This window comes from Escherichia sp. MOD1-EC5495 (assembly GCF_002965965.1).
In the GTDB taxonomy this organism is placed as follows: Bacteria; Pseudomonadota; Gammaproteobacteria; order Enterobacterales; family Enterobacteriaceae; genus Escherichia; species Escherichia ruysiae.
Map to the genome: position 1 here is coordinate 115,343 of NZ_PTRI01000008.1, position 57,671 is coordinate 173,013.

Consider the following 57,671-nt stretch of genomic DNA (forward strand, 5'->3'; position numbering starts at 1 on the left):
GAATTTACCATAGCCCACACCCACTACACCGTAGATGCTTGCCCAGTCGTTAATGCGGTAAGCCGGACCAGCAGTGATGCCGTAGTACTGGGTTTTGTTGTAGTCACCAGAGCTTGCAGTGCGGCTTTTCTCGGTGTAAGTGAAAGAACCGATCACACCCAGCGGGCTGTTGTCTTCTTCATAGCGGTATTTCAGGTTGAAACCGCCCATTTTGTTCATTTTGCCCTGAGCGTCGCTCTGTGCATAACCACCAGTTACGGTAGAAGTAGCAGCTACGGAAGTACCTGCGGTGAAAGCCAGAACTGCGGCCAGTGCTGAAAGACATGCAATTTTTTTCATAACCACCTCAAATGTGATTCAAATAAGTCCTAAGTTTTAAATATATCAAAAATTAATGGGAAACTCTTCGCGATTTGTGATGTCTAACGGGCCATTTCGTGTAACAGAACGTTTCCATTCACCGCTATCCATCTAAATTTAAATCACTTTTTCTGTGAACAGCGTAAGTATTACGCATATATTCACACTCTCTCATCCAGATTATTCTTAATCAGCAAACTGATGAATCCATCAATCCTGGCGCATTTTAGCCAAAACGGGGAAAAAATTTTCAACAAATGCTCAACCAGCCACTGGTACATCCAGTACACTCCACGTTTTACCTTGCTATACAACTTTATGGGAGAAAGGATGCCAGGGTCATTACGTAAAATGCCGGTCTGGTTACCAATAGTCATATTGCTCGTTGCCATGGCGTCTATTCAGGGTGGGGCTTCATTAGCAAAATCACTTTTTCCACTGGTTGGCGCGCCTGGAGTGACTGCACTGCGCCTTGCGCTGGGAACATTGATTCTTGTCGCTTTCTTTAAACCGTGGCGGCTGCGTTTTGCCAGAGAACAACGGTTACCGCTGTTGTTTTACGGTGTATCTCTGGGTGGGATGAACTATCTCTTTTATCTCTCTATTCAGACTGTACCTCTGGGAATTGCAGTTGCGCTGGAGTTCACCGGGCCACTGGCGGTGGCACTGTTCTCCTCTCGTCGCCCGGTAGATTTCGTTTGGGTTTTGCTGGCAGTGCTCGGTCTGTGGTTCCTGCTGCCGCTGGGGCAAGATGTTTCCCATGTCGATTTAACCGGCTGTGCGCTGGCGCTCGGTGCCGGTGCTTGTTGGGCTATCTACATATTAAGTGGGCAACGTGCCGGTGCTGAACACGGCCCTGCGACGGTGGCGATCGGTTCGCTGATTGCGGCATTAATTTTCGTGCCAATCGGCGCGTTACAGGCTGGAGAGGCTCTCTGGCATTGGTCGGTTGTTCCATTAGGTTTAGCTGTCGCAATTCTCTCGACCGCTCTGCCCTACTCGCTGGAGATGATTGCCCTCACCCGTTTGCCGACGCGGACATTTGGTACGCTGATGAGCATGGAACCGGCACTGGCTGCCATTTCCGGGATGATTTTCCTCGGTGAGATGCTGACGCCAATACAGATTCTGGCGCTCGGCGCTATCATCGCGGCTTCAATGGGCTCCACGCTGACAGCACGCAAAGAGAGCAAAATAGAAGAAATAGATATTAATTAAATTTACAATTCTGCATGGTTATGCATAACCATGCAGAATATTTCGCTAATTTTCACCTGCCACATCCTTATATATCTGACTACACAAAAGCATATTTATTCCGAAAATTCCTGGTGAACAAATAAATAAGAATCGTTCTTATTTGAATATATAAGCCACTGTATTTTCGTCGGTTTTATCTTTCACGCTTGTTACCACTATTAGTGTGATAGGAACAGCCAGAATAGCGGAACACATAGCCGGTGCTATACTTAGTCTCGTTAATTACTGGGACATAACATCAAGAGGATATGAAATTATGAGTACCGCTAAATTAGTTAAATCAAAAGCGACCAATCTGCTTTATACCCGCAACGATGTCTCTGACAGCGAGAAAAAAGCGACAGTAGAGTTGCTGAATCGTCAGGTTATCCAGTTTATTGATCTTTCGTTGATTACCAAACAGGCACACTGGAATATGCGCGGCGCTAACTTCATTGCCGTACATGAAATGCTGGATGGCTTCCGTACCGCTCTGATCGATCATCTGGATACCATGGCTGAACGCGCGGTACAACTGGGCGGCGTTGCCCTTGGCACCACTCAAGTTATCAATAGCAAAACACCGCTGAAAAGCTACCCGCTGGACATCCACAACGTTCAGGATCACCTGAAAGAGCTGGCGGATCGTTATGCAATTGTCGCCAATGATGTACGTAAAGCCATCGGTGAAGCAAAAGATGATGATACTGCAGATATCCTGACCGCCGCCTCCCGCGACCTGGATAAATTCCTGTGGTTTATCGAATCTAACATCGAATAACACCGCCGCTGATGGTTCAAAACGTTAGCAGGCAATAAAAGCGGCTTCCTGAAAGGGAGCCGTTTTTTTTAATGCCCAGTCTCTACGCACTTTTTTAGTGCATCCAACTGCCCTTCCAGCCTGACAAAGTAAACTTTCTGTATCAACATCATCACACAATCGTTACATAAAGATTGTTTTTTCATCAGGATTTACGCTAAATAATCACTGTGTTGACTGCACTATTTTAGCGCACCACTTTGGCGCCCCATAATGGTGCAATCTAACGGTGTTGCCTCATAAATCGTGCAATCCGTTTTCATCGCCTCTCGAAAAATCAACGAGTTGCAAAACTGGCACGATTTTTTCATATAGGTAAATGTTACGCAGGGGATCGTCCCGTGGATAGAAAAAAGGAAATGCTATGAAGTCTGTATTAAAAGTTTCACTGGCAGCACTGACCCTGGCTTTTGCGGTTTCTTCCCATGCCGCAGATAAAAAATTAGTTGTCGCGACAGATACCGCTTTCGTTCCGTTTGAATTTAAACAGGGCGACAAATACGTGGGCTTTGATGTCGATCTGTGGGCGGCAATCGCCAAAGAACTGAAGCTGGATTACGAACTGAAACCGATGGATTTCAGCGGTATCATTCCGGCGCTGCAAACCAAAAACGTCGATCTGGCGCTGGCGGGCATCACTATCACCGACGAGCGTAAAAAAGCGATCGATTTCTCTGACGGCTACTACAAAAGCGGTCTGTTAGTGATGGTGAAAGCGAACAACAACGATGTGAAAAGCGTGAAAGATCTCGACGGTAAAGTGGTTGCTGTGAAGAGCGGCACTGGCTCCGTTGATTACGCGAAGACGAACATCAAAACCAAAGATCTGCGACAGTTCCCGAACATCGATAACGCCTATATGGAACTGGGTACTAACCGCGCAGACGCCGTCCTGCACGATACACCAAACATTCTTTACTTCATCAAAACCGCCGGTAACGGCCAGTTCAAAGCGGTGGGTGACTCTCTGGAAGCACAGCAATACGGTATTGCTTTCCCGAAAGGTAGCGACGAGCTGCGTGATAAAGTCAACGGCGCGTTGAAAACCCTGCGCGAAAACGGAACTTACAACGAAATCTACAAAAAATGGTTCGGTACAGAACCGAAATAATAACACCACGCCTGTAAAGCGCACGGACAGTCCCCTCTCCCCTCTGGGGAGAGGATTAGGGTGAGGGCACAGGCCTGCTCCAACGCCATTAATTACCCTGAATTTGATTATTTACACCACGGTAACAGGAACAACATATGCAGTTTGACTGGAGTGCCATCTGGCCTGCCATTCCGCTTCTGATTGAAGGCGCCAAAATGACCCTGTGGATTTCGATCCTCGGTCTGGCTGGCGGCCTGGTGATCGGACTGGCGGCAGGTTTTGCACGCACCTTTGGCGGTTGGATAGCCAACCACGTCGCGTTAGTCTTTATTGAAGTGATTCGCGGCACACCTATCGTCGTCCAGGTGATGTTTATCTACTTCGCCCTGCCGATGGCGTTTAACGACTTACGCATCGACCCGTTTACTGCGGCGGTGGTCACCATCATGATCAACTCCGGCGCATACATTGCGGAAATCACGCGTGGTGCAGTGCTGTCAATCCACAAAGGTTTCCGTGAAGCCGGGCTGGCACTTGGTCTTTCACGTTGGGAAACCATTCGCTACGTCATTTTACCTCTGGCACTGCGCCGTATGCTGCCGCCGCTGGGCAACCAGTGGATCATCAGCATTAAAGACACCTCGCTGTTTATTGTTATCGGCGTGGCGGAACTGACCCGTCAGGGGCAAGAAATTATTGCCGGTAACTTCCGCGCCCTTGAGATCTGGAGCGCCGTGGCGGTGTTCTATCTGATTATTACCCTGGTGCTGAGCTTTATTCTGCGTCGTCTGGAAAGAAGGATGAAAATCCTGTGATTGAATTTAAAAACGTCTCCAAGCATTTTGGCCCTACCCAGGTGCTGCACAATATCGATTTGAACATTGCCCAGGGCGAAGTGGTGGTGATTATCGGGCCGTCAGGTTCCGGTAAATCAACCCTGCTGCGCTGCATCAACAAACTGGAAGAAATTACCTCTGGCGATCTGATTGTCGATGGTCTGAAGGTTAACGATCCGAAAGTTGACGAGCGTCTGATTCGCCAGGAAGCGGGCATGGTGTTCCAGCAATTTTACCTCTTCCCGCACCTGACGGCGCTGGAAAACGTGATGTTTGGTCCGCTACGCGTGCGTGGAGCAAACAAAGAAGAGGCGGAAAAACTGGCACGTGAGCTGCTGGCGAAGGTCGGTCTGGCAGAACGCGCACATCACTACCCTTCCGAACTTTCTGGTGGTCAGCAACAGCGTGTGGCGATTGCCCGTGCGCTGGCGGTAAAACCGAAAATGATGCTGTTCGATGAACCGACTTCCGCTCTTGACCCGGAACTGCGCCATGAAGTGCTGAAGGTTATGCAGGATCTGGCAGAAGAAGGCATGACGATGGTGATTGTGACCCACGAAATCGGTTTTGCTGAGAAAGTGGCTTCACGTCTGATCTTTATTGATAAAGGCCGGATTGCGGAAGATGGCGATCCTCAGGTGTTGATCAAGAACCCGCCGAGCCAGCGTTTGCAGGAATTTTTACAGCACGTCTCTTAACTTCTCAGCCTCCCTTTCCCCTGAAAGGGAGGCACACCAGATTCCTCTCATTTCAAATCGCCCCTCCCCCAGCATCTATACTTATCTTTTTGCTCTGTTTTCTCACTGGAGGAGTCATGCGGTGGATTCTGTTCATCCTCATCTGCCTGCTGGGCGCACCTGCCCACGCGGTGTCCATACCCGGCGTTACCACCACAGCAACAACAGATTCAGGCTCTGAACCGGCTCAGGAACCGGATATCGAACAAAAAAAAGCGGCCTATGGCGCACTGGCGGACGTGCTGGATAATGACACCTCGCGCAAAGAGTTGATCGACCAGCTACGCACCGTTGCCGCCACGCCCCCCGCAGACCCCGTACCGAAAATCGTGCCGCCGACGCTGGTTGAAGAGCAAACCGTGCTGCAAAAGGTGACTGAAATCAGCCGCCATTATGGTGAAGCCCTTTCCGCCCGCTTCGGGCAACTTTACCGCAATATCACTGGCTCCCCGCATAAACCCTTTAACCCGCAAACCTTCAACAACGCGCTGACCCATTTTTCAATGCTCGCGGTGCTGGTGTTTGGTTTTTACTGGCTGATTCGCCTGTGCGCGCTGCCGCTGTATCGCAAAATGGGTCAGTGGGCGCGGCAAAAAAACCGTGAGCGCAGCAACTGGTTACAGCTTCCGGCGATGATCATCGGGGCGTTTATTATCGATTTGCTGTTGCTGGCTCTGACGTTATTTGTCGGCCAGGTACTAAGCGACAACCTCAACGCCGGTAGCAAAACCATCGCTTTTCAACAAAGCCTGTTTCTCAATGCTTTCGCTCTGATTGAATTTTTCAAAGCTGTTTTACGCCTGATTTTCTGCCCGAACGTGGCAGAGCTGCGCCCGTTCAATATTCAGGATGAAAGCGCCCGCTACTGGTGCCGCCGTCTTAGCTGGTTAAGCAGTCTGATTGGTTATGGACTGATTGTGGCAGTGCCGATTATCTCTAATCAGGTGAATGTGCAAATCGGGGCGCTGGCAAACGTGATAATCATGCTGTGCATGACCGTCTGGGCGCTGTATCTGATCTTTCGTAATAAAAAAGAGATTACCCAGCATTTGCTCAACTTCGCGGAGCACTCGCTGGCATTCTTCAGCCTGTTTATCCGCGCCTTTGCGCTGGTGTGGCACTGGCTGGCAAGCGCCTATTTTATTGTGCTGTTTTTCTTTTCGTTGTTTGATCCGGGAAACAGCCTGAAATTTATGATGGGCGCAACGGTGCGCAGTCTGGCGATTATTGGTATCGCGGCGTTTGTTTCCGGTATGTTTTCCCGCTGGCTGGCGAAGACCATCACTCTCTCGCCACATACTCAGCGTAACTATCCGGAGCTGCAAAAACGGCTGAACGGCTGGCTATCAGCAGCACTGAAAACGGCACGTATTCTGACGGTGTGCGTGGCGGTAATGTTGCTGCTCAGCGCCTGGGGGCTGTTCGATTTCTGGAACTGGCTGCAAAACGGCGCGGGACAGAAAACCGTGGATATCCTGATCCGTATCGCACTCATCCTTTTCTTCTCGGCGGTTGGCTGGACGGTGCTCGCCAGTTTGATCGAAAACCGGCTGGCTTCGGATATTCACGGTCGCCCGCTGCCTAGCGCCCGCACGCGTACCCTGCTGACACTGTTTCGCAACGCGCTGGCGGTGATTATCAGTACCATCACCATCATGATTGTGTTGTCGGAAATCGGCGTCAATATCGCGCCGCTGCTGGCAGGTGCCGGGGCATTAGGTCTGGCTATCTCGTTTGGTTCGCAAACGCTGGTGAAAGATATTATTACCGGCGTGTTCATTCAGTTTGAAAACGGTATGAACACTGGAGATTTGGTTACCATCGGGCCGTTGACCGGCACGGTGGAACGGATGTCGATTCGCTCCGTGGGCGTGCGTCAGGATACCGGTGCGTATCACATCATTCCGTGGTCTTCGATAACCACCTTTGCTAACTTCGTCCGTGGCATTGGTTCGGTGGTAGCAAACTATGATGTCGATCGGCATGAGGATGCCGATAAAGCCAATCAGGCGCTGAAGGATGCCGTAGCGGCGGTGATGGAAAATGAAGAAATTCGCGGGCTGATTATTGGTGAACCGAACTTTGCCGGTATTGTCGGCTTAAGCAATACCGCGTTTACGCTGCGTGTTTCGTTTACCACGCTGCCGCTCAAACAGTGGACGGTGAGATTTGCCCTCGACAGCCAGGTGAAAAAACATTTCGACCAGGCTGGTGTTCGTGCGCCGGTGCAAACTTATCAGGTGCTGCCGGGAACGCCCCCGGTAGCACCACTGCCATCGGGGGAGCCTACGCTTTAACGCTGGCGATTGACAAAACGACGGCGCTGTTCGTCGTTCATAAAGGTCCAGGCAATAAAGCGACTCTGTTTTTGCCCCTGGGCCATCTCTTTTTTGGCCACTTTCACCGCGCCAACATCCGTCAGAGCACGATACAACGGCGGTAAGTTTTCGCCACGAGATACCAGCGAGGTAAACCACATCACCTGCTTCGCGAAGCCTTTACTCTCTTCAATCATCTTTTTGATAAAGGCCACTTCGCCGCCTTCACACCACAACTCCTGTTGCTGACCGCCAAAGTTCAGCGCGTTATCTCTGTCCAGCCCCAGGTTACGCCGTTTGCGCTCGCTGCCAGCACGCGCTGCTGCTGCGGAGTCATGGAACGGTGGGTTGCACAAGGTTGCGTCGTATTGCTCGTTTTTGTGGATGATGCCGTTAAAAATGGCGCCGGTATCCTTTTGCCGACGCAGGCGGATAGCGCGGTTAAGACCCGGATTGGCGCTGATGATCGCCTGCGCGCTGCTTAATGCCTGGCTGTTAGTTTCTGTACCAGTAAAACGCCAGCCATATTCATGCACACCAATCAGCGGATAAATACAATTTGCACCAACACCGATATCCAGAATGCTGGCATTGGCTGGAATTGTTCCGCTTGCCTCAGCCAGTAAATCAGCAAGATGATGAATATAATCTGCCCGACCCGGCACCGGTGGGCAGAGAAAACCGTCAGGGATATCCCAGCTCGCCACAGCATAAAAATGTGCCAACAGCGCCTTGTTGAGCGCCTTCACTGCCAGCGGATTGGCGAAGTCAACGCTTTGCTCACCGGCAGGGGTAAGCGTAAGGAATTGAGCCAGTTCAGGATTCACCTGACAAAGCGTGACGAGATCGTAGCGACTGTGATGACGATTGCGCGGGTGTAACCCCGGTTTCTGGGCGGACATAGCATTCTCCTTTAAGCAGCGGCGTAAGATACCCGCATAACGCAGCAGGGTAAATATCTGGCTGCGTTTAACATGCTTCAAAACCTTAACCCGACTGCATTTTTCATCAATTCATCATAAAAATCAGCACGCTGCATGTCATTGATTTGTCTTGTTTTGTAAAAATATATTGTTCAAAAAATAAGCGCATGTCTGTCAATTTTTTGCGTCATTTTCATCACACAGGAGACCTACACTTATCAGGCACTACTCGTTGTATTTATGAGGATGTCATTATGAAAAAGTGCCTCGCACTACTGATTGCCACCGTCCTGAGCGGAATCACCTTCACGGCTTATGCCGCGCAGCCACTGAGTAGCCAGGACAGCGGTCAACTACGACCAGCCGGAACCGTTTCGGCGACCGGCGCATCTAACCTAAGCGATCTGGAGGATAAACTGGCAGAAAAAGCGCGCGAACAAGGCGCGAAAGGTTATGTCATTAATTCCGCAGGCGGAAATGACCAGATGTTCGGTACTGCAACCATCTACAAATAACCCCACCAACGTAACTGCATTCGCCTCTGGATGCAGTTTTCGCCCATTTTGTAACCAAAAAACATCAAATATGAACATAATGTAAATAAATGTATTTCTTTTTCGCGCAATGGGTGATAGAAAATCGCGCCAAGTGATAATGCTTATCAAAATTATTATCACTTGCACGATCGCTTTTACGGGATTAACAGTGGCATCGCATCCGCAGAGATGCTTTCTCGTGACAGTGAAAATTTTAACATATAAGAAAAAGTCACCTGCAAAATGGAAAACAATCGCAATTTCCCAGCCAGACAATTTCATTCGCTCACGTTCTTTGCCGGTCTTTGTATCGGTATCACGCCTGTGGCACAGGCACTGGCCACCGAAGGGCAAACTAACGCGGATGACACGCTGGTTGTCGAAGCATCAACGCCTTCGCTTTATGCACCACAACAATCTGCCGACCCGAAATTCTCGCGTCCGGTAGCGGATACAACCCGCACGATGACGGTGATTTCGGAACAAGTGATTAAAGATCAGGGCGCAACCAACCTTACCGACGCGCTTAAAAACGTCCCCGGCGTGGGTGCGTTTTTTGCTGGTGAGAACGGTAACTCCACCACTGGTGACGCCATTTATATGCGCGGCGCCGATACCTCTAACAGCATTTATATTGATGGCATTCGCGATATTGGCAGCGTCTCGCGCGACACCTTCAATACCGAACAGGTCGAAGTGATTAAAGGCCCATCCGGCACCGACTACGGGCGTAGTGCGCCGACGGGTTCGATCAATATGATCAGCAAACAACCGCGCAATGATTCAGGTATTGACGCCTCCGCCAGTATTGGTAGCGCCTGGTTCCGTCGCGGCACGCTGGATGTTAATCAGGTCATTGGCGATACCACAGCTGTACGTCTGAATATGATGGGCGAAAAAACGCACGATGCCGGGCGCGATAAAGTCAAAAACGAGCGTTACGGCGTCGCCCCTTCCGTGACATTTGGTCTCGGTACGTCGAATCGTTTGTATCTCAACTATTTACACGTTACCCAGCACAATACGCCAGACGGCGGCATTCCGACCATTGGTTTACCGGGCTATTCCGCACCTTCTGCGGGTACGGCGGCGCTGAATCATTCCGGAAAAGTTGATACGCATAACTTTTATGGTACGGATTCCGATTACGACGATTCGACCACCGATACTGCCACCATGCGTTTTGAGCACGACATCAGCGATAACACAACTATTCGCAATACTACGCGTTGGTCGCGCGTGAAGCAGGATTACCTGATGACGGCAATTATGGGCGGGGCGTCGAATATTACCCAGCCCACCAGCGATGTGAATAGCTGGACGTGGTCACGCACTGCGAATACCAAAGATGTGAGTAATAAAATTCTCACCAACCAGACCAACCTGACCTCGACGTTCTATACCGGCTCTATCGGTCATGATATCAGTACCGGCGTGGAATTTACCCGCGAAACGCAAACCAACTACGGCGTTAATCCGGTGACGTTACCGGCGGTGAATATTTATCATCCTGACAGCAGCATTCATCCCGGTGGCCTGACGCGCAACGGCGCAAATGCCAATGGTCAGACGGATACCTTTGCAATTTATGCCTTCGATACGCTGCAAATCACCCGTGATTTTGAGCTGAACGGCGGAATTCGGCTGGACAATTATCATACTGAATACGACAGTGCTACCGCCTGCGGCGGCAGTGGACGCGGCGCAGTTACCTGCCCTACTGGCGTGGCGAAAGGTTCTCCGGTCACCACTGTCGACACCGCTAAATCTGGCAATCTGGTGAACTGGAAAGCCGGGGCGCTGTACCACCTGACAGACAATGGCAATGTCTACGTGAACTATGCCGTTTCCCAACAACCACCAGGTGGCAGTAATTTCGCCCTTGCGCAATCTGGCAGCGGTAACAGTGCCAGCCGTACCGACTTTAAACCGCAAAAAGCCAAAACCAGTGAGATTGGCACCAAATGGCAGGTGCTGGATAAACGCCTGCTACTCACTGCCGCGCTGTTCCGTACTGATATCGAAAATGAAGTTGAGCAAAATGATGACGGGACTTACTCACAATACGGTAAGAAACGCGTCGAAGGCTATGAGATTTCCGTTGCCGGGAATATCACTCCGGCCTGGCAAGTGATTGGCGGTTACACCCAGCAAAAAGCGACTATCAAAAACGGCGCTGACGTTGCTCAGGATGGTTCCTCATCACTGCCGTATACGCCGGAACACGCCTTTACCCTATGGAGCCAATATCAGGCAACCGATGATATCTCCGTTGGTGCAGGCGCTCGCTATATCGGCAGTATGCGTAAAGGTTCAGACGGCGCGGTGGGAACGCCAGCGTTTACCGAAGGTTATTGGGTCGCCGATGCCAAACTGGGTTATCGGGTTAATCGCAATCTCGACTTCCAGTTAAATGTCTACAACCTGTTCGATACCGATTACGTCGCCTCAATCAACAAGAGCGGCTACCGTTATCACCCGGGTGAGCCAAGAACTTTCCTGCTCACCGCCAATATGCATTTCTGATTCAGATGTGGGGTGCAGGGCGCACTAAGATTGATGGCGAGAACAGAACTGCCTGATGCGCTACGCTTATCAGGCCTGCGAAATTCGTGCAATGCATTGAATTCACATCATTTTGTAGGCCGGACAAGGCGTTCACGCCGCATCCGGCATGAGTTAAGTGCACTCTATCAACAATCGGTGTGATGCTCAGCCCCACTTTTTGGAGAACCTATATGATGTACCACATTCCCGGTGTGTTATCGCCACAGGACGTCGCCCGGTTTCGTGCCCAACTGGAACAAGCCGAATGGATTGATGGACGTGTCACCACCGGCGCACAAGGCGCGCAGGTCAAGAATAATCAACAGGTAGACACCCGCAGCGCGTTATATGCCGCATTACAAAATGAAGTGCTGAACGCGGTTAACCAACATGCACTGTTCTTTGCCGCTGCCTTGCCGCGTACCATTTCCACGCCGCTGTTTAATCGCTATCAGAATAATGAAACCTATGGTTTTCATGTGGATGGCGCGGTACGCAGTCATCCGCAAAACGGCTGGATGCGCACCGATCTTTCCGCCACGCTGTTTTTGAGCGATCCACAAAGTTACGAAGGCGGCGAACTGGTCGTCAATGACACCTTCGGGCAACATCGGGTAAAACTTCCGGCAGGCGATCTGGTGTTGTATCCCTCCAGCAGCCTGCACTGTGTAACCCCCGTAACGCACGGCGTGCGGGTGGCGTCATTTATGTGGATACAATCAATGATCCGCGACGATAAAAAGCGCGCCATGCTGTTCGAGCTGGACAACAATATTCAGTCACTCAAAAACCGCTACGGTGAAGGAGAAGAGATCCTGTCGCTACTCAATCTTTATCATAATCTGCTGCGGGAATGGTCGGAGATCTGACGCTTGAACTGCCCAGGTTCGCCCCTATATTAGCTACACTTAACTGTACAAGCATTGATATGGGGAGGACGATATGGCATCCGGTTGGGCTAACGATGACGCCGTCAACGAACAGATCAACAGTACAATTGAAGATGCGATTGCCCGCGCCAGGGGTGAAATTCCGCGTGGTGAAAGCCTGTATGAATGTGAAGAGTGCGGCGCCCCCATCCCGCAGGCTCGTCGGGAAGCCATTCCTGGCGTGCGCTTATGCATTCACTGTCAGCAGGAGAAAGATTTACAAAAACCGGATTATACAGGATATAATCGCAGAGGTTCGAAAGACAGCCAGTTACGTTAACTGCAACTAGCATGATGTGTAGATAGTATGATTTGCGTTTTTCGTGGCATTCCGTGCCTTTAACGCAGCCGTAACTGCCACATGTTACAAAATTGGTTCATACATACGATAAATGAATGGATTATCAACATGTTAGATATCAATCAATTTATTTGAACAAGGCGGTCAATTCTCTTCGATTTTATCTCTCGTAAAAAAACGTGATACTCATCACATCGACGAAACAACGTCACTTAAACAAAAATCACCTGCGAGAGATTAATTATGAAAACTATCAATACTGTTGTTGCTGCTATGGCTCTTTCAACTCTGTCATTTGGCGTGTTCGCGGCGGAGCCGGTCACGGCATCCCAGGCACAAAGCATGAATAAAATTGGCGTAGTTTCTGCCGATGGCGCATCCACCCTCGATGCCCTGGAAGCGAAACTGGCTGAAAAAGCGGCGGCGGCTGGCGCCAGTGGATACAGCATCACATCCGCCACCAACAACAATAAATTAAGCGGCACAGCGGTTATCTATAAGTAATTCGCAGACCGGATAAAGCGTTTACGCCGCATCCGGCAAGAAGCTATCAGGTTCTGAATTTCCCTGTCTGTTTGCCGACAGACGCATGTGCTCCAACCCTCATTGATCCTATGTTACCCTTGTTTGCCCGTCCGTCACTGGACGGGCTTTTTTTAGCTGGCTGACTGCTGGCTGAAAGCCTGCAACGTCTCTTCTGATATACCAATCTGCCGCGCGGCGTCACAAATTGCCTGCCAGCTCCCGGCATCCAGTGGAATCCCCATCTCCTGCCGTTCACGGCGCATATTCACTTCCCACTCTCCCGGCAGCAAAATCGGTTTATCGTCATCATGCGGCGAGGCTTTCACCCACTCGGCAAAGGCTTCGGACTGCGCTGCACAATCTGGCGCACCGAACAGCTCCGGGTTAATGATAATGCTCGTCATGCAGTTAAAACCGGCATCCGGGCTGTGCTGCAATGTTTCCTGATAAGTGGTTTTACCACCAGAAAGCGCACCACCGAGAATTTCGCACATCACCGCCAGGGCGTAACCTTTATGTTCAGCAAAAGCCAACAACGCTCCTAACGGTGACTCCAGCATTACTGCCGGATCGGTCGTTGGCACACCGTTAACGTCGATCAGGCAACCAGGTGGTACGGGCACGCCTTTATGCCAGGCCACACGCGCTTTACCAAACGCAATGGTGCTGGTGGCGTAATCGAGCAACAGCGGGAAGTCATCTTTACGTGGGAAAACAACGCAAAACGGATTGGTGCCAAAGCGACTGTCACGACCACGGAACGGCGCAACAGCCTTGCTCCCTACCACACTGACAAAGTGGATAGAGACAAACCCCGCCGCCGCGCACTGTTCCGCCCAATAACCAATGCGCCCGATATGATGTGAGTTACGCAGCGCCACGGCAGCAATACCGTGGTGACGTGCTTTTTCAATCCCCAGAGTCATGGCCTCATATGCAGCTACCTGACCACATGCGCGATCGCCATCAAGCGTGACCACAACCCCCGCATCTTTGACAATTTTGGCGTGATGGTTGATCTGCAAATAGCCCTGCTGCCAGGAACGCACATAATTCGGGATCATGCCAATACCATGTGAATCATGCCCTGCCAGATTTGCTGCGATTAAATGATCTGCTACTAATTTTGCTTCCTGTTCCTCGCTACCCATCTGACGAAACACAGTCAGGACAAAGTTGTGCAGCGTCCGGGCATGAAAGCGATGACCACTTTCCATGGTTAACTCCTGTTTATGTTATATGCCTGTTGTTTTTTTATGCTGCGCGCCGCACACGGGAAGGTCAATAAAGATGCTGCACTTTCATGGTGCAGTGGAGTAAAGACCGGATGACACTCATCATCCGGCTGAGGAAGAAATTAAAATGATTGCTTAATGCGCGCCAGACCATCGCTAATGGTTGCCACTTCGCCCGCCGCCGCCAGACAGCAAGCCATCTGGATGTTCAATGACTCGGGAATTGGTTCGCTGCCAGCCAGGCAACGTTCAATCCACTTCGCCGTGGTTTCCGGGTCTTTTGCTTGTGGCAGTAGCTCGTTGCCAGCAGTGTCCTGTTTTTCATACAGCACCCGCATCCCTTCGCGGTCAATAAGATTTATTTGCGGGCAGCGTTGCGGATTAGCATAGACTTCGCCTTCAGTGCCGTGCATTAACAGCGCCCGTCCGCCGATATCGCGAAAGAACTTCGCGACTCGCCCGATGTATTCCGGATGCGAGACGCTGGAAAGACGCAGTGCCTCACCTTCGGCAAACGGTGTCGCCAGTTTCGCCAGGGTATGCGCACTGTTGCGCACGCCCATCCGCCAGCGCATCGCCAGTTGTTTTTCCAGCGGCGGGCAAAACGCGCCTACGGGCATAAATACCGGCTGGTGCTCGTCAAGCTTCGCCTGTGCTTGTCCGGCATGTAGCGTTGGCGCAATCCCCATCAGTTGAAAAATGGTTTCGGTCAGCACGCGAGTCGGATCTTCACTAACGCCGTGAACGACCACCGGAAAACCGAGTTTATGCAGCAGAATCGCCAGCAACGGTGTCAGGTTGGCCTGTTTACGCGCGCCGTTGTAACTGGGGATGACAATCGGCATCGGCTTGCCGACGGGGGGCGTCAGCTTGATGGTGTGATTTTGCATGGCTTCGTAAAAGCCGAGCATCTCTGCTTCCCCTTCCCCTTTGATACGCAGTGCAATCAATATGCCACCCAACTCAAGGTCAGGCACTTCGCCATTGAGCATATGGGCATACAGACCGCGCGCCGTATCCTGGTCCAGATCGCGTGCGTGGTTTTTCCCGCGCCCGATCTCTTTAATGATTTTGCGATAGTCCATTTACGACTCCTTACCTGACTCACATCATTAACGCCGCCGACGGCGTGGGGATTTCGCTTTTTCTTTCTTTTTAACTATACCTTCAGGGACTTCCGGTTGCTCTATTGGAAATACCGGTAATGCATCCAGTAGTCGCTTGCCATAATTTTTGGTCAACAAGCGTTTGTCGTAGATAACCACTTCGCCCCAGCAACTGTGGCTTCGAATAAGACGCCCAACTTGCTGAATCAGATTAAACGAAGCACTCGGCAGGCTTTGCACCTCAAACGGGTAGCGATTAAGACTTTTTAGCCATTCGCCTTCGGTGATCACCACCGGACTGTCGATAGGCGGAAAGGCGATTTTATGGATATGCACCTGGCTGAGCAGATCGCCTTTCAGATCAAGGCCTTCGGCGAATGACTGTAAGCCCACCAGCACGCTGCGCTCACCGTTAGCGACGCGTTTGCGATGCAGTTCAACTAAGCGGTAGCGCGGCTGATCGCCCTGCACTAACAGCATCAGACGTAAATCCGTCACATAGTCGAGAAACCGCTGCATCGCCCGTCCGCTGGCAAACAGCACCAACATGCCGAGATGCTTTTTGCTCTCCACCTGCTCACGGAAAAAGGCCGCCATTTCAGCAATGTGCTGCTCTTCGCTGTCGATGGAAGGCTCAAAGCGCATCCGGGGAATAACAATTTTGCCCTGCTCGCAGTGGTTGAACGGTGAATCCAGCGCCACAAAGCGGTCGCCTGCTTTCTCTTTCAGCCCGCTCATCTCCTGCAAACGCGAAAAACTGTTCAGCGAACGCAAGGTCGCGGAAGTGACAATAATGTGCGGAATGCTGCGCCACAGCAGCCTTTCCAGCTGATCGCTGACGCGGATCCCCACGCAGTGAAACCAGAGATGTAGCTGCCCGTCACGCTCTTCCCGCGTCGCCCATTTGGTCACTGGCGCACCGGAAGATTGCGCCAGCGAGGCCAGCCGCCAGAGTTTGCTTTGCGCCTCAAACATCCCCAGCGCGCGGTTCATCTGCAAAATCAACCGATGCAGACGCACAATATCGTGGCTGCCGGTTTTCTCGCTTAAATCGTTGAGGAACAGTTCTGCCAGGCCACGCAACATCTCGGTCAGTTTCGCCAGCCGCTGGCAGATCTCCAGCACTTCATCAGGCAGTTCGCCCATCGCAAACCGGTGCTCAGCCTCCTGCCCGGCAGGCATATAGAGATTGAGAATGTTGTTTAAAGAGGCGATAAGCTCATACAACTCTTCACAATGCGCATTCAAACGTTCAGGGATTGCCAGCGGTGGGATCGTCTTCGGGCGAAACTGCTCCATGCAGGTGGCGACCAGTTTCGTGAACAAGTCCAGTTGGAGCCGATACCAGGGCGCGGTGATTTCGGCGCTCATCTCCAGCGCATCCCGCGCCACGTCCGGCAGGTGATGCCCTTCATCCAGCACCAGCAGCAAGTTTTTCGGGTCTGGCAATACAGCTTCGCTTTCCATCGCCGCCATAACCAGCGCATGGTTTGCCACCACCACTTCTGCTTCCTGAATCTCCCGACGGGCAACAAAAAACGGGCATTCGCGGTAGTAGTAACAGTTGCGGTTGAGGCAGCTGGCTTTGTCGGTACTCAGCCGTCGCCAGAGATCGTCATCAATAGCAATATCCGTATGATCGCGCAGGCCATCCCATTTATAAGTGTCGAGATCGCCCTTCAGCTTTGCACAGCGTTTTTGCTCTTCCTGATTATTAGGCGTCAGTTCGTCGTCAAGAAAAGCGAGCAGATCCTGTTGCGTGGGTTCAGTGCTGGCAAGCGCCGTCAGGTTACGCGGGCAAACGTAGCGCCCACGCCCGAAAGCGGCGGTGAATTTAAGATCGGGAATGATCTTTTTCAACAAAGGTAAATCTTTGCTGTAGATCTGATCCTGCAATGCCACGTTGGCGGTACTGACCACCAGCGTTTTTTGCTCTTCGCGGGCAATCGCAATGCCGGGGATCAAATAGGAGAGCGTTTTCCCAACGCCGGTGGGCGCTTCAATCGCCAGATGCCGCCCTTCTTCTCCGGCCAGCGTTTTGGCGACGTCCGCAATCATCTGCCGCTGCGGCGCACGGGGAATAAAGTCGGGGATCTGTTCCTGAAGCGCCTTATACCAGGCGGCAATTTGCGCTTTAAGCGCGGCGGTTAATGCCATGAGAAAACCTGAAATACTGTATAAACAGCCAATATTGTGGCATTTTTCGGTTTTCAGGGGTAATGGTTTTTCTGTTTCTGGAAAGCGGCTCGCAAAGACGTTTTCCGGATGTGGGGATTTCCCGCATCGGGAGAAACATCATTGTCCCCCCTCGCCCTTTTAGGGAGAGGGTCGGGGTGAGGGTAAATAATCACGCCAGTGCGGGTTTGTTCCCCTCACCCTAACCCTCTCCCCGAAGGGGCGAGGGGACTGTCCAGGCACTTTTGGGACTTTGTCATCAGTCTGCTGCCGGGCATAGCCCGGCATAAAAGATTACTGCGCAGCGGCAGGTTTACGCGGACGGCGGCGACGTTGTTGTTCGCCTGCCGGTTTGGCATCGCCGAGACGACGAGACGGTTTTTCTGCGGGTTTCGCGTTACCAGACTTCGCACCACCTTCAGCGCGGCGTGGCTGCTGTTGAGCGCGACCACCACCCTGCCCACGACCGCCGCCACTGCGTTGCTGGCGACCATTCTGGATCGGTTCGGCTTTGATTGACGGGTCCGGCTCATAGCCCGGAATCGCAATGCGTGGGATCTCTTTTTTCAGCAGTTTTTCGATATCACGCAGCAGTTTGTGTTCATCAACACACACCAGCGATAACGCTTCGCCGGTGGCGGCGGCACGACCGGTACGCCCGATACGGTGGACATAATCTTCCGGTACGTTTGGCAGCTCATAGTTGACGACGTGTGGCAACTCTTCGATATCCAGGCCACGCGCGGCGATATCGGTCGCCACCAGCACGCGAATATCACCCGATTTAAAATCGGCCAGCGCACGGGTACGCGCACCTTGCGATTTATTACCGTGGATCGCCGCACTGCGAATGCCATCTTTATTTAATTGTTCAGCCAGATGGTTAGCACCATGTTTGGTACGTGTAAACACCAGCACCTGCTGCCAGTTGCCTTTACCAATCATGTGTGACAGCAATTCCCGTTTGCGTTTCTTATCGACAAAGTGAACGTGCTGGGTCACTTGCTCAGAGGCGGTATTGCGGCGTGCCACTTCGATTTCCAGCGGGTTATGCAGCAGTTTTTCTGCCAGAGCTTTAATCTCGTCAGAGAAAGTCGCGGAGAACAGCAGGTTCTGGCGCTTCGCGGGCAGTTTTGTTAACACACGACGAATATCGTGGATAAAGCCCATATCGAGCATACGGTCAGCTTCATCAAGGACGAGGATCTCTATCTGATCCAGTTTCACCGCGTTCTGGTGTTCCAGATCCAGCAAACGCCCCGGCGTTGCCACCAGCACATCAACACCGCCACGCAGCTTCATCATCTGCGGGTTAATGCTGACGCCACCAAACACCACCAGCGAACGAATGTTCAGGTATTTGCTGTAATCACGGACGTTTTCACCAATCTGCGCCGCCAGTTCGCGGGTCGGGGTGAGGATCAACGCGCGTACCGGACGACGCCCTTTGGCGTGCGGCTCGCGGGAAATCAGGTGTTGCAACAGCGGTAACGTAAAGCCCGCTGTTTTGCCCGTGCCGGTCTGGGCACTGGCCATCAGGTCGCGGCCTTCCAGCACCGCAGGGATCGCCTGCTGCTGAATAGGGGTGGGTTCACGGTAACCTTGCTCGGCAACGGCGCGCAGGATATCAGGGCTTAAACCCAAAGAATCGAAAGACATAACTACTCCGAACCGCCCCGACCGTTACCGGTGTAGTTTTCAGGGAGATACTGAAAAGGAAAATGACAAAAACCACAATGTCATGAGGGAGCGGAGTGTAGCAGTTTTTGTGACGCAGCGCATAAATTATCCCTGTGACTGGCGTTGCTCAAATTCTTAGCCATACTGGACAACGCGAAAAATGAGTCATAATCTTAATCAATCATTTGATTAAGAATGGGCTGTGCTATGAATAGTCCTGCCATGACAACCAAAGGTGAACAGGCGAAAAAGCAGCTGATTGCCGCTGCACTGGCGCAGTTTGGTGAGTATGGAATGAACGCCACCACCCGCGATATCGCCGCCCAGGCCGGGCAGAATATCGCTGCTATTACCTATTACTTCGGTTCGAAAGAAGATTTATACCTCGCCTGCGCCCAATGGATTGCCGATTTTATTGGCGAGCAGTTCCGTCCGCACGCCGAGGAAGCCGAACGCTTATTCGCGCAACCACAGCCGGATCGCGCAGCCATCCGCGAACTGATCCTTCGCGCCTGCAGGAACATGATTCAACTGCTCACCCAGGATGACACTGTCAACCTCAGCAAGTTTATCTCCCGTGAGCAGCTCTCTCCTACGGCGGCCTACCATCTGGTGCATGAACAGGTGATTAGCCCGCTACACAGCCATCTTACGCGTCTGATCGCCGCCTGGACCGGTTGTGATGCCAACGATACCCGCATGATCCTCCATACCCATGCATTACTTGGCGAGATTCTGGCGTTTCGTCTTGGTAAAGAAACGATTCTGTTACGCACCGGCTGGAGCGCGTTCGATGAAGAAAAGACCGAACTGATCAACCAGACGGTGACCTGTCATATCGACCTGATTTTGCAAGGATTATCGCAAAGGAGTTTGTAGTGATGAAAAAAACTGTCGTGACTGGACTGGCGGTAGTGGTGCTTGCCGCCGTGGTTGCCGGAGGCTACTGGTGGTATCAAAGCCGCCAGGATAACGGCCTGACGCTGTATGGCAACGTGGATATTCGTACGGTGAATCTGAGCTTCCGTGTCGGTGGTCGCGTTGAGTCGCTGGCGGTAGACGAAGGTGATGCGATCAAAGCGGGCCAGGTGCTGGGCGAACTGGATCATAAGCCGTATGAGATTGCCCTGATGCAGGCGAAAGCGGGCGTTTCAGTGGCGCAGGCGCAGTATGACCTGATGCTTGCCGGGTATCGCGATGAAGAAATCGCTCAGGCGGCCGCCGCCGTGAAACAGGCGCAAGCCGCATATGACTATGCGCAGAACTTCTATAACCGCCAGCAAGGGTTGTGGAAAAGCCGCACCATTTCGGCAAATGACCTGGAAAATGCTCGCTCCTCGCGCGACCAGGCGCAGGCAACGCTGAAATCAGCTCAGGATAAATTGCGTCAGTACCGTTCCGGTAACCGCGAACAGGACATCGCCCAGGCGAAAGCCAGCCTCGAACAGGCGCAGGCGCAACTGGCGCAGGCGGAGCTGAATTTGCAGGATTCGACGCTGGTCGCACCGTCTGACGGCACGCTGTTAACCCGTGCAGTAGAGCCTGGCACGGTGCTCAATGAAGGCGGCACGGTGTTTACCGTCTCGCTGACGCGTCCGGTGTGGGTGCGCGCTTATGTTGATGAACGTAATCTTGACCAGGCGCAGCCGGGACGCAAAGTGCTGCTCTATACCGATGGTCGCCCGGACAAGCCCTATCACGGGCAGATTGGTTTCGTTTCGCCGACTGCTGAATTTACCCCGAAAACCGTCGAAACGCCGGATCTGCGTACCGACCTCGTCTATCGCCTGCGTATTGTGGTGACCGACGCCGATGATGCGTTACGCCAGGGTATGCCAGTGACGGTGCAATTCGGTGACGAGGCAGGACATGAATGATGCCGTTATCACGCTGAACGGCCTGGAAAAACGCTTTCCGGGCATGGATAAGCCCGCCGTCGCGCCGCTCGACTGCACCATTCACGCTGGTTATGTGACGGGGCTGGTGGGGCCGGACGGTGCGGGCAAAACCACGCTGATGCGGATGCTGGCGGGATTACTGAAACCCGACAGCGGCAGTGCCACGGTGATTGGCTTTGATCCGATCAAAAACGACGCTGCGCTGCACGCAGTGCTTGGCTATATGCCGCAGAAATTCGGTCTGTATGAAGATCTCACGGTGATGGAGAACCTCAATCTGTACGCGGATTTGCGCAGCGTCACCGGTGAAGCGCGGAAGCAGACTTTTGCTCGCCTGCTGGAGTTTACGTCTCTTGGCCCGTTTACCGGACGCCTGGCGGGCAAGCTCTCTGGCGGGATGAAGCAAAAACTCGGGCTGGCCTGTACCCTGGTGGGCGCGCCGAAAGTGTTACTGCTCGATGAACCCGGCGTCGGCGTTGACCCTATCTCACGGCGCGAACTGTGGCAGATGGTGCATGAGCTGGCGGGCGAAGGGATGTTAATCCTCTGGAGCACCTCGTATCTCGACGAAGCCGAGCAGTGCCGTGACGTGTTACTGATGAACGAAGGCGAGTTGCTGTATCAGGGAGAACCAAAAGCCCTGACACAAACCATGGCCGGACGCAGTTTTCTGATGACCAGCCCGCACGAGGGCAACCGCAAATTGCTGCAACGGGCATTGAAACTGCCGCAGGTCAGCGACGGCATGATTCAGGGGAAATCCGTGCGCCTGATCCTCAAAAAAGAGGCCACACCAGACGATATTCGCCGCGCTGACGGGATGCCGGAAATCAACATCAACGAAACTACGCCGCGTTTTGAAGATGCGTTTATTGATTTGCTAGGCGGTGCCGGAACCTCGGAATCGCCGCTGGGCGCAATATTACATACGGTAGAAGGCACACCCGGCGAGACGGTGATCGAAGCGAAAGAGCTGACCAAGAAATTTGGTGATTTTGCCGCCACCGATCATGTGAATTTTGCCGTCAAACGCGGTGAAATCTTTGGTTTGCTCGGGCCAAACGGCGCGGGGAAATCAACCACCTTTAAGATGATGTGTGGCTTGCTGGTGCCGACCTCTGGTCAGGCGCTGGTGCTGGGGATGGATCTGAAAGAGAGTTCCGGTAAAGCGCGCCAGCATCTCGGCTATATGGCACAAAAATTTTCGCTCTACGGCAACCTGACGGTCGAACAGAATTTACGCTTTTTTTCTGGTGTGTATGGTTTACGCGGTCGGGCGCAGAACGAAAAAATCTCCCGTATGAGCGAGGCGTTCGGCCTGAAAAGTATCGCCTCACATGCCACCGATGAACTGCCGTTGGGTTTTAAACAGCGGCTGGCGCTGGCCTGCTCGCTGATGCATGAACCGGACATTCTGTTTCTTGATGAACCGACCTCCGGCGTCGATCCCCTCACCCGCCGCGAGTTCTGGCTGCATATCAACAGCATGGTAGAGAAAGGCGTTACGGTGATGGTTACCACCCACTTTATGGATGAAGCGGAATATTGCGACCGCATCGGCCTGGTGTATCGCGGGAAGCTGATTGCCAGCGGCACGCCGGACGATTTGAAAGCGCAGTCGGCTAACGATGAGCAACCCGATCCCACTATGGAGCAAGCCTTTATTCAATTGATCCACAACTGGGATAAGGAGCATGGCAATGAGTAACCCGATCCTTTCCTGGCGTCGTGTGCGGGCGCTGTGCGTCAAAGAGACGCGGCAGATCATTCGCGATCCAAGTAGCTGGCTGATTGCGGTGGTGATCCCGCTGTTGCTGCTGTTTATTTTTGGTTACGGCATTAACCTCGACTCCAGCAAGCTGCGGGTCGGGATTTTGCTGGAGCAGCGTAGCGAAGCGGCGCTGGATTTCACCCACACTATGACCGGCTCGCCCTATATTGACGCCACCATCAGCGATAACCGTCAGGAACTGATCGCCAAAATGCAGGCGGGGAAAATTCGCGGTCTGGTGGTGATTCCGGTGGATTTTGCCGAACAGATGGAGCGCGCCAACGCCACCGCACCGATTCAGGTGATCACCGACGGCAGCGAGCCGAATACCGCCAACTTTGTGCAGGGTTATGTCGAAGGGATCTGGCAGATCTGGCAAATGCAGCGGGCAGAGGACAATGGGCAGACTTTTGAACCACTTATCGACGTCCAGACACGCTACTGGTTTAACCCGGCGGCGATAAGCCAGCACTTTATTATCCCCGGTGCGGTAACCATTATCATGACGGTTATCGGCGCGATCCTCACCTCGCTGGTGGTAGCGCGGGAGTGGGAGCGCGGCACTATGGAGGCTTTGCTCTCTACGGAGATTACCCGCACGGAACTGCTGCTGTGTAAGCTGATCCCCTATTACTTCCTCGGTATGCTGGCGATGCTGCTCTGTATGCTGGTGTCGGTGTTTATTCTCGGCGTGCCCTATCGCGGTTCGCTGCTGATCCTGTTTTTTATCACCAGTCTGTTTTTGCTCAGTACCCTGGGGATGGGGCTGCTGATTTCTACGATTACCCGCAACCAGTTCAACGCCGCTCAGGTAGCACTGAACGCCGCTTTCCTGCCGTCGATTATGCTTTCTGGCTTTATTTTTCAGATCGACAGTATGCCAGCGGTGATCCGCGCGGTGACGTACATTATTCCCGCACGTTATTTCGTCAGCACCCTGCAAAGCCTGTTCCTCGCCGGGAATATTCCGGTGGTGCTGGTGGTGAATGTGCTGTTTTTGATCGCTTCGGCGGTGATGTTTATCGGCCTGACGTGGCTGAAAACCAAACGTCGGCTGGATTAGGGAGAAGAGCATGTTTCATCGCTTATGGACGTTAATCCGCAAAGAATTGCAGTCGCTGCTGCGCGAACCGCAAACGCGGGCGATTCTGATTTTACCCGTGCTTATTCAGGTGATCCTGTTCCCGTTTGCCGCCACGCTGGAAGTGACCAACGCCACCATCGCTATCTACGATGAAGATAACGGCGAGCATTCGGTGGAGCTGACCCAGCGTTTTGCCCGCGCCAGCGCCTTTACCCACGTACTGCTGCTGAAAAGTCCGCAGGAGATCCGCCCAACCATCGACACGCAAAAGGCGCTACTGCTGGTGCGTTTCCCGGCAGACTTCTCACGCAAACTGGATACGTTCCAGACCGCGCCGTTGCAGTTAATTCTCGACGGGCGTAACTCCAACAGTGCGCAAATCGCCGCCAACTACCTGCAACAGATCGTCAAAAACTATCAGCAGGAGCTGCTGGAAGGAAAGCCGAAGCCCAACAACAGCGAACTGGTGGTACGCAACTGGTATAACCCAAACCTCGACTACAAATGGTTTGTGGTGCCATCGTTGATCGCCATGATCACCACTATCGGCGTGATGATCGTCACTTCACTTTCTGTCGCCCGCGAACGCGAACAGGGAACGCTCGATCAGCTACTGGTTTCGCCCCTCACCACCTGGCAGATATTCATCGGTAAAGCCGTACCGGCGTTAATTGTCGCCACGTTCCAGGCCACCATTGTGCTGGCGATTGGTATCTGGGCGTATCAAATCCCCTTCGCCGGATCGCTGGCGCTGTTCTATTTCACGATGGTGATTTACGGTTTGTCACTGGTGGGATTCGGTCTGCTGATTTCATCACTCTGTGCAACGCAACAGCAGGCGTTTATCGGCGTATTCGTCTTTATGATGCCCGCCATTCTGCTTTCCGGTTACGTTTCGCCGGTAGAGAACATGCCGGTGTGGCTGCAAAACCTGACGTGGATTAACCCTATCCGCCACTTTACGGACATTACCAAGCAGATTTATTTGAAGGATGCGAGTCTGGATATTGTGTGGAACAGTTTGTGGCCGCTACTGGTGATAACGGCCACGACAGGATCAGCGGCGTACGCGATGTTTAGACGCAAGGTGATGTAACTTTTTATCTTTCGCCAGTAACGACACCACCGCCGGGCCGGCAAGGATCGCCAGCCCTGCAATTGCCAGCAAATAGTTGTTTTCCAGTACGCGGGACAACAGCCACAGCACAATCAGCGCCGCGCCAAAATACCAGGTGGTGGTCAGCTCTTCCAGTACGTCTGCCACCTCGCGCCAGCGTTGTTCGGGGTGGCGCTGAAACACCAGCATCATCACTACCGTTACACAATACAGCACGCACAATCCCACGCCGACGTGAACCAGAGTTTTACTCATCCAGCCCACCACCAGCAGCGCCACTACCAGTAAATGCAACATAATCTGCCAGCAACTTAGGCCAGTTGCGACACGAACACGTTGTTGCCACTTCATGGCTTCTCTCCTGAAGAATTTATCTCTACTAACTCAGAGTACCGAACTTTACGGAAAATTCCGTAAGACCGCACCTTTTTGTGACGCCGACTACACTATTTCAATGAGATAAGAGGCAAAGACAGGAAAATTATGCCCGATCAAACACAACAATTTTCGTTCAAGGTACTCACCATCAATATTCACAAAGGCTTTACAGCGTTTAACCGACGCTTCATTTTGCCGGAACTTCGCGACGCCGTGCGCACCGTCAGCGCCGATATAGTTTGCCTGCAGGAAGTGATGGGCGCGCACGAAGTTCATCCACTGCATGTGGAAAACTGGCCCGATACCTCGCACTACGAGTTTCTCGCCGACACTATGTGGAGCGATTTTGCCTACGGCCGCAATGCCGTATACCCGGAAGGACATCACGGCAACGCCGTACTGTCGCGCTATCCCATTGAACATTATGAAAATCGCGATGTTTCTGTCGATGGGGCGGAAAAGCGCGGCGTGCTCTACTGCCGCATTGTGCCGCCGGTGACCGGGAAAGCGATTCATGTGATGTGCGTGCATCTTGGCCTGCGTGAGGCGCACCGTCAGGCGCAGCTTGCGATGCTCGCCGAATGGGTAAACCAGCTTCCTCCCGACGAACCCGTTTTAGTGGCGGGTGATTTCAACGACTGGCGGCAAAAAGCCAATCATCCCTTAAAAGTACAGGCCGGGCTGGATGAGATATTTACTCGCGCCCACGGACGCCCGGCGCGCACGTTTCCGGTGCAATTTCCTCTACTACGTCTGGACAGGATCTATGTCAAAAACGCCAGCGCCAGCGCGCCAACCTCGCTACCGCTGCGCACCTGGCGACATCTTTCTGATCATGCCCCTTTGAGTGCGGAGATTCATTTATGAAATGTAGCTGGCGCGAAGGCAATAAGATCCAGTTGCTGGAGAACGGCGAGCAATATTATCCCGCTGTATTTAAAGCGATTGGTGAGGCGCAAGAACGCATTATTCTTGAAACGTTTATCTGGTTCGAGGATGACGTCGGTAAACAATTACACGCAGCATTGCTGGACGCTGCACGACGCGGGGTTAAAGCGGAAGTCTTGCTGGATGGCTACGGTTCGCCGGATCTCAGCGATGAGTTTGTCAATGAACTGACGGCGGCTGGCGTGGTGTTTCGTTATTACGATCCCCGCCCTCGCCTGTTCGGTATGCGCACCAATGTGTTTCGCCGGATGCATCGCAAAATTGTGGTGATCGACGCTCGCATCGCCTTTATTGGCGGGCTGAATTACTCCGCCGAGCATATGTCCAGCTACGGTCCAGAGGCCAAACAGGATTACGCGGTGCGCCTGGAGGGGCCAATTGTGGAAGATATTCTGCAATTTGAACTGGAAAACCTGCCCGGACAAAGCGCGGCACGGCGCTGGTGGCGACGTCATCACAAGGCGGAAGAGAACCGCCAGCCGGGAGAAGCGCAGGTATTGCTGGTCTGGCGCGATAACGAAGAACATCGCAGCGATATTGAACGCCACTATCTGAAAATGCTCACTCAGGCGCGGCGAGAAGTGATTATCGCCAACGCCTACTTCTTCCCCGGCTATCGATTTTTACACGCCTTGCGTAAAGCGGCACGGCGTGGGGTGCGGATCAAACTGATCATTCAGGGTGAACCGGATATGCCTATTGTCAGAGTCGGCGCGCGTTTGCTGTATAACTATCTGGTTAAAGGCGGCGTTCAGGTATTTGAATATCGCCGCCGCCCGCTCCACGGCAAAGTGGCATTGATGGACGATCACTGGGCGACGGTGGGCTCCAGTAATCTCGATCCGCTCAGTTTGTCGCTGAATCTTGAAGCAAACGTTATCATCCACGATCGTAATTTTAACCAGACGTTACGCGACAATCTGAATGGCATCATCGCCGCTGACTGCCAGCAGGTAGATGAAACCATGCTGCCAAAACGCACCTGGTGGAACCTGACTAAAAGCGTGCTGGCATTCCACTTTCTACGCCATTTCCCGGCGCTGGTGGGCTGGCTTCCGGCGCATACGCCACGTCTGGCGCAAGTTGATCCGCCCGCGCAGCCGGCAATGGAAACTCAGGATCGGGTAGAAACAGAAAACACGGGGGTAAAACCCTGATGAGTAAATCGCATCCACGCTGGCGCCGGGCAAAGAAGATCCTCACCTGGCTGTTTTTTATCGCGGTGATTGTGTTGCTGGTGCTCTACGCCAAAAAGGTAGACTGGGAAGAGGTCTGGAAGGTCATCCGCGACTACAATCGCGTTGCACTGCTCAGTGCGGTTGGGCTGGTGGTCGTCAGCTATCTGATTTACGGCTGTTATGACCTGCTAGCCCGCTTCTACTGCGGTCATAAACTGGCGAAGCGCCAGGTGATGCTGGTGTCATTTATCTGCTACGCCTTCAACCTGACGCTCAGTACCTGGGTCGGCGGCATTGGTATGCGTTATCGTCTTTACTCCCGCCTGGGATTACCGGGTAGCACTATTACACGGATTTTCTCGCTGAGTATTACCACCAACTGGCTGGGCTATATTTTGCTCGCCGGGATTATTTTTACCGTGGGCGTGGTGGAACTGCCGGATCACTGGTATATCGATCAAACCACGCTGCGTATTCTCGGCATTGGTTTGCTGCTGATAGTTGCAGTCTATTTATGGTTTTGCGCCTTCGCTAAACACCGTCATATGACCATCAAAGGGCAAAAGCTGGTGCTACCTTCATGGAAATTCGCCCTCGCCCAGATGCTGATTTCTAGCGTTAACTGGATGGTTATGGGAGCGATTATCTGGCTGTTACTTGGTCAAAACGTGAACTATTTCTTTGTACTGGGCGTGTTGCTGGTTAGCAGTATTGCCGGCGTCATTGTGCATATTCCAGCGGGTATTGGCGTACTGGAAGCGGTGTTTATCGCGCTACTGGCAGGGGAACATACATCAAAAGGAACGATTATCGCCGCCCTGCTCGCTTATCGTGTCCTGTACTACTTTATCCCGCTGCTGCTGGCGCTGATCTGTTACCTGCTGCTGGAAACCCAGGCGAAGAAACTACGGGCGAAAAATGAAGCGGCGATGTGAAGCTCAGTTAAGTTCTTTTGGTTTGTGCAGATTGTTAGCAACGTGCTATTTGTTCATGGCGGATGCGGCGTGAACGCCTTATCCGCCCTACACAACTAGTGCGTTCCTGCATTCTGATACGCTACAGTCCTGTCACAAAGTATGTTTTACGCCAGACTAATGTTTATTGTTTCCTTAATAACAATGAGGGGACATCTGGCGATGTCCTCTTAGCATAAATCACAGCGGATTCGGACTGGCTTCGCGATAAGAAACCTTTTTCTTCGGTGATGTGAAGGTGTCTCGCAGATCTTTATATTCAAATATTTTAGCGCGGGTGCCATCCGTTACTGGAACAGAGGAGTCCGGACGATAACACTGAGATAATGGCGAATTGCAATGCTCTTCGTGGGTAGAGATGCCCAGCCAGTCAAGAATCATCGCATAGTTATTAAGCAATGAATAAACTTCTTGAATGTGTCCAAGTTTACGCGGTTGACTGGCGATAGCAGCCTGGCTATACCAGATAAATTGCGGTACATCGTAGGCTTCTTTACTGGGAGTATCTGCGGCGTGCATATAATACGATGGAATATTGGGGTTTTTCTCCAGACCGTGGTCAGAAAAATAGAGTAATGAGGATTTACTTCCCTCCAGTCGTTTCATGATTTCACCAATGATGTAATCGGTAAATTGTATGGAGTTGTTGTAGCAATCCTCGTATTTATCCCCTGTTTTAATTTTATCTGCCCATTCAGGGTAGCGTGTACAGGCAATTTCATGGCTACCATTACCATGTAGCAGTATTAATTTCTTACCCTTGACTTTTAATGCTTCATCCAACAACGGAAGAAGGCTATCATCGTATTCCTCGCTTACCCAATGTGTATTATGACTGGAACGACCAATGAGCGTAATATAGTTATTATGCTTCCCGGACATACCCACGGTACTTAACCAGGTAGTCTGATACCCCACTTTATTAGCTACGGCAATAACATTATTTGATAAGTCCGCAGCGGTAAAACTTTCTGTTGTCGCTTTACTGAGGATCATCGGAACAGAAGTTACTGTTGCCGCCGCTGGGGAAACCGCATTATCAAAGATAAGCGCCTGTGGTCCAATCTCATTTTGTACAGGCGTGGTATTGATGCCAAAGCCATACAAACTCATATTACTGCGCCGTACTGACTCCCCTACGATAATAACATAATTTTCAATATCTGTTTCTTTAGCAATCAATCCCGGTAAATCCACATCAATTTGTTTTATTTCTCTGGCAAAAGAAATATCTCGATAAGCAATAATAAAATCGGCAGCAGTATAAAATGGTGTAAATCTTAACACCCTGGAGCTTAATGGAGAGTATCCTCCAAGACCATCTTTTTTCTGTTTACTCCATTGATTGTAGCTAAACCATGAGATAAATATTAATAGTATCACCAGTGATGCACATTGAACTTTAGTAGACACACACTTAACGCCCGTGTGTATAGAAAAATAAGTCAGCAAGAAATAAACAGCACATACTGGCATCCAGGATAGATATAACCCCGACATTGTTTTCACTTCAGACCAGTGGGTTTCCATGATACTCATCGCAAAGATAATATTAAATTCACTTTGATAAATTTGCCATGTACAAAGCGCGACCATAAAGTTAATGGTCAATAACAGTGATACACCCAATGCTGCTATTTTTCCAACAAATAATCGATAACACCCTGTCAAACACAGGATGATTAGCAAGTTGCAGATACCGACGCGCAGGATAACCCTCAATGGCTGTAAAAAATAAACAGGCCAAAGCTGGAATAATACGGATACAAGTAGCAATGCGATGAAAATGTATTTTTTTGACTGCCGTGGATAAGCCGTTATCGATGGTAATACGAAAGACATAGAACCCCAATTCATTTATTATATGAATATATATTTAAAAATTAATCCCATTGAGATATATTATCAGCAGATGATTGATTTTTACCCGCAAGCATTTATTTAACAGATGAATATCACCAGCCATTAATAAAACCGTAGGATTGTACTCTATTTTCTTTTAGGTATACCAGATTTATAAAAATGCATCACATGCATAGATATAAAGATATAATCAATATGAATTATATCTTTATGCCTATTTTTTAAATATATACTTATTATCGAATAGACAAAAAAAATCCCGGTGTCATTCCGGGATTTTATAAGAAATGCGTTTAACGGCGATTGCCAAAGATCCGCAGCAACATCAGGAACAGGTTGATGAAGTCCAGATACAACGTTAATGCGCCAAGAATGGAATATTTACGCAGGTTCGACGTGTCGCGGGTATCAATCTGTTCACCCATATTTTTCAGTTTCTGAGTGTCATACGCCGTCAGTCCAACAAAGACAATCACGCCGATGTAGGTGACTGCCCACATCAATGCTTCGCTTTTCAGCCAGAAGTTCACCAGCGAGGCGATGACAATACCGATTAATGCCATAAATAGCATATTGCCGAAGCCACTTAAATCGCGTTTCGTGGTGTAACCATACAGACTCATCGCGCCAAACATCCCGGCGGTGACAACGAAGGTACTGGCAATAGAGGCGGCAGTGTAGACAATGAAAATACTGGAGAGCGTTAAGCCCGTTAGCGCCGAATAAAGCATAAAGAGCATCGTCGTTACGCCCGCGCTGAGTTTTTGAATCATCGCTGATAACACGATAACCAGAGCTAATTGCGCGATTATTAAACCGATTAAGAAGACCCGGTTAGTGAATAGCAGCTCCATAACGGCGGCAGAATTAGCCGCATACCAGGCAACAAATGCGGTCAGCAACAGGCCAACTGTCATCCAGCCATAGACCTGCGCCATATAGGTTTGCAAGCCAGCACGGGGTTGTACGATTGAATCTGAACGTGGGAATCTGTCCATGACTTTCTCCTGAAGATATAAGGAATATCTAAAGGATACTGCAAATGATGAGGGTGTGCATCGAGGCAGCGTAAACGCATGTCCAGAGCGGTGAAATTGCCGGATGCAGCGGTGCCTTATCCGGCCAACAAAAAACTACCAGCGTTTCGCCGCCTGCTGATCGCTCTCCCTGGCTTCGACCCAGCGATCACCTTCCGGCGTGGCTTCGCGCTTCCAGAACGGTGCGCGGGTTTTCAGATAATCCATAATAAACTGCCCGGCTTCAAACGCGCTGCTACGGTGTGCGCTGGTGACGCCGACAAAAACGATTTCATCGCCCGGCCATAATTCGCCAATGCGATGAATCACCGTGACGCGTCCCAGCGGCCAACGGTTACGCGCCTCATCCACGATTTCAGCCAGTGCCTTTTCCGTCATCCCCGGATAGTGTTCGAGGGTTAATGCTTTTACACTGTCGCCCAGGTTATGGTTGCGCACCTTACCGGTAAACGTGACCACTGCACCATCTTCGTCACGCTCCGCCAGCCACGGGTACTCTTCCCCTACACTGAACGGCTGCGGGCCGACAACAATTTTGGTTTCTGCCATCTTAACCTCCGGTTACCGGCGGGAAAAAAGCCACTTCGTCGCCGTCAGTCAGCGGATGGTCAAAACTCACCAGCGTCTGGTTGACGGCGGCCAGTAATTTGCCATCTTCCAGCGCCAGCGCCCAACGATCGCTCTGCGCTGCCAGGTGTTGGCGCAATGCTTCTACGTTTGGGAAATCCGCAGCCACTTCGGTTGCATCTGTTCCCACCAACTCACGCACCTGGGCGAAAAAAAGAACTTTAATCATCCGCTTCCACCTTAAAATCACCCGACTTGCCGCCGCTCTTCGCCAGCAAACGTACCGAGCCAATCACCATATCTTTTTGCACCGCTTTGCACATGTCATAAATGGTCAGCGCCGCCACAGAGGCTGCGGTTAATGCTTCCATTTCGACACCAGTTTTGCCGGTCAGACGACAAAGCGTTTCAATTCGTACCCGATTATGTTCCGGCTCGGCCTGTAAATTGACTTCAACTTTGCTGAGCATCAGCGGATGACAGAGCGGGATCAAATCCCAGGTGCGTTTTGCCGCCTGAATACCGGCAATGCGCGCAGTGGCAAATACGTCGCCTTTGTGGTGGCGACCATCAATGATCATCGCCAGCGTCTCACTGCGCATGGTGACAAAGGCTTCGGCGCGCGCTTCACGTACAGTTTCCGCTTTGGCGGAGACATCCACCATGTGCGCTTCGCCAGCGGCGTTGATATGGGTCAGTTGCGACATACTTATTTCTTCAAATGTGGATGGAAATTGCACGGACGCGTACGGGCATCCAGCTGCGGGGCAATGATATTTTCCCAGGCGGTGCGGCACGCTTTGGTTGAACCGGGCATGGCGAAAATCAGTGTCTTGTTAGCAACACCCGCCACCGCACGAGATTGCAGCGTTGCGGTGCCAATCTCTTCGAACGACAGCATACGGAACACTTCGCCGAAGCCTTCGACTTCACGATCGAACAGCGGCAGCAGTGCTTCTGGCGCCTGATCGCCTTCCGTCAGGCCAGTACCACCTGTAATCAGCACCACTTGCACATCGTCGCTGGCGATCCACGCAGATACCTGGGCACGGATGGCGTAGCGATTTTCTTTGACTATGGCTTTATCGACAACGTGATGGCCTGCTTCCTGCGCCGAGTCGCGCAGATAGTGACCGGAGGTATCGTCTTCTTCACCGCGACGATTAGAAACCGTAAGAATAGCAATACGGGTCGGGATAAATTCAGTGCTTACCTGACTCATCTGATCTCTCCTTTTGACGTTTTAACCGCCAATGTACGATAAGTTTTGCGTAATACCGGTGTTGTTTTGATGCAGAAAATGGGTCTGTTTTTTCTCCCGCAGCGCCGCCGAAATACGCGCTTCCAGCGCCTGTTGCTGGGTATCGTCTTCCAGCAGATCGCGCAGATTAACGCCGCCCTCACCAAACAGGCAAAGATGGAGTTTACCAATGGAGGAGACGCGCAGGCGGTTGCAGGTGGCGCAGAAGTCTTTTTCATACGGCATGATAAGGCCGATCTCTCCGGCGTAATCCGGATGACAAAAAACTTGCGCGGGGCCGTCGCTGCGTTGACGAAGCTGATGGAGCCAGCCACGACGCAGCAGCTCGTCACGCAGAACCTGACCAGAGATATGGTGCTTACGGAAGAGTTCGCTGCCCTCGCCCGTTTCCATTAGTTCGATAAAACGCAGCTGAATGGGGCGATGCTGGATCCAGTTCAGAAAGGTGTCGAGTTGATGATGATTGACATCCCGCATCAGCACGGTATTGACTTTGACCTTCTCAAACCCGGCTTCAAATGCGGCATCGATGCCTGCCATTACCTGGTTGAATTTATCCTGCCCGGTAATGGCGTGAAACTGACGGGCGTCGAGGCTATCAACGCTGACGTTAATGCCCGTCAGGCCTGCATCGCGCCAGTTCGCGACATCGCGTTCCAGACGGTAACCATTGGTAGTAACCGCAATCTGGCGAATAGCGTCGTTTTCCCGCACAGCGGCGATGATATCGGTAAAGTCGCGACGTAAAGACGGCTCGCCGCCTGTCAGACGCACTTTTTCGGTGCCCAGACTGGCGAAGGCGCGCGTAACCCGACGAATTTCATCGACGGTCAGGAAGCCTTTATTAGTGACGCCGCTCGGCTTGTAGCCATCCGGCAGGCAGTAGGTGCAACGAAAGTTACACACATCGGTAATCGACAGGCGCAAGTAGTAAAACTTACGCGCAAATGCATCAGTCAGTTGTGAAGCCATGTACACCTTTCCAGATACGGGAGGCGAAGTCATTTCTTCCTTCGCCCTGGTGGCAATCTTTATGAGCATTGTCACGGCCAAAGCACCGTATCAGTTGACCCAGGTGCAGAGGCTAGAGTGTTTAGTGGTTATGCCGATACTAGCGTGTAAATGAGATTTTTACCATTCACACTTTTCGCTATGTAATCATATATATAGCGTCATGATCGTGCTATTTCACTACAGAATAAGGGAAAATGACGGTTTTACTTTGATGTACATCATCAGCAATGCAGTGCGTATATCGTCCTTTAGAGGTAGAAAACAATTATTTATATCCTCAATATTGGCAGGTTAATTGCTGTTTCCCTGTCAGTTGCGCTACTGTAGCGCGGATAATCTGACTTCAGGAATTTATATGCGCAATCGTACGCTGGCTGACCTTGATCGTGTCGTTGCTCTCGGCGGAGGGCATGGACTGGGACGCGTTCTCTCCTCACTTTCGTCTTTGGGTTCTCGTTTAACGGGAATTGTGACCACCACCGATAATGGTGGTTCAACAGGGCGTATTCGCCGCTCAGAAGGCGGTATTGCCTGGGGCGATATGCGCAACTGCCTTAATCAGTTGATTACGGAACCCAGCGTCGCTTCCGCAATGTTTGAATACCGTTTTGGCGGTAATGGCGAACTTTCCGGGCATAACCTTGGAAACCTGATGTTAAAGGCGCTGGATCACCTTAGCGTACGGCCTCTGGAAGCCATCAATTTGATTCGTAATCTGCTGAAAGTGGATGCGCATTTGATTCCAATGTCAGAGCATCCCGTTGATCTGATGGCGATTGACGATCAGGGGCATGAAGTTTACGGCGAGGTGAATATTGACCAGTTAACCACGCCGATTCAGGAATTACTGTTAACCCCTAATGTGCCTGCCACGCGTGAAGCGGTACATGCTATCAATGAAACAGATCTGATTCTTATCGGGCCAGGCAGTTTTTATACCAGCCTGATGCCGATCCTGCTGCTTAAGGAAATGGCGCAGGCATTACGCCGCACACCAGCACCGATGGTCTATATCGGCAATCTGGGACGTGAACTTAGCCTACCAGCGGCGAATCTGAAGCTGGAAAATAAGCTGGCGATTATGGAGCAGTATGTCGGCAAGAAGGTTATTGATGCCGTAGTCGTTGGGCCGAAAGTGGATGTTTCTGCGGTCACCGACAGAATAGTGATTCAGGACGTACTGGAGGCCAGCGATATCCCCTATCGTCATGACCGCCAGTTGTTACATAACGCACTGGAAAAGGCGTTACAGGCGTTGGGTTAACGTGGCTGAGATTGCTGACCAGGCTTCTGGAGCAATGCGGCCTGTTCCCCTCACCCTAACCCTCTCCCCAAAGGGGCGAGGGGATCGTTCGAGCACTTTTTTGACTTCATAGTTAATCTGAGCCGGAAGAACATTCCGGCTTTCTCATCTCGTCACGACGCGGCAATAAACAGCTCACGCAACTGATGCAACTGATCGCGAATTTGCGCCGCCTCTTCGAACTCCAGGTTTTGCGCGTGTTTCATCATCTGCCCTTCCAGTTCATGGATTTTCTGCTGCAACGCTTTTGGCGACATATCCATCGGCACATTATCCGGCTCAACAATCGCGCGCGCTTTCCCTCTGCCCTTGGCTTTGGTTTTAGCAATGTTCTGCCCCAGCGCCAGGATATCGACCACTTTCTTGTTCAGCCCTTGCGGTGTAATGCCATGCTCTTCGTTGTACTTCTGCTGTTTCTCGCGGCGACGTTCGGTTTCGCCAATCGCTTTCGCCATTGACGGGGTTATCTTATCGCCGTAGAGAATCGCTTTGCCGTTGACGTTACGCGCCGCACGCCCGATGGTCTGAATTAAGGAACGTTCAGAACGCAGGAAGCCCTCTTTGTCGGCGTCGAGGATTGCCACCAGCGAAACTTCCGGCATATCCAGACCTTCGCGCAGTAAGTTGATGCCAACCAGTACGTCAAACTCGCCCAGACGCAAGTCGCGGATGATTTCCATACGCTCAACGGTATCAATGTCGGAGTGAAGATAACGCACGCGCTCGCCGTGTTCTTCGAGATATTCCGTGAGATCTTCCGCCATCCGCTTGGTCAGTGTTGTGACCAGAACGCGTTCGTTAATTGCCGCTCGCTGACGAATCTCCGAAAGAAGATCATCGACCTGGGTCGCTACCGGACGCACTTCGATAATCGGATCAAGCAATCCGGTTGGACGCACCACCTGATCCACCACGTCGCCGCCTGATTTTTCCAGCTCGTAATTACCCGGCGTCGCAGAAACATAGATGGTTTGCGGGGCTAAAGCTTCGAACTCTTCAAATTTCAGTGGACGGTTATCCAGCGCAGATGGCAGGCGGAAACCGTACTCCACCAGCGTTTCTTTACGCGCCCGGTCGCCGCGATACATACCGCCAATCTGCGGAATGGTGACGTGTGATTCATCAACCACCAGCAGCCCATCGGCAGGCAGATAATCAAACAGCGTCGGCGGTGGCTCGCCAGGCCCGCGCCCGGAGAGGAAGCGCGAATAGTTTTCAATGCCCGAACAGTAGCCCAGCTCATTCATCATCTCCAGATCAAACTGGGTACGCTGGGTCAGCCGCTGCTCTTCCAGCAACTTGTTATTTGCCAGCAGTACTTTGCGCCGATCCGCCAGTTCTTCTTTAATCTCTTCCATCGCCTGCACAATGCGCTCGCGCGGCGTAACATAGTGCGTTTTCGGGTAGATGGTATAACGCGCAATGGTCGAGATAATCTGCCCGGTCAGTGGGTCGAAAAGCGAGAGACGCTCCACTTCTTCGTCGAACAATTCTACACGTAGCGCAACGTCGTCGGACTCTGCCGGGAAGATGTCGATCACCTCACCACGCACGCGGAAAGTGCCGCGCTGGAATGCCTGGTCGTTGCGGGTGTATTGCAACTCCGCCAGACGACGCAGGATAGCCCGTTGATCGATAATCATACCGACCGTGAGGTGCAGCATCATTTTGAGATATAAATCAGGATCGCCCAGACCATAAATAGCGGAAACTGACGCTACGACAATAACATCTCGTCGCTCCAGCAACGCTTTGGTTGCTGAAAGTCGCATCTGTTCGATATGTTCGTTTACTGAGGCATCTTTCTCAATAAACGTATCTGAACTCGGAACATAGGCTTCTGGCTGATAGTAATCGTAATAGGAGACGAAATACTCCACCGCGTTTTCCGGGAAGAACTCTTTCATCTCACCATATAGTTGCGCTGCCAGCGTTTTGTTGGGCGCCAGCACCATGGTTGGGCGTTGCAGGTCAGCGATGACATTAGCAATAGTGAAGGTTTTTCCCGACCCCGTCACGCCGAGCAGAGTCTGATGCGCGAGGCCATCCTCCAGCCCCTCGTTGAGGCGTCGAATCGCCTCCGGCTGATCGCCAGAAGGTTTGAACGCGGAATTCAGTTTGAATGGTTTACTCATGAGTTACTACCTGAAGGAATGGGCGGGCAGGTGTGTAATTTTACTCGTCATGATTAATAATGCCAATAAATTATACTGGATAAAAAAACAGTCTCACACCACAACATTTCTGTTACGCCGTAAACTAAGGTCTAAACCGTAGGCAAAATTAACGCTGTGACGAGATAAAACTCTGGTCTGCAGGGTTATCCCCAGAGCAATGGCTTTTTTAACATTTGTCAAGATGGCTGATGACGGATTTATTGCAGGAGATGACACTTTCCTGACAGCCATTGCATTTATATAACAGATTGAAAAATAACAAATATTTATTTAAGCCGTCTTTAGCGCCAATTTGCGTGCAAGCCGCGTATTCTCTCGCTTACCTTACGTTTTCTAACTCTAATACACATGGTTATCCACAGGAATAGTGGATAACTGCCTGCAGCCCCTATGTCCAGCCGCCTGGGCAATTCCCATACTAATCGTATAATGCGGGGGTAAAATTTTTTTCGCGATTTTTTTAGCATTTTATTGGTTAAATTACGGGCGAGCGAAGACGCGATCTCGCTCGCAATTCAACCAATTTTTTTGCTACTTCAGTGATGTGAGATTTATATATTTTCCGGTTAGCGCACTTTCTGGATTTTCCTGGAGCCAGGGGATTTCCCCCAGCAGCGGCGCGGGGATCATTCGGGTGAGCGTAGCCATATATTCACTGTGGCGTTTACCTTGCGGCGTGACATCGTTCGCCACCCAGCCTGCGAGTGTTAGCCCTGCCTGCTGTACTGCCTGTGCCGTCAGCATTGCATGATTGATGCAGCCCAGTTTTACCCCAACGACCAGAATCACCGGCAGTTGTTCCTGCGTTACCCACTCTGCAAACATGAACGAATCCGAAAGCGGTGTAAACCAGCCGCCCGCGCCTTCCACTAACACCCACTCAGCCTGGTGTTCCAGCGCACGTAATCCGGCGCTCATCACCAATGGGTCAATTGGCCTGCCCTCTTGCGCGCTGATGATATGCGGCGAGGTCGCCTCTTCGAAGGTGTATGGATTCACCGTGGCGTAATCCAGCTGCAGGCTGCTGTTGCGCTGTAACGCCAGTGCATCGCTGTTGCGTAAACCTTCTGCAGTCATTTCGCTACCGGAGGCAACGGGTTTGTAGCCTGCCGTTCGGTAACCTGCGGCCTTCGCGGCCTGCAACAGTGCGCAACTGGCAACGGTTTTACCCACTTCGGTGTCCGTTCCGGTGACAAAATAGCGTTTACTCACGAGCAATTACTCCCAAAAAAAGATAATACGTCAGGGGATATCGCCCCTGCTGTTGCGGCCAGGCCAGTTGCAGTTGTTGTAACTGTGAACGGGTTAATACTCGCTGATCGCGCCCTGCGTGAAGATGCGTTGCGCCAATGCCTTTCAGCGAACGCATGGCACTGAGCGCATCATCAAACCACAGCGTGACAGGCTGCATATTATGTTGATAACGAAAACCTTTTAGCGCCTGTTCAATATCTGCTGACGGTAAAAAGCGATTGACATGGGGGCGTTCGTCTACTGCTTGCCACGCCTGATGCAGTTCGGGTAACGAACCCTGCGCCAGCGTAGTAAACGCCACTACGCCGCCGGGGCGTACTACGCGGCAAAGTTCACCTAATGCCGTGGATAAATTACCGCACCACTGCACCGCGAGATTGCTCCATGCAAGATCGAACGTCGCAGTCGCTAACGGCAGGGATTCGATATCTCCCGCCAGATAATGATCTGCAGCATCTTTCTGGCGGGCTTGCGCAAGCATTGGCGGCGAGAGATCTAACGCCATCACCTGCTCGCTGCGCTCGCGCCAGTGGCGGCTCATCCAGCCAGGTCCACAGCCAGCGTCCAGCACACGGGCGTATTTGCGTTGCGGGAGCATTGCCAGTAAGACGTCGGCACTGTGGCGCTGTAACTCTGCGTGTTGCTCATATTGTGAGGCAGCCCGACCAAATGCCGCCGCAATGGCTTGTTTATTGACCGTTGCCATGCAGCACCTCCAGCAAACGGTCGATATCCTGCGTTTCATGCGCTGCGGTTAGCGTTAAGCGTAGACGCGCGGTGCCGACGGGTACGGTTGGTGGGCGAATCGCTGTTACCCAGCAACCTTGCTGGCGCAGTTTTTCTGCCAGGCGTAATGCACGAGCGTTATCACCGATGATTAATGGCTGAATGGCGCTACGTGAATCCGCAAGAGTAAACGGCAAACCCTGCACTCCGGCACGAAAACGCGTAATGAGTGCCGCCAGTTTTTCGCGCCGTGCATCACCCTCATAGCTGCGAATGACCGCCAGCGACGCACGTAATGCCTGCGCCTGAGCGGGCGGCATACTGGTGCTGTAGATAAGATGACAGGCAAATTGCAGCAGATAATCCGCCACAGTTTCAGAGCAAAGCACCGCCGCACCGCTGACACCAAATCCTTTACCAAAAGTAACAACCAGCAATTCTGGTTTCACCTGCTGTTGCCAGCAGCTACCGCGCCCCTGTTCACCGATAACGCCCGTACCGTGTGCATCGTCGACCATCAACCAGCCGTTGTGCTGTTGCGTCTCACGGTGGATTTCCGTCAGCGGCGCACTATCGCCGTCCATACTGAATACGCCTTCTGTCACCACCAGTTGCAACCCCGGACAGGAGGAAGCTAGCAGGCGCGCCAGATGAGCGACATCGTTATGAGCAAAACGGCGAAGTTGCGCCGGACTTAAACTGGCAGCTTCCAGCAAGGAAGCATGGCTAAGCCGGTCGGCAACGATGCGATCTTCTTTTGCCATCATCGCGGCAATGACGGCCTGATTAGCGGCAAAACCGGAGATAAACAGCAGCGCCCGCGAATAACCCAGCCACTCGGCCAGTTCTTCTTCCAGCGCCTGATGCGCCACGCTATAACCGCTGACATGACCAGAACCGCCGCTGCCGACGCCAAATTGCTCCGCGCCCTGCTGCCAGGCACGGATAATTTGCGGATGATGGCTTAAACCGAGGTAATCATTGCTGGAAAAGTTCAGATACTGGCGTTCGTCCGCCACCAGCCAGCGTCCGGCGCCTTGTGCCACCGGATAACGGCGACGCAGAGCATCGGCAGCACGCCGCGCATCGAGCGCCGCGTTAATCTTCTCCTGCCAGGTCATAGGGCTGCCGCGTTGTAGTATTCGTCGGTATCCGGGGTCATCAGCGCCTGTTCCAGACGTTGCTGTTGTTCGTTATCGCCCGCCAGAACGGCGGTTTGTTGCGGATTCAGCCCCAGTTTACGGAACAGTTGCAGGTCTTTATCTTCTTCTGGATTCGGCGTGGTCAGCAGTTTGCAACCGTAGAAAATCGAGTTAGCCCCGGCCATAAAGCACATCGCCTGAGTCTGTTCATTCATCTGCTCGCGTCCGGCAGAAAGGCGCACGTAAGAGGTCGGCATCATGATCCGCGCTACGGCAATGGTGCGAATAAAATCAAAGGCATCGACATCGTCGTTATCGGCAAGCGGCGTGCCTTTCACCTTCACCAGCATGTTGATTGGTACGCTTTCCGGCGGCGTCGGCAGGTTTGCCAGTTGCAGCAATAATCCGGCGCGATCTTTTACCGTTTCGCCTAAGCCCACAATGCCACCTGAGCAGACTTTGATCCCGGCATCGCGCACTTTTTCCAGCGTATCGAGGCGTTCCTGATAAGTGCGTGTGGTGATGATATTGCCGTAAAACTCCGGCGAGGTGTCGAGGTTGTGGTTGTAGTAATCCAGCCCGGCATTCGCAAGGCGCTGCGCCTGAGATTCACTCAACGTGCCCAGCGTCATACACGCCTCCAGCCCCATCGCTTTTACCCCCTGCACCATCTGCTCGAGATAGGGCATATCGCGTTCGTGGGGATTCTTCCACGCCGCGCCCATGCAAAAACGCGTCGATCCCGCCGCTTTCGCTTTGCGCGCCGACTCCAGCACCTGTTCAACTTCCATCAACCGTTCGGCTTCCAGCCCGGTTTTATAGCGCGAGCTTTGCGGGCAGTATTTGCAATCTTCCGGGCAAGCACCGGTTTTAATTGACAGCAAAGTGCTGACCTGTACCTGACGAGGATCGAAATGCTGACGATGCACCTGCTGCGCTTCAAACAGCAGATCCAGCAACGGTTTTTCAAATAATTCTGTGACTTGCGACAATGTCCAGCGTGGGCGGTGAGCCATGGGGCTTCTCCAAAACGTGTTTTTTGTTGTTAATTCGGTGTAGACTCGTAAACCTAAATCTTTTCAATTTGGTTTACAAGTCGATTATGACAACGGACGATCTTGCCTTTGACCAACGCCATATCTGGCACCCATACACATCCATGACCTCCCCGCTGCCGGTTTATCCGGTAGCGAGCGCGGAAGGTTGCGAGCTGATTTTGTCTGACGGCAGACGCCTGGTTGACGGTATGTCGTCCTGGTGGGCGGCGATCCACGGTTACAATCACCCGCAGCTTAATGCAGCGATGAAGTCGCAAATTGATGCCATGTCGCATGTGATGTTTGGAGGTATCACCCATGCGCCAGCCGTCGAACTTTGCCGCAAACTGGTGGCGATGACGCCGCAACCACTGGAATGCGTTTTTCTCGCGGACTCCGGTTCCGTGGCGGTAGAAGTGGCGATGAAGATGGCGTTGCAGTACTGGCAGGCCAAAGGCGAAGCGCGCCAGCGTTTTCTGACCTTCCGCAATGGTTATCATGGCGATACTTTTGGCGCGATGTCGGTGTGCGATCCGGACAACTCAATGCACAACCTGTGGAAAGGCTATCTGCCAGAAAACTTGTTTGCCCCGGCTCCGCAAAGCCGCATGGACGGCGAATGGGATGAGCGCGATATGGTGGGCTTTGCCCGCCTGATGGTGGCGCATCGTCATGAAATCGCGGCGGTGATCATTGAACCGATTGTCCAGGGCGCAGGCGGGATGCGCATCTACCATCCGGAATGGTTAAAACGAATCCGCAAAATGTGCGATCGTGAAGGTATCTTGCTGATTGCTGACGAAATCGCCACCGGATTTGGTCGAACCGGCAAACTGTTTGCCTGTGAACATGCGGGGATCGCGCCGGACATTTTATGCCTCGGTAAAGCCTTAACCGGCGGCACGATGACCCTTTCCGCTACGCTCACCACACGTCAGGTTGCGGAAACTATTAGTAACGGCGAAGCCGGTTGCTTTATGCACGGGCCAACTTTTATGGGCAATCCGCTGGCCTGCGCGGCAGCGAACGCCAGCCTGACGATTATCGAATCCGGTAAATGGCAACAGCAGGTGGCAAATATTGAAGCGCAACTACGCGAGCAACTGGCACCAGCCCGTGATGCCGAAATGGTTGCCGATGTGCGCGTGCTGGGGGCAATTGGCGTGGTCGAAACCACTCGTCCGGTGAATATGGCAGCACTGCAAAAATTCTTTGTCGAGCAGGGTGTGTGGATACGGCCTTTTGGCAAACTGATTTACCTGATGCCGCCCTATATTATTCGCCCGCAACAGTTGCAGCGCCTGACCGCAGCGGTAAATCACGCCGTACTGGATGAAACATTTTTTTGCCAATAACGGGAAGTCAGCATGAGGGTTTCTGGCTACACTTTCTGCAAACAAGAAAGGAGGGTTAATGAAACTCATCAGTAATGATCTGCGCGATGGCGATAAGCTACCGCATCGTCATGTCTTTAACGGCATGGGTTACGATGGCGATAATATTTCGCCACATCTGGCGTGGGATGATGTTCCTGCGGGAACGAAAAGTTTTGTCGTCACCTGCTACGACCCGGATGCGCCAACCGGCTCCGGCTGGTGGCACTGGGTAGTTGTTAACTTGCCTGCCGATACCCGTGTATTGCCGCAAGGATTTGGCTCTGGTCTGGTAGCAATCCCTGATGGCGTGCTCCAGACACGCACCGACTTTGGTAAAACCGGGTACGATGGTGCAGCGCCGCCGAAAGGCGAAACCCATCGCTACATTTTTACCGTTCACGCGCTGGATGTAGAACGTATTGATGTCGATGAAGGTGCCAGCGGCGCGATGGTCGGTTTTAACGTTCATTTCCACTCTCTCGCCAGCGCATCAATTACCGCAATGTTCAGTTAAATGTTCTGTCAGATGGTGCCAGGCCATCTGACATCACTTAAAGGTATTAAAAACAACTTTTTGTCTTTTTACCTTCCCGTTTCGCTAAAGTTAGTATAAAAAAGCAGGCTTCAACGGATTCATTTTTCCATTTCAAAGCCCGGAGCAACCTGTGAACACATTTTCAGTTTCCCGTCTGGCGCTGGCACTGGCTTTTGGCGTGACGCTGACCGCCTGTAGCTCAACACCGCCCGATCAACGTCCTTCCGATCAAGTAGCACCTGGTACGTCTTCTCGCCCGATTCTGTCGGCAAAAGAAGCGCAGAATTTCGATGCTCAACACTATTTTGCGTCCCTGACGCCAGGTGCTACAGCATGGAATCCTTCCCCGATTACCCTGCCTGCGCAACCTGACTTTGTTGTCGGCCCGGCGGGTACTCAAGGTGTAACGCATACCACGATTCAGGCGGCGGTAGATGCGGCGATTATCAAGCGTACAAATAAGCGCCAGTATATTGCCGTGATGCCAGGTGAGTATGAAGGTACAGTTTATGTCCCTGCCGCTCCGGGGGGAATCACTGTCTACGGTATGGGCGAAAAACCGATTGATGTGAAGATTGGGCTTTCCCTTGATGGTGGAATGAGCCCTGCCGACTGGCGTCATGACGTCAACCCGCGCGGCAAATATATGCCAGGTAAACCAGCGTGGTACATGTACGATAGCTGCCAGAGCAAACGCAGCAACAGCATCGGCGTTCTCTGTTCTGCGGTCTTCTGGTCACAAAACAATGGTCTGCAACTGCAAAACCTGACCATTGAAAACACCCTGGGCGATAGCGTAGATGCGGGTAACCATCCGGCAGTGGCGTTGCGTACTGACGGCGATAAAGTGCAGATCAACAACGTTAACATTCTCGGTCGTCAGAATACCTTCTTTGTTACCAACAGTGGTGTGCAGAACCGTCTGGAAACCAACCGTCAGCCGCGTACTCTGGTAACTAATAGCTACATCGAAGGGGATGTGGATATCGTTTCCGGCCGTGGTGCAGTGGTGTTCGATAATACCGAATTCCGCGTGGTGAACTCACGTACTCAGCAAGAAGCGTATGTGTTTGCACCGGCTACGCTGTCCAACATTTACTACGGTTTCCTCGCGGTAAACAGCCGTTTCAATGCTTCCGGTGATGGCGTCGCGCAGCTGGGCCGTTCGCTGGATGTGGATGCCAATACCAACGGTCAGGTGGTGATCCGTGATAGCGCCATCAACGAAGGTTTTAACACGGCTAAACCGTGGGCCGATGCGGTGATCTCTAATCGTCCGTTTGCGGGTAACACCGGCAGCGTTGATGATAACGACGAAGTACAGCGCAATCTGAATGACACTAACTACAACCGCATGTGGGAATACAATAACCGTGGCGTGGGTAGCAAAGTGGTTGCAGAAGCAAAGAAATAAGAGCTATTAACTCATTGCCGGATGCGGCGTAAACGCCTTATCCGGCCTACGGGTCGATGTGATTTGTAGGTCGGATAAGATGCGCCAGCATCGCATCCGACAATAAGTGCCGGATGCGACCTACATTCACATGGCGCTTTTTATATCTGACGGTTTTTATTGAAGTTAATCAAACTACCCGCCTTGATAATCTCGCGCTCTTCCGCAGTCAGATTTTCCATATAGAGCGTGATTTCCGTAACCGGCGCATCTTCATGGATCACATAACCTTTGAAGGTCGTACCTGGATTATCCAGCGCCGCTTTAATGCCAGGAATATAAATGTAATCCCCCACTTCAAAGTTCGGCACTTCTGCCATTTGCAGCGGGTAACATCCCCCAGTTGATGACATTAGAACGGTAACGTTTAGTCGCGTATTCCTCGGCAATATTCGCCAGACCGCCAATCACACGCTGGCAGCTCGCCGCCTGTTCACGCGCAGAACCATCACCTGGTTTAACTGCATAGACCATGCTGCCAATTTCAGTTTGCAGCGGATCAATATGTTCCTGACCAGCAATCTGTTTAATACGCGCAAACACCCCTGCCAGTTCACTAACGTTTCCTGCCAGACGCTGATTTTCCAGCTCAGCGGTGGCCTTACTTCTGCCGACATAACCCGGATCGCGGCGTGACAGGGTAAACTCCGCCAGACCAATCGGATTTGAACGATACGAAGAGGTTTCCCCGGAAGGAATTAGTTCATCGGTGGTGGTCACTTCGTCGAGGATCTTCGAGCACACTTTGAGGACGATATTGTCAGTCAGCGCGCCCAATTCCGGCCAGTCTTTAATGTTCGGTCCGTAGATCAGCGGTTGCTGTGTCGCCCCTTTCACAAAGCCTTGATAGACGCGATTTTTATACGGCGTTACATCGAAGGCGTACTCCGGCACGTTGTCCCAGCAGTCCAGCTCGCTGGCAGAGGTTAAATAGCCACCGTTTGCCGCAGTCGCAGCGATAGAACGGGCGTCCATTAATGCAACCGCTGACATCTGACCATTAGCTGGCTTAGAGCCCTCGCGATTCGGGAAGTTACGCGTGGTGTGGCGAATACTCAAACCGTTGTTGATTGGCGTATCACCTGCCCCAAAGCATGGGCCGCAGAACGCAGTTCTGATGATTGCGCCTGCGCCAATCAAATCTGCTACCACGCCTTTTTTGGCTAAATCCATAAACACCGGCTGTGATGACGGATAAACCGCCAGCGAGAAGGTGTCGTTGCCACAGGATTGACCACGCAGTGCATTCGCCGCTGCAATAACGTTTTCATAGTTACCGCCAGAACAGCCTGCGATAATCCCCTGTTGTACTTTCAGGCGACCATTTTCGACTTTATCCAGCAGCGAGAGTCTGGCTTTACCGTGCGCCACGCGCTCGGACTCGATTTCAATCTCACGCAGAATGTCGGTCAGGTTCTGGTTCAGCGTGTCGATTTCATACACGTTGCTCGGGTGGAACGGCAGCGCAATCATTGGTTTGATGGCACTTAAATCAACGCTAATGCACCCATCGTAGTACGCCATCGGTTGAGGGTTAAGCTGGCAGTAATCCTGGCCGCGACCGTGCAGCGCCAGCCAGTTATGGACTTCTTCATCGGTTTGCCAGACAGAACTTAAACAGGTGGTTTCAGTGGTCATAACGTCAACGCTGTTACGGAAATCGGTAGAGAGCGCAGCAACACCTGGCCCCACGAACTCCATCACTTTATTTTTGACGTAGCCGTTTTTGAACACCGCGCCGATAATTGCCAGCGCCACATCCTGCGGCCCCACATAGGGTGCTGGTTTTCCGGTCAAATGCACTGCAACAACGCCCGGATAGTCGATATCCCAGGTGTCATTAAGCAGTTGTTTTACCAGCTCGCCGCCGCCCTCGCCGACCGCCATTGTACCTAACGCACCGTAACGGGTGTGGCTGTCTGAACCGAGGATCATTTTGCCGCCGCCTGCCATCATTTCACGCATATATTGATGGATGACCGCAATATGCGGAGGCACAAAAATACCGCCATAACGCTGCGCTGCCGATAAACCAAAAACATGGTCATCACCGTTAATGGTGCCGCCGACGGCGCACAGTGAGTTATGGCAGTTGGTCAGCACATACGGCAGCGGGAAACGTTCCATGCCGGACGCTTTAGCGGTCTGTACAATACCAACAAAGGTAATATCGTGGGAGGCTAAGGAATCAAACTTAATTTTAAGTTTGTCCATATTTCCGGACGTGTTATGAGAAGAGAGAATAGACCAGGCAATAGTGCCTTTTTTTGCTTCTTCTTTTTTAATTTCGCCGGTGAAATGTTCTTCGGCAATTATTTCGTTATTACTGGCGAGAAACACGCCTTTTTCAGATAACTTGATCATCAAATGCTCCAGATATCTGCGCACCGTAAAGTGCGCAGAAAAATAATGAATGGATATTTTTGAGTATTTACAGCATGTTCCAGCCGATCAGCATATTCCACCACCACACGCCGAGGGTGATATGCACCAGGAAGGTTAATATCGTCAGAACCGCACCGACCAGCCACCAGGACTTAATGTCGTTATAGCCAACACCGAAGATAACTGGACCAGCCGCGCCGCCATAGTGAGTGACCATGCCGCCGTAAGAGTTGGAGAACAGCAGCGCCAGCGCAGTTAACATTAACGGTGCGCCGGAGACGTTCGCCAGCATGGCAAATACCGGCAACATAGCAACGATATAGGCGCTACCAGAAGCGAAGAAATAACGCACGATGATGCTAAGGAAAATAATGACAAAGAAGGCAACGTTGCCATGACCATCAAATGCCAGGTTATTTTTAAAGACTTCAGCTAACCATTCGAAGAATTTAACTTTTGATAATAAGGAGCTTAAACCGATAATACCGCCGTACCAGATTAAGGTATTCCAGCCGCCTTTATTTTTAACCACATCTTCCCAGGTAACGATACCCAGCAGCAGCATGGTTGCCATAACAACGATTGCCACAGTGGATTCATCAACCCCCAGAGACTTGCTGAAAATCCAGCCCAGCAGCGCCAGCACAAAGACACCGAGCAGCATTTTTTCACGGATTTTCATCGGTCCCAGTTCGGCAAGGCCCGCTTTAGCGATGGTTTTGTTATCGACCTTTTTAATTTCTGGCGGATACATGGTGTAAATCACCAGCGGAGTGACCAGCAGCATAATGATGCCCGGTAAACCGGCTGCCAGCGCCCATCCACCCCAGCTAATTTGCAGGTGCAGAATGTCGTTGATCATTTTCAGCGCCAGAATATTCCCCGCCATTGCGGTAAAGAACATGTAGCTGGTGGTTTTGGTGACCATGTAAATGGACATCATCAGGTAATGTCCAACACGACGCGGGCTTTTTTCCGGTTCGGACCCAAGAGCCACCGCCACGCTGTTGATGATCGGTAACACAATGCCGCCCGCACGCGCGGTGTTAGACGGTGTTGCCGGAGCCAGTACCAGATCGAGGAATACGGTAACGTAACCCAGCCCCAGGGTGGTGCTACCAATTTTACCAATCAGCAGATAGGCGATACGTTTACCTAAGCCGGTGGTAACAAACGCGGCGCTTAAGGTGAACGCCGAGAACACCAACCAGGTTGTACCGGAAGAGTAACCGCTTAATACGGCGGTGGTTTTAAATGCACCGTCGGATAAGTTACCCACGACGACCATTGAAGCGGCAACCGCAATTAACAGTACGACAGGTTCCGGGAATGGCTTAATAACCAGACCCACAATTGCCGCCAGGTAGATACCAAACAGTACCCACGCCAGTTCACTTAATCCTGCCGGAGCTGGCATAAAGCCAATAATACATGGGATCGCTAATATCAGAATTAGCTTCCATAACGATTTCTTATTCATTTAAAATCCTGTTCTTTCTGTATGACTCATACAGAAGTCCTTTATTGATTGTCCTTATCACGACAAAGAATTTTTTCAGGGAAGATAAACTTCACCGGAAAATATTTTTCTGGTCGTCCGAATAACAGATGCGCGTAACGTCGTGGCATCCTGACCTTCATTGCTTAAATGAACGTCAAGCGCACCACTGGGGTGTTCAATATTGATATTGCCGTATCCAACAGAAGGGACGATTTGTCGGGTGACGGTGCCTTCCAATGCACAACTACTGGAAATGGCAATAGCACCAGTTATCGCCAGCGCGCGATGGCAAGAATGCGGCATAAAATAACGCACATTGATCGCCCCGCCTTTCTGTGCTGGAGAAATAAGTACAGGTTTAGGGATAACCATATTACTGACATCGCCCAAGCCCATTGCTTTACCCGCTTGTAGACGGATAGATTCAATGCGGGCTAATAATGCTTTGTCGGCATCCAGTTCCGCTGGTAATTCATAGCCTGTTTTTCCCAGATATTCAGCCGGAATAATAACGACTGGCATCGCCATATCGATACAAGTCACCGGGACATCGTCAAAATAATCAATCTGATTATCCGTCGGGAAAACTTTTCCGGTTTTTGTTCCGGCAGCATTCAGGAAAGTGAGCGCGACCGGCGCGGCTGTCCCTGGTACACCATCAATTCTGGCGCTACCCTCATACTCGACGACACCGTTTGGCGTTTGCACATCGGCTTCGATGAACGTGCCTGTATTGACGTTGCGGATACGCACGCGGGTGACCGGTGATGTCGCTGCAATCAAACCATTTTCAATGGCGAATGCCCCAACGCCAGACAACATATTGCCGCAGTTAGGTGTGGTATCGACACGTTGCTCATGGACGATTACCTGCGCAAACAAATAATCGACATCAGCACGAGAATCGCTGGAACGGCTAATAATGGCGACTTTACTGGTCAGCGGATTACCGCCGCCGATACCGTCAATTTCCAGATCATTACCGGAACCCATAATTGCCATCAATATTTTATCGCGCTGCGTTTGATCTTCAGGTAAATGTTCCGCTAACAGGAACGCGCCCCTCGAGGTTCCACCTCGCATCATCACGCAGGGTATTTTTTTCATAATAATGCCCTCAATTTAAAAACATAACTTATTGCGATATGGTTACATTAAGGGCAAAGCATCTCTAATGCCTTTAGCTTCACGATTAATAACATTTTTTCATTAATTTAAGTGATTAAAAGGCAGTTAAACTGGTTTAACTGCAAATCACTAAAAAGCACCGCTTCCATTTTCCGGAGTAATAATGAAGCATGAGTTATCAAGTATGAAAGCATTTGTCACGCTGGCAGAGTCCAGTTCATTTAACAATGCTGCTAAATTACTTAATATTACGCAACCTGCATTAACGCGCAGAATAAAAAAGATGGAAGAGGATTTACATATTCAACTCTTTGAGCGTACAACTCGCAAGGTTACTTTAACAAAAGCGGGGAGAATGTTGCTTCCTGAGGCGCGGGAATTAATAAAAAAATTCGATGAAACACTGTTTAATATTCGCGATATGAATATTTATCATCGTGGTATGGTGACATTAGCGTGTATTCCTACCGCCGTGTTTTATTTCTTGCCGTTGGCAATTGGCAAATTTAATGAGCTATATCCCAATATTAAAGTGCGAATTCTGGAACAAGGCACGAATAATTGCATGGAATCGGTGCTGTGCAACGAATCGGACTTTGGCATAAACATGAACAACATCACAAATTCATCCATCGATTTTACGCCACTGGTCAACGAGCCGTTTGTGCTGGCCTGTCGGCGTGACCACCCATTAGCCAAAAAGCAGCTAGTGGAATGGCAGGAACTGGTAGGTTACAAAATGATTGGCGTGCGCTCCTCCAGCGGCAACCGACTGCTGATTGAGCAAAAATTGTCCGACAAACCCTGGAAGCTGGACTGGTTTTACGAAGTGCGTCATCTTTCGACGTCATTAGGACTGGTGGAAGCAGGACTGGGGATTTCGGCGCTTCCAGGCCTGGCAATGCCTCATGCGCCCTATTCTTCGATTATTGGTATCCCGCTGGTGGAACCCGTTATACGCCGGACATTGGGGATTATTCGTCGCAAAGATGCCGTGCTTTCTCCGGCAGCAGAACGCTTTTTTGCTTTGCTGATTAATTTGTGGACTGATGATAAAGACAATTTATGGACCAATATCGTCGAACGCCAGAGACATGCGTTACAGGAGATGGGGTAATACCCCGGCGCAGGAAATACTGCGCCGGGTAACTCAACGGTTAGTGTGCGTTCACCACCACCCACATCGGCCCCTGCCCGACCGCATAGCGACCTTTTTCATGCAGTAGCCCCTGCTCGCCGACAATTTCGTAAACTGAGATGTGGTGAGATTTTTGCCCGGCGGCAATCAGATACTTGCCACTGTGATCAACGTTAAAGCCGCGCGGCTGGGTTTCCGTTGGCTGGAAACCTTCTTTGCTCAACACGCTGCCATCTTCCGAAACGCTGAAAACGGTAATCAGACTGGCGGTACGGTCACAGGCGTATAAATGACGACCATCCGGAGTAATATGAATATCAGCCGCCCACCGGGTGTCGGAGAAGTTTTCCGGCATCATATCCAGCGTCTGGACACATTCGATATTGCCGTGCGGATCTTTCAGTTCCCAGACATCCACTGAACTGTTTAACTCATTGACGCAATACGCATATTGTTCGTTTGGATGGAACACCATATGACGCGGCCCAGCGCCTTCAACGGTCGTCACTTCCGCCGGGTCCTGCGCCACCAGATGACCATCATCGCTGAGCGTAAACAGGCAGATGCGATCCTGCTTTAATGCCGGAACCCACAGCGTGCGGTTATCCGGTGAGATATTGGCGGAATGGCAGCCGTCCAGCCCCTCGACCACATCGACGACGCCCACTGGCAGGCCATCTTCCAGTCGCGTTACGCTCACGTTACCCGCATTGTAAGAACCTACAAAGACAAACTGTCCCTGGTGATCGGTAGAAATATGCGTCGGGCTACCCGGCAGCGCCGACTCTGCGGCGAATGTCAGAGCACCGTCGTCCGGGGCGATACGATACGCCAGGACGCGAAACTCAGGGCGAACGCCAACGTAGAGATAACGTTTGTCCGGGCTGACCACCATCGGCTGCACCTGCCCCGGCACATCAACAACCTGCGTCAGCGTCAGTGCGCCTTCATGATTCAGGTTCCAGACGTGAATTTGCTGGCTCTCAGGGCTGGCGATATAAACTGTTTGCTTCATGAATGCTCCTTTGCATTTAGCAACTGACTGTAACAGCTAAAATTAGTCGCTTTTGGCGGTGAATGCTGAATTAAAGCGCAGAATTTTGTCCGATAGTGGTATCGGTGTACCATTCGCTTAGACGAAAATTCTTAACCTTAATCTGGAAAACGCCATGACCACACGCGTGATTGCTCTCGACTTAGACGGCACCTTATTGACCCCGAAAAAGACCCTGCTTCCCTCATCTATAGAAGCACTGGCTCGCGCTCGCGAAGCTGGCTATCAATTGATTATCGTCACGGGTCGCCATCACGTCGCTATTCATCCTTTTTATCAGGCGCTGGCGCTGGATACACCTGCTATTTGCTGTAACGGCACCTATTTGTATGATTATCATGCAAAAACCGTGCTTGAAGCCGATCCAATGCCTGTTAATAAAGCCCTGCAACTCATTGAGATGCTGAATGAACACCACATTCACGGCCTGATGTATGTCGATGATGCAATGGTGTATGAACACCCGACCGGGCATGTCATTCGTACTTCTAACTGGGCGCAAACCCTGCCGCCAGAACAGCGTCCGACCTTTACCCAGGTTGCCTCGCTGGCCGAGACGGCACAAGAAGTTAAGGCGGTGTGGAAGTTCGCCCTGACGCACGATGACCTGCCGCGATTGCAGCATTTTGGTAAGCATGTTGAACATGAATTAGGACTGGAGTGCGAATGGTCCTGGCACGATCAAGTTGATATTGCACGCGGCGGCAACAGCAAAGGTAGACGCCTGACGAAATGGATTGAGGCACAAGGCTGGTCGATGGATGATGTGATTGCGTTTGGCGATAACTTTAATGATATCAGTATGCTGGAAGCCGCCGGAACGGGTGTAGCGATGGGCAACGCCGATGACGCAGTAAAAGCGCGCGCCAACATTGTGATTGGGGATAACACCACCGACAGCATTGCCCAGTTCATTTATAGCCACCTGATTTAATCAGGCGGTTATCGACACACTTTTAATTTGCGCGTACAGCCACAGGCCAGGTCTGATTGCCAGTTCATCCCTGGCCCACGGGCTAATACGCGCCCACAGCGTTTTACCACCGACTTCCAGTTCGACTTCCACCTGACCGTTGTCGTCATAGCTATTAACAACTTTTGCGCGCAACACGTTACGAATGCTGGTTTGCTGCGGAGGCTGTAAAACCAGCGAGACATCGGAAGCCTGAATGCGAATACGTAGCGCAGCTTGTAACGGCTCGTCCAGCTTATTGACCCACAAATGCTGATCGCCCAGCGCCAGCGCGGTCATTGCGTAATGCGGATGATGCTCCAGTATCGACACTTTCAGAATGCTACTTTGTTGCTCTTTCGGCAGCCACGGATTCATCACGCTACTACCCCAGACTTCTTCCAGCGCGCCAAAGGCTTTCACCTGACCGTTTTCCAGCACCATCACTCTGTCTGCCAGATGGAGGATCTCATCCAGAGAATGGCTGACATACAACATAGGAACGTTAATTTCCCGCGTCAGACGTTGCAGATAAGGCAACAGTTCGCGTTTACGCGGAATATCCAGTGATGCCAGTGGTTCATCCAGCAACAGCAATTCCGGCGCCGTCAGCAATGCCCGACCAATCGCCACACGCTGTTTTTCGCCACCGGACAGGCTGCCCGGTAAACGTTCAAGTAACGGTTCAATGCCTAAAAGCGCCACCAGCTTGTCGAACTGATCGACCATGCTTTTCGCTATGCCGTAGCGCAGATTGCCACGCACTTTGTAATGCGGAAACAGCCGCGCATCCTGAAACACATAGCCAACGCGACGCTTTTCTGGCGTCAGACAGATACCTTTTTCGGCGTCATTTAGTACCCGACCATTGAGGACAATCCGCCCTTTTTGCGGACGTGTCAGTCCACTGATGGCGTTAATCAGCGAGGTTTTTCCGGCACCGGAGACGCCAAAGATAGCAGTGATGCCGTTGGCGGGCAGCGTTTCATTAATGGTCAGGCAATGGTTGCCCAACGTCTGGGAAAAATTCAGTTCCAGCATGATTAGCGCCCCGCCCGCTCACGGCTGATTCTGGCCAGCCATTCTGAAATCAGCAAGGAAATCATCGCCAGCGCAATAGAGATGATGCAAAGTCTCGCCGCACCGCTTTCCCCGCCAGGAGTCTGGATCAAGGTATACATGGCTGAAGGAATGGTTCGCGTTTCACCAGGAATGTTAGAAACAAAGGTGATGGTTGCACCAAATTCACCGAGCGAACGAGCGAACGCCAGCACCGTACCGACAATAATTCCCGGCAAAGTCAGCGGTAACGTGATGGTAAAGAAAACGCGCCAGCGCCCAGCCCCGAGTGTTCTTGCGGCCTGTTCCAGTTTGACATCAACGCCTTCCAGCGCCAGACGAATTGCCCGCACCATCAGCGGAAAAGACATGACGGCGGCAGCGAGAACCGCGCCGCGCCAGCTAAAGGCGAAGGTAATGCCAAACCAGTCATACAGGCGTTCACCGATAAATCCGCGCCGTCCCATAGAAACTAACAGCAAGTAGCCGACGACTACTGGCGGTAACACCAGCGGTAGATGCAGCACGCTGTCGAGCAGAGCTTTGCCCGGAAACGTGCAACGCACCAGTAACCAGGCAAAAAAGATCCCAAACGGCAGGCTAAACAGCACAGCCAGGGAAGAAACTTTCAGGCTTAGTAAAACCGCCTGCCATTCTGGATCGGTCAGTATCATTACTTAGTTGTAAATCCGTAACGTTTAAAGATTTCCGCAGCCTGCGGTCCCTTCAGATAATCGTAAAATGCTTTCACTGTCGCATTGTTATGCCCTTCCACGACGGCAACCGGATATTCCACTTTTTTATGCGAATCTTCCGGGAAAGTGGCTACTACTTTAACCCCTTTGCTGGCAACCGCGTCAGAACCGTAAACAATGCCCAGCGGTGCTTCATTGCGTTCAACCAGCGCCAGCGCCCCACGAACATCTTCCGCCGGAGCCAGTTTCGGGGAGAGCGTATCCCATGCGCCCAGTTTTTGCAGTGCTTCTTTCGCATAAATACCAGCGGGGACATGTTCCGGATCGCCAACCGCTAGGCGACCGCCATTCAGCAGCGAAGTCCAGTTGGTTTTGCTGTCGATGGTGAAATCTTTCTGTGCACTGGTTTTCGGTGCTACAACGACCAGGCTATTGCCGAGCAATGTCTGACGCGTGGCAGTGTCGATCGCTTTTTTATCAACCGCATAATCCATCCATTTCTGATCGGCAGAAATAAACAGATCCGCAGGCGCGCCCGCTTCAATCTGACGGGCCAGGGTAGAAGACGAGGCAAAAGAAGAAACGACGTCCACGCCTTTCTCTTTTTTATACTGCGTAGCGATGTCCTGCATTGCGTTGGTCAGTGATGCTGCCGCAAAAACTGTAATCTTCCCTTCGTCTGCCAGCGCATTGCCTGCAAGAGTTAAAGAGAGCGCCGCCCCGGCAAACAAGTTCAACCATTTACGAGCCATTGGTAACCCCTTCATGTAACGTTATGTAGGCAACAATATAACGACTGATTCAGAATTTTCCCAGCAGTTATTGTTAACCTTTGAGAGGTAGCTAGAAAAAATATCGGCAGGAAAAGCAGGAAGTTGAGAAAAAAGAAAATGCCCGACTAAGCGGGCATTCAGGGAATCAATGATTTTGTCCGGGCTGGTCTTTTTTACCAACACCAGAAAAGATGTTGAATACTTCACCAAGACCGTAAATCAGACCCAGGATGATGGCCATCACGACAGGTACCATGATTACGGCGAATACCAGACTTTTTAATAACTCTAACATGGTCAACTCCAGATATAGTCCTGTCACTATTCTAACTGCTAAGCACAGAAAAGCACTCCCCTTTTGTGCGGTCAGCTTTGCGTGGCGTTCGTTTTCCGTCACAATAAGACTTTTGCCAGGACATTGTTATGCAGGCCGAAATCCTTCTCACCCTTAAGCTTCAACAAAAGCTATTTGCCGACCCACGCCGCATTTCGCTACTAAAACACATTGCCCTTTCCGGTTCTATCAGCCAGGGGGCGAAAGATGCCGGTATCAGCTATAAAAGCGCCTGGGATGCCATTAACGAGATGAATCAGTTAAGCGAACATACGCTGGTTGAACGTGCTACAGGAGGAAAAGGTGGCGGTGGCGCGGTACTGACCCGCTATGGCCAGCGGCTGATTCAGCTCTATGACCTCCTGGCGCAGATCCAGCAAAAAGCCTTTGATGTATTAAGTGACGACGACGCCCTGCCGCTGAACAGCCTGCTGGCAGCTATCTCACGTTTTTCACTGCAGACCAGCGCCCGTAACCAGTGGTTCGGCACCATCACCGCCCGCTATCACGATGACGTTCAACAGCATGTTGATGTCCTACTGGCTGATGGTAAAACACGATTAAAAGTCGCGATTACCGCGCAAAGTGGCGCGCGTCTGGGTCTGGATGAAGGCAAAGAAGTATTGATACTGCTGAAAGCGCCGTGGGTAGGTATTACTCAGGACGAGGCGGTCGCACAAAACGCCGACAACCAATTGCCGGGCATTATTAGTCATATTGAGCGCGGCGCGGAGCAGTGCGAAGTATTAATGGCGCTACCCGACGGGCAAACCCTGTGCGCCACGGTGCCGGTAAATGAAGCGGCTTCTCTTGAGCAAGGGCAGAATGTCACGGCCTACTTTAATGCCGACAGCGTGATTATCGCCACGCTGTGCTAAGCGTGTTGACAATTTGTTATGAAACAAGTATCCCTGTCAGTAATCGCTGCAAAAAATGGGATATAAAATGTCATCGTTGCAAATTTTGCAAGGCACGTTTCGTCTTAGCGACACAAAAACGCTGCAATTGTCTCAGCTAACGTTAAACGCGGGTGATAGTTGGGCGTTTGTCGGTTCAAATGGTAGCGGGAAGTCGGCGCTGGCTCGCGCGCTGGCGGGGGAACTTCCGCTTTTGAAAGGTGAACGGCAAAGCCAGTTTTCCCACATCACTCGTCTCTCCTTCGAGCAATTGCAAAAGCTCGTCAGCGACGAATGGCAGCG

At 51.7% G+C, this 57,671-nt stretch carries 54 protein-coding genes, 1 pseudogene and 1 riboswitch (2 of these 56 running past the window's edge); of the genes and pseudogenes, 27 read left to right on the forward strand and 28 right to left on the reverse strand.

Features of this window, described 5'->3' with window-relative positions:
* Together ompX and BEG40_RS21725 are read right to left on the reverse strand one after the other, a co-directional pair.
* On the reverse strand, positions 1-339 hold the 5' portion of the coding sequence (gene ompX, locus BEG40_RS08455; RefSeq protein ID WP_010351215.1) for an outer membrane protein OmpX. It extends 177 nt beyond the left edge of the window; only the first 339 of its 516 coding nucleotides appear in the window; the start codon lies at positions 337-339; its stop codon lies beyond the left edge, outside the window.
* A gap of 52 nt (positions 340-391) precedes the next feature.
* A complete protein-coding gene (locus tag BEG40_RS21725; protein ID WP_123056750.1) occupies positions 392-457 on the reverse strand; it encodes a hypothetical protein in 66 nt (21 codons plus the stop codon).
* Positions 458-690: 233 nt separating this feature from the next.
* Here BEG40_RS21725 and rhtA point away from each other — a divergent pair, with 233 nt between their 5' ends.
* The 6 genes from rhtA to ybiO all read left to right on the forward strand — a co-directional run bounded on the left by rhtA (position 691) and on the right by ybiO (position 7,382).
* The gene (gene rhtA, locus BEG40_RS08460; protein ID WP_010351217.1) at positions 691-1,578 is read left to right on the forward strand and encodes a threonine/homoserine exporter RhtA; all 888 of its coding nucleotides are present in this window, start codon (positions 691-693) and stop codon (positions 1,576-1,578) included.
* A gap of 298 nt (positions 1,579-1,876) precedes the next feature.
* Positions 1,877-2,380: a DNA starvation/stationary phase protection protein Dps gene (dps, locus tag BEG40_RS08465; RefSeq protein ID WP_000100800.1), complete on the forward strand. Its 504-nt coding sequence runs from the start codon at positions 1,877-1,879 to the stop codon at positions 2,378-2,380.
* A 403-nt stretch (positions 2,381-2,783) separates the two neighbouring features.
* The gene (gene glnH, locus BEG40_RS08475) at positions 2,784-3,530 is read left to right on the forward strand and encodes a glutamine ABC transporter substrate-binding protein GlnH (RefSeq protein WP_000843874.1); all 747 of its coding nucleotides are present in this window, start codon (positions 2,784-2,786) and stop codon (positions 3,528-3,530) included.
* Between the two features lie 137 nt (positions 3,531-3,667).
* On the forward strand, positions 3,668-4,327 hold the full coding sequence (glnP, locus tag BEG40_RS08480) for a glutamine ABC transporter permease GlnP (RefSeq protein WP_001159053.1): 660 nt from the start codon (positions 3,668-3,670) through the stop codon (positions 4,325-4,327).
* Complete coding sequence (gene glnQ / locus BEG40_RS08485) at positions 4,324-5,046, forward strand: glutamine ABC transporter ATP-binding protein GlnQ (protein ID WP_000569080.1); 723 nt, start codon at positions 4,324-4,326, stop codon at positions 5,044-5,046. The genes glnP and glnQ overlap by 4 nt, the downstream gene beginning before the upstream one ends.
* Before the next feature lie 116 nt (positions 5,047-5,162).
* On the forward strand, positions 5,163-7,382 hold the full coding sequence (ybiO, locus tag BEG40_RS08490; protein ID WP_105285228.1) for a mechanosensitive channel protein: 2,220 nt from the start codon (positions 5,163-5,165) through the stop codon (positions 7,380-7,382).
* Here ybiO and rlmF read toward each other — a convergent pair.
* The gene (gene rlmF / locus BEG40_RS08495; protein ID WP_198600205.1) at positions 7,379-8,305 is read right to left on the reverse strand and encodes a 23S rRNA (adenine(1618)-N(6))-methyltransferase RlmF; all 927 of its coding nucleotides are present in this window, start codon (positions 8,303-8,305) and stop codon (positions 7,379-7,381) included. The genes ybiO and rlmF overlap by 4 nt on opposite strands.
* A 275-nt stretch (positions 8,306-8,580) precedes the next feature.
* Between rlmF and mcbA the strand changes: the two genes are divergently transcribed.
* The 5 genes from mcbA (at position 8,581) to ybiJ (ending at position 13,143) form a co-directional block, all read left to right on the forward strand.
* Positions 8,581-8,841 (forward strand): DUF1471 family periplasmic protein McbA, encoded by a 261-nt coding sequence (gene mcbA, locus BEG40_RS21730; RefSeq protein WP_010351222.1) that lies wholly within the window; start codon positions 8,581-8,583, stop codon positions 8,839-8,841.
* A 264-nt stretch (positions 8,842-9,105) separates the two neighbouring features.
* Positions 9,106-11,388 carry a catecholate siderophore receptor Fiu gene (locus BEG40_RS08505; RefSeq protein ID WP_105285231.1) on the forward strand — a complete coding sequence of 761 codons (2,283 nt, stop codon included), beginning with the start codon at positions 9,106-9,108 and terminating at the stop codon, positions 11,386-11,388.
* Positions 11,389-11,600: 212 nt separating this feature from the next.
* Complete coding sequence (ybiX, locus tag BEG40_RS08510; protein ID WP_000990156.1) at positions 11,601-12,278, forward strand: PKHD-type hydroxylase YbiX; 678 nt, start codon at positions 11,601-11,603, stop codon at positions 12,276-12,278.
* Between the two features lie 73 nt (positions 12,279-12,351).
* Positions 12,352-12,618, forward strand: coding sequence for a C4-type zinc finger protein YbiI (ybiI, locus tag BEG40_RS08515; RefSeq protein WP_000146361.1), 267 nt, complete (start codon positions 12,352-12,354; stop codon positions 12,616-12,618).
* Between the two features lie 264 nt (positions 12,619-12,882).
* Complete coding sequence (gene ybiJ / locus BEG40_RS08520; protein WP_000849307.1) at positions 12,883-13,143, forward strand: DUF1471 family protein YbiJ; 261 nt, start codon at positions 12,883-12,885, stop codon at positions 13,141-13,143.
* A 152-nt stretch (positions 13,144-13,295) separates the two neighbouring features.
* On the opposite strand, the gene BEG40_RS08525 is transcribed toward ybiJ, so the two are convergent.
* The 4 genes from BEG40_RS08525 to rhlE form a co-directional block, all read right to left on the reverse strand.
* On the reverse strand, positions 13,296-14,381 hold the full coding sequence (locus BEG40_RS08525) for a malate/lactate/ureidoglycolate dehydrogenase (protein WP_105285232.1): 1,086 nt from the start codon (positions 14,379-14,381) through the stop codon (positions 13,296-13,298).
* Between the two features lie 140 nt (positions 14,382-14,521).
* Entirely contained in the window at positions 14,522-15,484 is a 963-nt protein-coding gene (ybiB, locus tag BEG40_RS08530; RefSeq protein ID WP_000386503.1) for a DNA-binding protein YbiB, read from the reverse strand.
* Positions 15,485-15,511: 27 nt separating this feature from the next.
* A complete protein-coding gene (gene dinG / locus BEG40_RS08535; protein WP_105285233.1) occupies positions 15,512-17,662 on the reverse strand; it encodes an ATP-dependent DNA helicase DinG in 2,151 nt (716 codons plus the stop codon).
* Positions 17,663-17,974: 312 nt separating this feature from the next.
* Positions 17,975-19,339, reverse strand: a complete 1,365-nt coding sequence (rhlE, locus tag BEG40_RS08540) for an ATP-dependent RNA helicase RhlE (protein ID WP_016159029.1) — start codon at positions 19,337-19,339, stop codon at positions 17,975-17,977.
* A 228-nt stretch (positions 19,340-19,567) separates the two neighbouring features.
* Between rhlE and cecR the strand changes: the two genes are divergently transcribed.
* The 5 genes from cecR to BEG40_RS08565 are packed head-to-tail and all read left to right on the forward strand — an operon-like array spanning position 19,568 to position 25,209.
* Positions 19,568-20,239 carry a DNA-binding transcriptional regulator CecR gene (gene cecR, locus BEG40_RS08545; RefSeq protein ID WP_010351229.1) on the forward strand — a complete coding sequence of 224 codons (672 nt, stop codon included), beginning with the start codon at positions 19,568-19,570 and terminating at the stop codon, positions 20,237-20,239.
* A gap of 2 nt (positions 20,240-20,241) precedes the next feature.
* Complete coding sequence (hlyD, locus tag BEG40_RS08550) at positions 20,242-21,237, forward strand: secretion protein HlyD (RefSeq protein ID WP_016159031.1); 996 nt, start codon at positions 20,242-20,244, stop codon at positions 21,235-21,237.
* Positions 21,230-22,966, forward strand: coding sequence for an ATP-binding cassette domain-containing protein (locus BEG40_RS08555; RefSeq protein ID WP_105285234.1), 1,737 nt, complete (start codon positions 21,230-21,232; stop codon positions 22,964-22,966). Before hlyD ends, BEG40_RS08555 begins: the two co-directional genes overlap by 8 nt.
* Positions 22,959-24,092: an ABC transporter permease gene (locus BEG40_RS08560; RefSeq protein WP_000070112.1), complete on the forward strand. Its 1,134-nt coding sequence runs from the start codon at positions 22,959-22,961 to the stop codon at positions 24,090-24,092. The genes BEG40_RS08555 and BEG40_RS08560 overlap by 8 nt, the downstream gene beginning before the upstream one ends.
* 10 nt (positions 24,093-24,102) lie before the next feature.
* Entirely contained in the window at positions 24,103-25,209 is a 1,107-nt protein-coding gene (locus BEG40_RS08565) for an ABC transporter permease (protein ID WP_000469029.1), read from the forward strand.
* Here BEG40_RS08565 and BEG40_RS08570 read toward each other — a convergent pair.
* Complete coding sequence (locus BEG40_RS08570) at positions 25,171-25,581, reverse strand: YbhQ family protein (protein WP_000871987.1); 411 nt, start codon at positions 25,579-25,581, stop codon at positions 25,171-25,173. The two genes, BEG40_RS08565 and BEG40_RS08570, sit on opposite strands and share 39 nt — an antisense overlap.
* Before the next feature lie 132 nt (positions 25,582-25,713).
* Here BEG40_RS08570 and BEG40_RS08575 point away from each other — a divergent pair, with 132 nt between their 5' ends.
* Genes BEG40_RS08575 through BEG40_RS08585 form a run of 3 tightly spaced genes read left to right on the forward strand, consistent with a single transcriptional unit; the run spans position 25,714 to position 28,669 of the window.
* Positions 25,714-26,475: an endonuclease/exonuclease/phosphatase family protein gene (locus BEG40_RS08575; protein ID WP_001113360.1), complete on the forward strand. Its 762-nt coding sequence runs from the start codon at positions 25,714-25,716 to the stop codon at positions 26,473-26,475.
* The gene (clsB, locus tag BEG40_RS08580; RefSeq protein WP_000650352.1) at positions 26,472-27,713 is read left to right on the forward strand and encodes a cardiolipin synthase ClsB; all 1,242 of its coding nucleotides are present in this window, start codon (positions 26,472-26,474) and stop codon (positions 27,711-27,713) included. Before BEG40_RS08575 ends, clsB begins: the two co-directional genes overlap by 4 nt.
* Positions 27,713-28,669, forward strand: a complete 957-nt coding sequence (locus BEG40_RS08585) for a lysylphosphatidylglycerol synthase domain-containing protein (protein WP_105285235.1) — start codon at positions 27,713-27,715, stop codon at positions 28,667-28,669. The genes clsB and BEG40_RS08585 overlap by 1 nt, the downstream gene beginning before the upstream one ends.
* A gap of 219 nt (positions 28,670-28,888) precedes the next feature.
* Here the strand turns inward: BEG40_RS08585 and BEG40_RS08590 are convergent, their stop codons facing one another.
* The 7 genes from BEG40_RS08590 to moaA all read right to left on the reverse strand — a co-directional run bounded on the left by BEG40_RS08590 (position 28,889) and on the right by moaA (position 34,408).
* A complete protein-coding gene (locus BEG40_RS08590) occupies positions 28,889-30,550 on the reverse strand; it encodes a phosphoethanolamine transferase (RefSeq protein WP_105285236.1) in 1,662 nt (553 codons plus the stop codon).
* A gap of 314 nt (positions 30,551-30,864) precedes the next feature.
* The gene (locus tag BEG40_RS08595; RefSeq protein ID WP_000373623.1) at positions 30,865-31,569 is read right to left on the reverse strand and encodes a Bax inhibitor-1/YccA family protein; all 705 of its coding nucleotides are present in this window, start codon (positions 31,567-31,569) and stop codon (positions 30,865-30,867) included.
* Positions 31,570-31,704: 135 nt separating this feature from the next.
* The gene (moaE, locus tag BEG40_RS08600) at positions 31,705-32,157 is read right to left on the reverse strand and encodes a molybdopterin synthase catalytic subunit MoaE (RefSeq protein WP_000852287.1); all 453 of its coding nucleotides are present in this window, start codon (positions 32,155-32,157) and stop codon (positions 31,705-31,707) included.
* 1 nt (position 32,158) lies between these two features.
* Positions 32,159-32,404 (reverse strand): molybdopterin synthase sulfur carrier subunit, encoded by a 246-nt coding sequence (gene moaD, locus BEG40_RS08605; RefSeq protein WP_000598607.1) that lies wholly within the window; start codon positions 32,402-32,404, stop codon positions 32,159-32,161.
* Positions 32,397-32,882, reverse strand: coding sequence for a cyclic pyranopterin monophosphate synthase MoaC (moaC, locus tag BEG40_RS08610; protein WP_000080888.1), 486 nt, complete (start codon positions 32,880-32,882; stop codon positions 32,397-32,399). Before moaC ends, moaD begins: the two co-directional genes overlap by 8 nt.
* 2 nt (positions 32,883-32,884) lie before the next feature.
* The gene (moaB, locus tag BEG40_RS08615) at positions 32,885-33,397 is read right to left on the reverse strand and encodes a molybdenum cofactor biosynthesis protein B (protein ID WP_000084634.1); all 513 of its coding nucleotides are present in this window, start codon (positions 33,395-33,397) and stop codon (positions 32,885-32,887) included.
* Positions 33,398-33,418: 21 nt separating this feature from the next.
* On the reverse strand, positions 33,419-34,408 hold the full coding sequence (gene moaA / locus BEG40_RS08620; RefSeq protein WP_010351242.1) for a GTP 3',8-cyclase MoaA: 990 nt from the start codon (positions 34,406-34,408) through the stop codon (positions 33,419-33,421).
* A riboswitch (molybdenum cofactor riboswitch) is annotated at positions 34,396-34,540 on the reverse strand. It overlaps the preceding gene by 13 nt.
* A 265-nt stretch (positions 34,541-34,805) precedes the next feature.
* Between moaA and yvcK the strand changes: the two genes are divergently transcribed.
* Entirely contained in the window at positions 34,806-35,714 is a 909-nt protein-coding gene (gene yvcK, locus BEG40_RS08625; protein WP_105285237.1) for a uridine diphosphate-N-acetylglucosamine-binding protein YvcK, read from the forward strand.
* 152 nt (positions 35,715-35,866) lie between these two features.
* Here yvcK and uvrB read toward each other — a convergent pair whose 3' ends face one another.
* From uvrB to bioB, 5 genes are all read right to left on the reverse strand, one after another.
* Positions 35,867-37,888, reverse strand: coding sequence for an excinuclease ABC subunit UvrB (uvrB, locus tag BEG40_RS08630; protein WP_105285238.1), 2,022 nt, complete (start codon positions 37,886-37,888; stop codon positions 35,867-35,869).
* A gap of 573 nt (positions 37,889-38,461) precedes the next feature.
* On the reverse strand, positions 38,462-39,142 hold the full coding sequence (gene bioD, locus BEG40_RS08635; protein ID WP_105285239.1) for a dethiobiotin synthase: 681 nt from the start codon (positions 39,140-39,142) through the stop codon (positions 38,462-38,464).
* A complete protein-coding gene (gene bioC / locus BEG40_RS08640; RefSeq protein WP_105285240.1) occupies positions 39,135-39,890 on the reverse strand; it encodes a malonyl-ACP O-methyltransferase BioC in 756 nt (251 codons plus the stop codon). The genes bioD and bioC overlap by 8 nt, the downstream gene beginning before the upstream one ends.
* On the reverse strand, positions 39,874-41,031 hold the full coding sequence (gene bioF / locus BEG40_RS08645; protein WP_105285241.1) for an 8-amino-7-oxononanoate synthase: 1,158 nt from the start codon (positions 41,029-41,031) through the stop codon (positions 39,874-39,876). The genes bioC and bioF overlap by 17 nt, the downstream gene beginning before the upstream one ends.
* Positions 41,028-42,068 (reverse strand): biotin synthase BioB, encoded by a 1,041-nt coding sequence (gene bioB, locus BEG40_RS08650; protein ID WP_000951213.1) that lies wholly within the window; start codon positions 42,066-42,068, stop codon positions 41,028-41,030. Before bioB ends, bioF begins: the two co-directional genes overlap by 4 nt.
* Before the next feature lie 86 nt (positions 42,069-42,154).
* Between bioB and bioA the strand changes: the two genes are divergently transcribed.
* From bioA to BEG40_RS08665, 3 genes are all read left to right on the forward strand, one after another.
* Complete coding sequence (bioA, locus tag BEG40_RS08655) at positions 42,155-43,444, forward strand: adenosylmethionine--8-amino-7-oxononanoate transaminase (RefSeq protein WP_105285242.1); 1,290 nt, start codon at positions 42,155-42,157, stop codon at positions 43,442-43,444.
* Between the two features lie 58 nt (positions 43,445-43,502).
* Positions 43,503-43,979, forward strand: a complete 477-nt coding sequence (locus BEG40_RS08660) for a kinase inhibitor (RefSeq protein ID WP_000767387.1) — start codon at positions 43,503-43,505, stop codon at positions 43,977-43,979.
* Positions 43,980-44,130: 151 nt separating this feature from the next.
* Positions 44,131-45,414 carry a putative acyl-CoA thioester hydrolase gene (locus tag BEG40_RS08665; RefSeq protein WP_001091595.1) on the forward strand — a complete coding sequence of 428 codons (1,284 nt, stop codon included), beginning with the start codon at positions 44,131-44,133 and terminating at the stop codon, positions 45,412-45,414.
* 140 nt (positions 45,415-45,554) lie between these two features.
* Here BEG40_RS08665 and BEG40_RS08670 read toward each other — a convergent pair.
* From BEG40_RS08670 to BEG40_RS08680, 3 genes and pseudogenes are all read right to left on the reverse strand, one after another.
* Positions 45,555-47,817, reverse strand: a pseudogene (locus tag BEG40_RS08670) (hydratase).
* Between the two features lie 67 nt (positions 47,818-47,884).
* Entirely contained in the window at positions 47,885-49,318 is a 1,434-nt protein-coding gene (locus tag BEG40_RS08675) for an anion permease (RefSeq protein ID WP_001036486.1), read from the reverse strand.
* Between the two features lie 75 nt (positions 49,319-49,393).
* On the reverse strand, positions 49,394-50,446 hold the full coding sequence (locus BEG40_RS08680) for a 4-oxalomesaconate tautomerase (RefSeq protein ID WP_000723669.1): 1,053 nt from the start codon (positions 50,444-50,446) through the stop codon (positions 49,394-49,396).
* Between the two features lie 184 nt (positions 50,447-50,630).
* On the opposite strand from BEG40_RS08680, the gene BEG40_RS08685 reads away from it, so the two are divergent.
* Complete coding sequence (locus BEG40_RS08685) at positions 50,631-51,584, forward strand: LysR family transcriptional regulator (RefSeq protein WP_000679976.1); 954 nt, start codon at positions 50,631-50,633, stop codon at positions 51,582-51,584.
* A 40-nt stretch (positions 51,585-51,624) separates the two neighbouring features.
* Here BEG40_RS08685 and pgl read toward each other — a convergent pair whose 3' ends face one another.
* On the reverse strand, positions 51,625-52,620 hold the full coding sequence (pgl, locus tag BEG40_RS08690; protein ID WP_000815423.1) for a 6-phosphogluconolactonase: 996 nt from the start codon (positions 52,618-52,620) through the stop codon (positions 51,625-51,627).
* Positions 52,621-52,774: 154 nt separating this feature from the next.
* Between pgl and ybhA the strand changes: the two genes are divergently transcribed.
* The gene (ybhA, locus tag BEG40_RS08695) at positions 52,775-53,593 is read left to right on the forward strand and encodes a bifunctional pyridoxal phosphate/fructose-1,6-bisphosphate phosphatase (RefSeq protein ID WP_000213423.1); all 819 of its coding nucleotides are present in this window, start codon (positions 52,775-52,777) and stop codon (positions 53,591-53,593) included.
* Here ybhA and modC read toward each other — a convergent pair whose 3' ends face one another.
* From modC to acrZ, 4 genes are all read right to left on the reverse strand, one after another.
* On the reverse strand, positions 53,594-54,652 hold the full coding sequence (gene modC, locus BEG40_RS08700; RefSeq protein ID WP_105285243.1) for a molybdenum ABC transporter ATP-binding protein ModC: 1,059 nt from the start codon (positions 54,650-54,652) through the stop codon (positions 53,594-53,596).
* A 2-nt stretch (positions 54,653-54,654) separates the two neighbouring features.
* Complete coding sequence (modB, locus tag BEG40_RS08705; RefSeq protein ID WP_000604034.1) at positions 54,655-55,344, reverse strand: molybdate ABC transporter permease subunit; 690 nt, start codon at positions 55,342-55,344, stop codon at positions 54,655-54,657.
* Positions 55,344-56,117: a molybdate ABC transporter substrate-binding protein gene (gene modA, locus BEG40_RS08710; protein WP_000113011.1), complete on the reverse strand. Its 774-nt coding sequence runs from the start codon at positions 56,115-56,117 to the stop codon at positions 55,344-55,346. The genes modB and modA overlap by 1 nt, the downstream gene beginning before the upstream one ends.
* Before the next feature lie 166 nt (positions 56,118-56,283).
* Positions 56,284-56,433, reverse strand: a complete 150-nt coding sequence (gene acrZ / locus BEG40_RS08720) for a multidrug efflux pump accessory protein AcrZ (protein WP_000891515.1) — start codon at positions 56,431-56,433, stop codon at positions 56,284-56,286.
* 128 nt (positions 56,434-56,561) lie between these two features.
* On the opposite strand from acrZ, the gene modE reads away from it, so the two are divergent.
* A complete protein-coding gene (gene modE / locus BEG40_RS08725; protein WP_105285244.1) occupies positions 56,562-57,350 on the forward strand; it encodes a molybdenum-dependent transcriptional regulator in 789 nt (262 codons plus the stop codon).
* Between the two features lie 67 nt (positions 57,351-57,417).
* Positions 57,418-57,671 carry the 5' end (the start) of a molybdate ABC transporter ATP-binding protein ModF gene (gene modF, locus BEG40_RS08730; protein WP_105285245.1) on the forward strand. 1,219 nt of this gene lie beyond the right edge of the window, so the window shows 254 of its 1,473 coding nt (coding positions 1-254); its start codon is at positions 57,418-57,420; its stop codon lies off the right edge, out of view.

Excerpts from the sequence above, each read along its gene's own strand:
- rhtA (WP_010351217.1), top strand. The coding sequence starts at position 691 with ATGCCAGGGTCATTACGTAAAATGCCGGTCTGGTTACCAATAGTCATA.
- dps (WP_000100800.1), top strand. The coding sequence starts at position 1,877 with ATGAGTACCGCTAAATTAGTTAAATCAAAAGCGACCAATCTGCTTTAT.
- glnH (WP_000843874.1), top strand. The coding sequence starts at position 2,784 with ATGAAGTCTGTATTAAAAGTTTCACTGGCAGCACTGACCCTGGCTTTT.
- glnP (WP_001159053.1), top strand. The coding sequence starts at position 3,668 with ATGCAGTTTGACTGGAGTGCCATCTGGCCTGCCATTCCGCTTCTGATT.
- ybiO (WP_105285228.1), top strand. The coding sequence starts at position 5,163 with ATGCGGTGGATTCTGTTCATCCTCATCTGCCTGCTGGGCGCACCTGCC.
- rlmF (WP_198600205.1), bottom strand. The coding sequence starts at position 8,305 with ATGTCCGCCCAGAAACCGGGGTTACACCCGCGCAATCGTCATCACAGT.
- mcbA (WP_010351222.1), top strand. The coding sequence starts at position 8,581 with ATGAAAAAGTGCCTCGCACTACTGATTGCCACCGTCCTGAGCGGAATC.
- BEG40_RS08505 (WP_105285231.1), top strand. The coding sequence starts at position 9,106 with ATGGAAAACAATCGCAATTTCCCAGCCAGACAATTTCATTCGCTCACG.
- ybiX (WP_000990156.1), top strand. The coding sequence starts at position 11,601 with ATGATGTACCACATTCCCGGTGTGTTATCGCCACAGGACGTCGCCCGG.
- ybiI (WP_000146361.1), top strand. The coding sequence starts at position 12,352 with ATGGCATCCGGTTGGGCTAACGATGACGCCGTCAACGAACAGATCAAC.
- ybiJ (WP_000849307.1), top strand. The coding sequence starts at position 12,883 with ATGAAAACTATCAATACTGTTGTTGCTGCTATGGCTCTTTCAACTCTG.
- BEG40_RS08525 (WP_105285232.1), bottom strand. The coding sequence starts at position 14,381 with ATGGAAAGTGGTCATCGCTTTCATGCCCGGACGCTGCACAACTTTGTC.
- ybiB (WP_000386503.1), bottom strand. The coding sequence starts at position 15,484 with ATGGACTATCGCAAAATCATTAAAGAGATCGGGCGCGGGAAAAACCAC.
- dinG (WP_105285233.1), bottom strand. The coding sequence starts at position 17,662 with ATGGCATTAACCGCCGCGCTTAAAGCGCAAATTGCCGCCTGGTATAAG.
- rhlE (WP_016159029.1), bottom strand. The coding sequence starts at position 19,339 with ATGTCTTTCGATTCTTTGGGTTTAAGCCCTGATATCCTGCGCGCCGTT.
- cecR (WP_010351229.1), top strand. The coding sequence starts at position 19,568 with ATGAATAGTCCTGCCATGACAACCAAAGGTGAACAGGCGAAAAAGCAG.
- hlyD (WP_016159031.1), top strand. The coding sequence starts at position 20,242 with ATGAAAAAAACTGTCGTGACTGGACTGGCGGTAGTGGTGCTTGCCGCC.
- BEG40_RS08555 (WP_105285234.1), top strand. The coding sequence starts at position 21,230 with ATGAATGATGCCGTTATCACGCTGAACGGCCTGGAAAAACGCTTTCCG.
- BEG40_RS08560 (WP_000070112.1), top strand. The coding sequence starts at position 22,959 with ATGAGTAACCCGATCCTTTCCTGGCGTCGTGTGCGGGCGCTGTGCGTC.
- BEG40_RS08565 (WP_000469029.1), top strand. The coding sequence starts at position 24,103 with ATGTTTCATCGCTTATGGACGTTAATCCGCAAAGAATTGCAGTCGCTG.
- BEG40_RS08570 (WP_000871987.1), bottom strand. The coding sequence starts at position 25,581 with ATGAAGTGGCAACAACGTGTTCGTGTCGCAACTGGCCTAAGTTGCTGG.
- BEG40_RS08575 (WP_001113360.1), top strand. The coding sequence starts at position 25,714 with ATGCCCGATCAAACACAACAATTTTCGTTCAAGGTACTCACCATCAAT.
- clsB (WP_000650352.1), top strand. The coding sequence starts at position 26,472 with ATGAAATGTAGCTGGCGCGAAGGCAATAAGATCCAGTTGCTGGAGAAC.
- BEG40_RS08585 (WP_105285235.1), top strand. The coding sequence starts at position 27,713 with ATGAGTAAATCGCATCCACGCTGGCGCCGGGCAAAGAAGATCCTCACC.
- BEG40_RS08590 (WP_105285236.1), bottom strand. The coding sequence starts at position 30,550 with ATGTCTTTCGTATTACCATCGATAACGGCTTATCCACGGCAGTCAAAA.
- BEG40_RS08595 (WP_000373623.1), bottom strand. The coding sequence starts at position 31,569 with ATGGACAGATTCCCACGTTCAGATTCAATCGTACAACCCCGTGCTGGC.
- moaE (WP_000852287.1), bottom strand. The coding sequence starts at position 32,157 with ATGGCAGAAACCAAAATTGTTGTCGGCCCGCAGCCGTTCAGTGTAGGG.
- moaD (WP_000598607.1), bottom strand. The coding sequence starts at position 32,404 with ATGATTAAAGTTCTTTTTTTCGCCCAGGTGCGTGAGTTGGTGGGAACA.
- moaC (WP_000080888.1), bottom strand. The coding sequence starts at position 32,882 with ATGTCGCAACTGACCCATATCAACGCCGCTGGCGAAGCGCACATGGTG.
- moaB (WP_000084634.1), bottom strand. The coding sequence starts at position 33,397 with ATGAGTCAGGTAAGCACTGAATTTATCCCGACCCGTATTGCTATTCTT.
- moaA (WP_010351242.1), bottom strand. The coding sequence starts at position 34,408 with ATGGCTTCACAACTGACTGATGCATTTGCGCGTAAGTTTTACTACTTG.
- yvcK (WP_105285237.1), top strand. The coding sequence starts at position 34,806 with ATGCGCAATCGTACGCTGGCTGACCTTGATCGTGTCGTTGCTCTCGGC.
- uvrB (WP_105285238.1), bottom strand. The coding sequence starts at position 37,888 with ATGAGTAAACCATTCAAACTGAATTCCGCGTTCAAACCTTCTGGCGAT.
- bioC (WP_105285240.1), bottom strand. The coding sequence starts at position 39,890 with ATGGCAACGGTCAATAAACAAGCCATTGCGGCGGCATTTGGTCGGGCT.
- bioF (WP_105285241.1), bottom strand. The coding sequence starts at position 41,031 with ATGACCTGGCAGGAGAAGATTAACGCGGCGCTCGATGCGCGGCGTGCT.
- bioB (WP_000951213.1), bottom strand. The coding sequence starts at position 42,068 with ATGGCTCACCGCCCACGCTGGACATTGTCGCAAGTCACAGAATTATTT.
- bioA (WP_105285242.1), top strand. The coding sequence starts at position 42,155 with ATGACAACGGACGATCTTGCCTTTGACCAACGCCATATCTGGCACCCA.
- BEG40_RS08660 (WP_000767387.1), top strand. The coding sequence starts at position 43,503 with ATGAAACTCATCAGTAATGATCTGCGCGATGGCGATAAGCTACCGCAT.
- BEG40_RS08675 (WP_001036486.1), bottom strand. The coding sequence starts at position 49,318 with ATGAATAAGAAATCGTTATGGAAGCTAATTCTGATATTAGCGATCCCA.
- BEG40_RS08680 (WP_000723669.1), bottom strand. The coding sequence starts at position 50,446 with ATGAAAAAAATACCCTGCGTGATGATGCGAGGTGGAACCTCGAGGGGC.
- BEG40_RS08685 (WP_000679976.1), top strand. The coding sequence starts at position 50,631 with ATGAAGCATGAGTTATCAAGTATGAAAGCATTTGTCACGCTGGCAGAG.
- pgl (WP_000815423.1), bottom strand. The coding sequence starts at position 52,620 with ATGAAGCAAACAGTTTATATCGCCAGCCCTGAGAGCCAGCAAATTCAC.
- ybhA (WP_000213423.1), top strand. The coding sequence starts at position 52,775 with ATGACCACACGCGTGATTGCTCTCGACTTAGACGGCACCTTATTGACC.
- modC (WP_105285243.1), bottom strand. The coding sequence starts at position 54,652 with ATGCTGGAACTGAATTTTTCCCAGACGTTGGGCAACCATTGCCTGACC.
- modB (WP_000604034.1), bottom strand. The coding sequence starts at position 55,344 with ATGATACTGACCGATCCAGAATGGCAGGCGGTTTTACTAAGCCTGAAA.
- modA (WP_000113011.1), bottom strand. The coding sequence starts at position 56,117 with ATGGCTCGTAAATGGTTGAACTTGTTTGCCGGGGCGGCGCTCTCTTTA.
- acrZ (WP_000891515.1), bottom strand. The coding sequence starts at position 56,433 with ATGTTAGAGTTATTAAAAAGTCTGGTATTCGCCGTAATCATGGTACCT.
- modE (WP_105285244.1), top strand. The coding sequence starts at position 56,562 with ATGCAGGCCGAAATCCTTCTCACCCTTAAGCTTCAACAAAAGCTATTT.